The sequence below is a fragment of the Thalassospira lucentensis MCCC 1A00383 = DSM 14000 genome (assembly GCF_000421265.1).
In the GTDB taxonomy this organism is placed as follows: Bacteria; Pseudomonadota; Alphaproteobacteria; order Rhodospirillales; family Thalassospiraceae; genus Thalassospira; species Thalassospira lucentensis.
In genome coordinates this window covers 57,672-114,659 of sequence record NZ_ATWN01000012.1, presented here as the reverse complement: position 1 = coordinate 114,659, position 56,988 = coordinate 57,672, and the positions used below count along the sequence as shown (strand labels likewise).

At 54.0% G+C, this 56,988-nt stretch carries 54 protein-coding genes and 1 riboswitch (2 of these 55 running past the window's edge); of the genes, 23 read left to right on the top strand and 31 right to left on the bottom strand.

Annotated features, from left to right (window positions below; all coding sequences use genetic code 11):
* The 4 genes from K355_RS0120915 to K355_RS0120900 all read right to left on the bottom strand — a co-directional run.
* Positions 1 to 428: the 5' portion of a helix-turn-helix domain-containing protein gene (locus K355_RS0120915; RefSeq protein ID WP_022734124.1), read on the bottom strand. 154 nt of this gene lie to the left of the window's left edge; the window shows 428 of its 582 coding nt (coding positions 1-428); it begins with the start codon at positions 426 to 428; the stop codon falls past the left edge of the window.
* A 99-nt stretch (positions 429 to 527) separates the two neighbouring features.
* Positions 528 to 1,097, bottom strand: coding sequence for a 16S rRNA (guanine(966)-N(2))-methyltransferase RsmD (gene rsmD / locus K355_RS0120910; protein WP_022734123.1), 570 nt, complete (start codon positions 1,095 to 1,097; stop codon positions 528 to 530).
* 6 nt (positions 1,098 to 1,103) lie between these two features.
* Positions 1,104 to 2,936, bottom strand: coding sequence for a pseudouridine synthase (locus K355_RS26235; protein WP_022734122.1), 1,833 nt, complete (start codon positions 2,934 to 2,936; stop codon positions 1,104 to 1,106).
* Positions 2,933 to 3,655, bottom strand: a complete 723-nt coding sequence (locus K355_RS0120900; RefSeq protein WP_028791828.1) for a gamma-glutamyl-gamma-aminobutyrate hydrolase family protein — start codon at positions 3,653 to 3,655, stop codon at positions 2,933 to 2,935. Before K355_RS0120900 ends, K355_RS26235 begins: the two co-directional genes overlap by 4 nt.
* A gap of 318 nt (positions 3,656 to 3,973) precedes the next feature.
* Here K355_RS0120900 and K355_RS0120895 point away from each other — a divergent pair, with 318 nt between their 5' ends.
* Positions 3,974 to 4,426: a nucleoside deaminase gene (locus K355_RS0120895; protein ID WP_022734120.1), complete on the top strand. Its 453-nt coding sequence runs from the start codon at positions 3,974 to 3,976 to the stop codon at positions 4,424 to 4,426.
* Positions 4,427 to 4,442: 16 nt separating this feature from the next.
* Here K355_RS0120895 and K355_RS0120890 read toward each other — a convergent pair whose 3' ends face one another.
* Entirely contained in the window at positions 4,443 to 4,916 is a 474-nt protein-coding gene (locus tag K355_RS0120890; protein WP_022734119.1) for an RrF2 family transcriptional regulator, read from the bottom strand.
* A gap of 154 nt (positions 4,917 to 5,070) precedes the next feature.
* Between K355_RS0120890 and K355_RS0120885 the strand changes: the two genes are divergently transcribed.
* Positions 5,071 to 5,703 carry a class I SAM-dependent methyltransferase gene (locus tag K355_RS0120885; RefSeq protein WP_022734118.1) on the top strand — a complete coding sequence of 211 codons (633 nt, stop codon included), beginning with the start codon at positions 5,071 to 5,073 and terminating at the stop codon, positions 5,701 to 5,703.
* 79 nt (positions 5,704 to 5,782) lie between these two features.
* On the opposite strand, the gene K355_RS0120880 is transcribed toward K355_RS0120885, so the two are convergent.
* From K355_RS0120880 to K355_RS0120870, 3 genes are all read right to left on the bottom strand, one after another.
* Positions 5,783 to 7,384 (bottom strand): OpgD/OpgG family glucan biosynthesis protein, encoded by a 1,602-nt coding sequence (locus K355_RS0120880; protein WP_022734117.1) that lies wholly within the window; start codon positions 7,382 to 7,384, stop codon positions 5,783 to 5,785.
* Between the two features lie 236 nt (positions 7,385 to 7,620).
* Positions 7,621 to 7,887, bottom strand: coding sequence for an Atu4866 domain-containing protein (locus tag K355_RS0120875; protein ID WP_245562987.1), 267 nt, complete (start codon positions 7,885 to 7,887; stop codon positions 7,621 to 7,623).
* A gap of 114 nt (positions 7,888 to 8,001) precedes the next feature.
* Positions 8,002 to 8,748 carry an SDR family oxidoreductase gene (locus K355_RS0120870; RefSeq protein ID WP_022734115.1) on the bottom strand — a complete coding sequence of 249 codons (747 nt, stop codon included), beginning with the start codon at positions 8,746 to 8,748 and terminating at the stop codon, positions 8,002 to 8,004.
* Between the two features lie 229 nt (positions 8,749 to 8,977).
* On the opposite strand from K355_RS0120870, the gene K355_RS0120865 reads away from it, so the two are divergent.
* The 4 genes from K355_RS0120865 to K355_RS24625 all read left to right on the top strand — a co-directional run bounded on the left by K355_RS0120865 (position 8,978) and on the right by K355_RS24625 (position 13,230).
* The gene (locus tag K355_RS0120865) at positions 8,978 to 9,835 is read left to right on the top strand and encodes an AraC family transcriptional regulator (RefSeq protein ID WP_245562986.1); all 858 of its coding nucleotides are present in this window, start codon (positions 8,978 to 8,980) and stop codon (positions 9,833 to 9,835) included.
* Positions 9,836 to 9,900: 65 nt separating this feature from the next.
* A riboswitch (cobalamin riboswitch) is annotated at positions 9,901 to 10,105 on the top strand.
* Between the two features lie 229 nt (positions 10,106 to 10,334).
* The gene (locus K355_RS0120860) at positions 10,335 to 11,366 is read left to right on the top strand and encodes an ABC transporter substrate-binding protein (protein ID WP_022734113.1); all 1,032 of its coding nucleotides are present in this window, start codon (positions 10,335 to 10,337) and stop codon (positions 11,364 to 11,366) included.
* Positions 11,363 to 12,397, top strand: a complete 1,035-nt coding sequence (locus K355_RS0120855; RefSeq protein WP_022734112.1) for a FecCD family ABC transporter permease — start codon at positions 11,363 to 11,365, stop codon at positions 12,395 to 12,397. Before K355_RS0120860 ends, K355_RS0120855 begins: the two co-directional genes overlap by 4 nt.
* A complete protein-coding gene (locus K355_RS24625) occupies positions 12,394 to 13,230 on the top strand; it encodes an ABC transporter ATP-binding protein (RefSeq protein ID WP_022734111.1) in 837 nt (278 codons plus the stop codon). The genes K355_RS0120855 and K355_RS24625 overlap by 4 nt, the downstream gene beginning before the upstream one ends.
* 34 nt (positions 13,231 to 13,264) lie before the next feature.
* On the opposite strand, the gene purD is transcribed toward K355_RS24625, so the two are convergent.
* Complete coding sequence (purD, locus tag K355_RS0120845; protein ID WP_022734110.1) at positions 13,265 to 14,548, bottom strand: phosphoribosylamine--glycine ligase; 1,284 nt, start codon at positions 14,546 to 14,548, stop codon at positions 13,265 to 13,267.
* Between the two features lie 116 nt (positions 14,549 to 14,664).
* Here purD and xseA point away from each other — a divergent pair, with 116 nt between their 5' ends.
* From xseA to K355_RS0120830, 3 genes are read left to right on the top strand one after another with little or no spacing between them, the layout of a single operon-like run.
* Positions 14,665 to 16,359, top strand: coding sequence for an exodeoxyribonuclease VII large subunit (gene xseA / locus K355_RS0120840; protein WP_022734109.1), 1,695 nt, complete (start codon positions 14,665 to 14,667; stop codon positions 16,357 to 16,359).
* The gene (locus K355_RS0120835; protein WP_022734108.1) at positions 16,359 to 17,225 is read left to right on the top strand and encodes a M23 family metallopeptidase; all 867 of its coding nucleotides are present in this window, start codon (positions 16,359 to 16,361) and stop codon (positions 17,223 to 17,225) included. Before xseA ends, K355_RS0120835 begins: the two co-directional genes overlap by 1 nt.
* A 15-nt stretch (positions 17,226 to 17,240) precedes the next feature.
* Entirely contained in the window at positions 17,241 to 18,794 is a 1,554-nt protein-coding gene (locus tag K355_RS0120830) for a gamma-glutamyltransferase family protein (protein ID WP_022734107.1), read from the top strand.
* Here K355_RS0120830 and K355_RS0120825 read toward each other — a convergent pair.
* The 7 genes from K355_RS0120825 to K355_RS0120795 form a co-directional block, all read right to left on the bottom strand.
* A complete protein-coding gene (locus K355_RS0120825; RefSeq protein ID WP_022734106.1) occupies positions 18,772 to 19,251 on the bottom strand; it encodes a MarR family winged helix-turn-helix transcriptional regulator in 480 nt (159 codons plus the stop codon). The genes K355_RS0120830 and K355_RS0120825 overlap by 23 nt on opposite strands.
* 141 nt (positions 19,252 to 19,392) lie before the next feature.
* Complete coding sequence (locus K355_RS0120820; RefSeq protein WP_022734105.1) at positions 19,393 to 19,986, bottom strand: hypothetical protein; 594 nt, start codon at positions 19,984 to 19,986, stop codon at positions 19,393 to 19,395.
* A 121-nt stretch (positions 19,987 to 20,107) separates the two neighbouring features.
* On the bottom strand, positions 20,108 to 21,007 hold the full coding sequence (locus K355_RS0120815; protein WP_022734104.1) for an LpxL/LpxP family acyltransferase: 900 nt from the start codon (positions 21,005 to 21,007) through the stop codon (positions 20,108 to 20,110).
* Positions 21,000 to 21,971 carry a tetraacyldisaccharide 4'-kinase gene (lpxK, locus tag K355_RS0120810; RefSeq protein WP_022734103.1) on the bottom strand — a complete coding sequence of 324 codons (972 nt, stop codon included), beginning with the start codon at positions 21,969 to 21,971 and terminating at the stop codon, positions 21,000 to 21,002. Before lpxK ends, K355_RS0120815 begins: the two co-directional genes overlap by 8 nt.
* Entirely contained in the window at positions 21,964 to 23,256 is a 1,293-nt protein-coding gene (locus K355_RS0120805; protein WP_022734102.1) for a 3-deoxy-D-manno-octulosonic acid transferase, read from the bottom strand. The genes lpxK and K355_RS0120805 overlap by 8 nt, the downstream gene beginning before the upstream one ends.
* Positions 23,253 to 24,020: a lysophospholipid acyltransferase family protein gene (locus K355_RS0120800; protein ID WP_022734101.1), complete on the bottom strand. Its 768-nt coding sequence runs from the start codon at positions 24,018 to 24,020 to the stop codon at positions 23,253 to 23,255. The genes K355_RS0120805 and K355_RS0120800 overlap by 4 nt, the downstream gene beginning before the upstream one ends.
* A 26-nt stretch (positions 24,021 to 24,046) precedes the next feature.
* The gene (locus K355_RS0120795; RefSeq protein ID WP_051146055.1) at positions 24,047 to 25,813 is read right to left on the bottom strand and encodes an ABC transporter ATP-binding protein; all 1,767 of its coding nucleotides are present in this window, start codon (positions 25,811 to 25,813) and stop codon (positions 24,047 to 24,049) included.
* 220 nt (positions 25,814 to 26,033) lie between these two features.
* On the opposite strand from K355_RS0120795, the gene K355_RS0120790 reads away from it, so the two are divergent.
* The gene (locus K355_RS0120790; RefSeq protein WP_022734099.1) at positions 26,034 to 26,834 is read left to right on the top strand and encodes a BUD32 family EKC/KEOPS complex subunit; all 801 of its coding nucleotides are present in this window, start codon (positions 26,034 to 26,036) and stop codon (positions 26,832 to 26,834) included.
* A gap of 23 nt (positions 26,835 to 26,857) precedes the next feature.
* Here K355_RS0120790 and K355_RS0120785 read toward each other — a convergent pair whose 3' ends face one another.
* Complete coding sequence (locus K355_RS0120785) at positions 26,858 to 27,991, bottom strand: glycosyltransferase family 4 protein (RefSeq protein WP_022734098.1); 1,134 nt, start codon at positions 27,989 to 27,991, stop codon at positions 26,858 to 26,860.
* A complete protein-coding gene (locus tag K355_RS0120780) occupies positions 27,988 to 28,905 on the bottom strand; it encodes a UDP-2,3-diacylglucosamine diphosphatase (RefSeq protein WP_022734097.1) in 918 nt (305 codons plus the stop codon). Before K355_RS0120780 ends, K355_RS0120785 begins: the two co-directional genes overlap by 4 nt.
* Before the next feature lie 218 nt (positions 28,906 to 29,123).
* Between K355_RS0120780 and K355_RS0120775 the strand changes: the two genes are divergently transcribed.
* Complete coding sequence (locus K355_RS0120775; RefSeq protein WP_022734096.1) at positions 29,124 to 30,083, top strand: diacylglycerol/lipid kinase family protein; 960 nt, start codon at positions 29,124 to 29,126, stop codon at positions 30,081 to 30,083.
* 51 nt (positions 30,084 to 30,134) lie between these two features.
* Here the strand turns inward: K355_RS0120775 and K355_RS0120770 are convergent, their stop codons facing one another.
* Positions 30,135 to 32,279 (bottom strand): methyl-accepting chemotaxis protein, encoded by a 2,145-nt coding sequence (locus tag K355_RS0120770; protein ID WP_022734095.1) that lies wholly within the window; start codon positions 32,277 to 32,279, stop codon positions 30,135 to 30,137.
* Positions 32,280 to 32,706: 427 nt separating this feature from the next.
* Complete coding sequence (locus K355_RS0120765) at positions 32,707 to 34,056, bottom strand: TldD/PmbA family protein (protein ID WP_022734094.1); 1,350 nt, start codon at positions 34,054 to 34,056, stop codon at positions 32,707 to 32,709.
* A 240-nt stretch (positions 34,057 to 34,296) separates the two neighbouring features.
* Between K355_RS0120765 and K355_RS0120760 the strand changes: the two genes are divergently transcribed.
* Positions 34,297 to 34,872, top strand: coding sequence for a hypothetical protein (locus tag K355_RS0120760; protein WP_022734093.1), 576 nt, complete (start codon positions 34,297 to 34,299; stop codon positions 34,870 to 34,872).
* 100 nt (positions 34,873 to 34,972) lie between these two features.
* On the opposite strand, the gene K355_RS0120755 is transcribed toward K355_RS0120760, so the two are convergent.
* Positions 34,973 to 36,499, bottom strand: a complete 1,527-nt coding sequence (locus tag K355_RS0120755) for a UbiD family decarboxylase (RefSeq protein ID WP_028791822.1) — start codon at positions 36,497 to 36,499, stop codon at positions 34,973 to 34,975.
* Positions 36,500 to 36,763: 264 nt separating this feature from the next.
* Here K355_RS0120755 and K355_RS0120750 point away from each other — a divergent pair, with 264 nt between their 5' ends.
* From K355_RS0120750 to K355_RS0120740, 3 genes are all read left to right on the top strand, one after another.
* Positions 36,764 to 37,120, top strand: a complete 357-nt coding sequence (locus tag K355_RS0120750; RefSeq protein ID WP_022734091.1) for a DUF4170 domain-containing protein — start codon at positions 36,764 to 36,766, stop codon at positions 37,118 to 37,120.
* 17 nt (positions 37,121 to 37,137) lie between these two features.
* A complete protein-coding gene (locus K355_RS25230) occupies positions 37,138 to 37,926 on the top strand; it encodes a hypothetical protein (protein WP_022734090.1) in 789 nt (262 codons plus the stop codon).
* 280 nt (positions 37,927 to 38,206) lie between these two features.
* Positions 38,207 to 39,904, top strand: coding sequence for a methyl-accepting chemotaxis protein (locus tag K355_RS0120740; protein WP_022734089.1), 1,698 nt, complete (start codon positions 38,207 to 38,209; stop codon positions 39,902 to 39,904).
* A gap of 12 nt (positions 39,905 to 39,916) precedes the next feature.
* Here the strand turns inward: K355_RS0120740 and K355_RS0120735 are convergent, their stop codons facing one another.
* The 3 genes from K355_RS0120735 to ubiA form a co-directional block, all read right to left on the bottom strand.
* Positions 39,917 to 40,633, bottom strand: coding sequence for a class I SAM-dependent methyltransferase (locus tag K355_RS0120735; protein ID WP_022734088.1), 717 nt, complete (start codon positions 40,631 to 40,633; stop codon positions 39,917 to 39,919).
* An 84-nt stretch (positions 40,634 to 40,717) separates the two neighbouring features.
* Positions 40,718 to 42,517 carry a cation:proton antiporter gene (locus K355_RS24615; protein ID WP_022734087.1) on the bottom strand — a complete coding sequence of 600 codons (1,800 nt, stop codon included), beginning with the start codon at positions 42,515 to 42,517 and terminating at the stop codon, positions 40,718 to 40,720.
* Positions 42,518 to 42,595: 78 nt separating this feature from the next.
* On the bottom strand, positions 42,596 to 43,549 hold the full coding sequence (ubiA, locus tag K355_RS0120725) for a 4-hydroxybenzoate octaprenyltransferase (protein ID WP_022734086.1): 954 nt from the start codon (positions 43,547 to 43,549) through the stop codon (positions 42,596 to 42,598).
* 73 nt (positions 43,550 to 43,622) lie between these two features.
* On the opposite strand from ubiA, the gene K355_RS0120720 reads away from it, so the two are divergent.
* From K355_RS0120720 to K355_RS24610, 3 genes are all read left to right on the top strand, one after another.
* A complete protein-coding gene (locus K355_RS0120720) occupies positions 43,623 to 44,423 on the top strand; it encodes a 16S rRNA (uracil(1498)-N(3))-methyltransferase (protein ID WP_022734085.1) in 801 nt (266 codons plus the stop codon).
* An 11-nt stretch (positions 44,424 to 44,434) separates the two neighbouring features.
* A complete protein-coding gene (locus K355_RS0120715; protein ID WP_022734084.1) occupies positions 44,435 to 45,805 on the top strand; it encodes a glutamate--cysteine ligase in 1,371 nt (456 codons plus the stop codon).
* Positions 45,806 to 45,875: 70 nt separating this feature from the next.
* On the top strand, positions 45,876 to 46,178 hold the full coding sequence (locus K355_RS24610; protein ID WP_022734083.1) for a chorismate mutase: 303 nt from the start codon (positions 45,876 to 45,878) through the stop codon (positions 46,176 to 46,178).
* Between the two features lie 18 nt (positions 46,179 to 46,196).
* Here the strand turns inward: K355_RS24610 and glpD are convergent, their stop codons facing one another.
* The 5 genes from glpD to phnD form a co-directional block, all read right to left on the bottom strand.
* Positions 46,197 to 47,717, bottom strand: coding sequence for a glycerol-3-phosphate dehydrogenase (glpD, locus tag K355_RS24605; RefSeq protein WP_022734082.1), 1,521 nt, complete (start codon positions 47,715 to 47,717; stop codon positions 46,197 to 46,199).
* Position 47,718: 1 nt separating this feature from the next.
* Positions 47,719 to 48,543, bottom strand: coding sequence for a phosphonate ABC transporter, permease protein PhnE (gene phnE / locus K355_RS0120700; RefSeq protein ID WP_022734081.1), 825 nt, complete (start codon positions 48,541 to 48,543; stop codon positions 47,719 to 47,721).
* Positions 48,537 to 49,343: a phosphonate ABC transporter, permease protein PhnE gene (gene phnE, locus K355_RS0120695; RefSeq protein WP_022734080.1), complete on the bottom strand. Its 807-nt coding sequence runs from the start codon at positions 49,341 to 49,343 to the stop codon at positions 48,537 to 48,539. The genes phnE (K355_RS0120700) and phnE (K355_RS0120695) overlap by 7 nt, the downstream gene beginning before the upstream one ends.
* On the bottom strand, positions 49,340 to 50,137 hold the full coding sequence (gene phnC / locus K355_RS0120690) for a phosphonate ABC transporter ATP-binding protein (protein ID WP_022734079.1): 798 nt from the start codon (positions 50,135 to 50,137) through the stop codon (positions 49,340 to 49,342). Before phnC ends, phnE (K355_RS0120695) begins: the two co-directional genes overlap by 4 nt.
* Positions 50,138 to 50,214: 77 nt before the next feature.
* Positions 50,215 to 51,183, bottom strand: a complete 969-nt coding sequence (gene phnD / locus K355_RS0120685; protein ID WP_028791820.1) for a phosphate/phosphite/phosphonate ABC transporter substrate-binding protein — start codon at positions 51,181 to 51,183, stop codon at positions 50,215 to 50,217.
* A 234-nt stretch (positions 51,184 to 51,417) separates the two neighbouring features.
* On the opposite strand from phnD, the gene K355_RS0120680 reads away from it, so the two are divergent.
* Positions 51,418 to 52,215 (top strand): DeoR/GlpR family DNA-binding transcription regulator, encoded by a 798-nt coding sequence (locus tag K355_RS0120680; RefSeq protein WP_022734077.1) that lies wholly within the window; start codon positions 51,418 to 51,420, stop codon positions 52,213 to 52,215.
* Positions 52,216 to 52,354: 139 nt separating this feature from the next.
* Positions 52,355 to 53,746, top strand: coding sequence for a class II fumarate hydratase (fumC, locus tag K355_RS0120675; protein WP_022734076.1), 1,392 nt, complete (start codon positions 52,355 to 52,357; stop codon positions 53,744 to 53,746).
* Positions 53,747 to 53,812: 66 nt separating this feature from the next.
* Here the strand turns inward: fumC and K355_RS0120670 are convergent, their stop codons facing one another.
* Positions 53,813 to 54,292, bottom strand: coding sequence for a DUF2867 domain-containing protein (locus tag K355_RS0120670; protein WP_022734075.1), 480 nt, complete (start codon positions 54,290 to 54,292; stop codon positions 53,813 to 53,815).
* A gap of 95 nt (positions 54,293 to 54,387) precedes the next feature.
* Here K355_RS0120670 and K355_RS0120665 point away from each other — a divergent pair, with 95 nt between their 5' ends.
* The 3 genes from K355_RS0120665 (at position 54,388) to K355_RS0120655 (ending at position 56,057) form a co-directional block, all read left to right on the top strand.
* Positions 54,388 to 54,852 carry a DUF2946 family protein gene (locus K355_RS0120665; protein WP_147250400.1) on the top strand — a complete coding sequence of 155 codons (465 nt, stop codon included), beginning with the start codon at positions 54,388 to 54,390 and terminating at the stop codon, positions 54,850 to 54,852.
* 66 nt (positions 54,853 to 54,918) lie between these two features.
* Positions 54,919 to 55,440: a copper chaperone PCu(A)C gene (locus K355_RS0120660; protein WP_028791817.1), complete on the top strand. Its 522-nt coding sequence runs from the start codon at positions 54,919 to 54,921 to the stop codon at positions 55,438 to 55,440.
* A 113-nt stretch (positions 55,441 to 55,553) separates the two neighbouring features.
* Positions 55,554 to 56,057 (top strand): cupin domain-containing protein, encoded by a 504-nt coding sequence (locus K355_RS0120655; protein ID WP_022734072.1) that lies wholly within the window; start codon positions 55,554 to 55,556, stop codon positions 56,055 to 56,057.
* 47 nt (positions 56,058 to 56,104) lie between these two features.
* Here the strand turns inward: K355_RS0120655 and K355_RS24600 are convergent, their stop codons facing one another.
* On the bottom strand, positions 56,105 to 56,988 hold the 3' end of the coding sequence (locus tag K355_RS24600; RefSeq protein ID WP_022734071.1) for an FAD-dependent oxidoreductase. 1,027 nt of this gene lie beyond the right edge of the window; only the last 884 of its 1,911 coding nucleotides appear in the window; its start codon lies beyond the right edge, outside the window; the stop codon is at positions 56,105 to 56,107.

The window sequence follows — 56,988 nt, the reverse complement described above, 5'->3', positions numbered from 1 at the left end:
TCTTCGTGCCAGCCAAGGTCATGCAGGCTTTTTTCCGCAACTGCAATTTCCGGCGTGGCAAACCGCCAAAGTGATGTGCCCAGCAGATCGGAACAATCACGTTGCCATTCATGTTCGCGGGCCTGTGAGGCACAGAGCAACCGGTGGGATCGGTCTTCGATCAAGTGCACGCGCTGGTTCGAATGAATCACAAGCCGTTTGATTGCCTGATCCAGTCGTAAATTGCGCTTGCGCGTCATCATCTGATCAATCAGGTCAAGCTGCACCGGGGCGGGACGTTGCATACCCTTTTCCCAGCGCGAAACGGTTGCCTGCGTGACACCCAGAATATCGGCAAGACGTGCCTGCTTGATGTCGCTTTCGCGACGCCAATGGCGCAGGCGACGGCCAAATTCAGCGTCCGGTGCTGTTTGGAGCAAGGGTTTCATTGCGCCTAACCATATCGTTTAACGTCAAAACGCTACCACAGATCACGGGTTTTTGCAGCAGGCAGATGTGACGGCCTGCTTTACGCAAAGGATATTAGGTCAGGCCGAAAATCGACCGATATCGATCTGGCATTTTCCGTATTTGCGGCTGTCGCACAGTTCAAACCCGTCCAGCGTGATTTCCGGATCGCGTGGGTCACGTTCGGCAATGATCAATGTGTTGCCGTCAATCCAGCCCGCAGCAGCAAGGGCAGTAATGCTGGTTTCAAGCAATTGCTTGCCATAGGGTGGATCAAGGAAAACCATGCTGGCGGGGGCAGATGCGCGTGGTGGCTTGGTAGCATCGGCACGTTGGACGCGTGCCTGATCGCCAAGCTTCAAGTTGGTGATGTTTTCTTCGATCACCGCCAGAGCACCGCGATCGGTATCAAACAAAACCGCCTTGCTTGCCCCGCGTGAAATCGCTTCAAGGCCCAAGGCCCCCGATCCGGCATAGGCATCAAGGATAACGCCATCAAACAGCGGATGGAAGTCATCCTCATACCAGCGCGATGCATGCGACAGGATGCTAAAAAGTGCTTCGCGTACACGATCAAGGGTCGGGCGTGTTTCACGTCCTGCTGGCGGGGTCAGAGCCCGACCGCGATGACTGCCACCTACAATCCGCATGTTCGATTAGTCCTTCTTGCCGCGTGGGCGGTTGCCTGCGGGCTTGCGGCCCGGGGTGCTTGTGCTATTGCCTGAACGACCGGCTGGTTTGCCACTCGGCTTGCCGCGACCGCCCGCGAACCCGGCACCATCGCGCCGGCCGCTGTCACGGGCACTATCACGAGAACCGCCACGTCCATTATCGCGCCCACCATCACGGGCAGTGTTGCCCCGTGGGCCAGTGCCACGTGCACCGGTTCCGCGTGAACCCCCATCACGGTTTCCAGCGTCGCGTCGGCCACTGTCGCGTCCCGCACTGTCACGCCCGCCATCACGGGCATTGCTGCCCCGTCCCCCGGTACTGTCGCGTGGTCCTGTGCCGCGCGCACCGCTATCGCGGTTTCCACCGTCTCTGCCACCAGAGTCTCTGCCACCAGAGTCTCTGGCGCCATCGCGTCCAAAGCCATCTCGGCCACTATTTCTCCCACCGTCTCGACCGCCATCACGTCCACGTCCGTCTCTGGTATCGTCACGGCCACGACCATCTCTGGCATCGGAACCAGCAAATCTGCCACGACCGGGTTTGTCAGAACCTGACGTCCCACCCGACGCATACCGTCCGCGTCCCTTGTCGGTCGGACGGCCCGAACTGCGATCATTACGATCATCACGGTCGTCGCGTTCCGGACGGGCGTTGCTGGCCGCCGGTTTCCCGCGGCCACCTGGACGTGGGGCTGCGCCGATACGCGGCTTTTCCGAGCGCGACGAAGCACTGCGCTTATCATCATGCGAAGAACCACCACGAGGGGCGTCATTGCCACGACGGTCATTGCCGCCATCACGATCCGCCTGGTTGCGGTCACCTTCGGAACGATCCGAGGGGCGTCCATAGGAGCGACCCGCCCCCGGACGGCCAAGGCTTGGACGGCCTGCACGGCTATCGCGCTGCTCGTCATCGGTGCCATTGGCATTGGCGTTCGGGTTTTGGCCCGGACCGCCTTGCTGGCGTTTACGCTGTGCGGGTTGGCCAAAAACAGTGCGCGGTGCTTTGGGGCGCGATGTGCCGCCACGTGCCACGGATTTCTTTTCAGAAACCTTGCTATAATCGCCCTTAAAGAACGCAGCGAGCTGTTCTTTCATCACCTTGCCGGTGATTTCTTCGCAATCACCCGGGGCAAGGCTGCCCAATTGGAACGGACCATAGGACACGCGCATCAAACGGGTGACGGGCCAGCCAAGATGTTCCATCACGCGTCGGATTTCGCGGTTCTTGCCTTCGCGCAAGGTCACCGTCATCCAGGCGTTGGAATCTTTTTGAACATCAACCTCGGCATGGATCGATCCGTAGTGCACACTATCAACGGTGACACCTTCTTCAAGCTGTTTAAGCTTTGATTCTTCAATGCGGCCATGCACACGTACACGATAGCGGCGCGCCCAGCCGGTTGCAGGTAGTTCCAGATAACGGGCCAATTCGCCGTCATTGGTCAGCAACAACAACCCTTCGGAGTTCAAATCAAGCCGTCCGACTGAAATGACACGCGGCACATAGCTTGGCAGATGTTCAAATACCGTATCGCGGCCCTGTTCATCGCGGTGGCTGGTGACCAGTCCGCGTTTTTTAAACAGACGCCAAAGACGCGGTTTTTCTTTTTCCGGCAAGGGTTTACCGTTGACGTAAATCTCGTCTTCGTCGGTCACGGTGACGGCGGGGCTATCAAGCACCTTGCCATTCAGTTTGACCAGACCTTCGTCGATCATGCGTTCAGCATCGCGGCGTGAACATACGCCCGACCGCGCAATGCGTTTGGCAATGCGTTCGGGTTTGTTTTCGCCGGGTGTCGGGGTCTTGTCGCTCATGTGCGGGCCTCGGAAATCAGGGCGTCGAAAATTTTCGCATCGCCCGAACTGATATGAAATTCGGGATGCCACTGGACCCCGAGACAATAACGGTATTTCGGATGTTCAATGCCTTCGATCACGCCGTCAGGCGCGACCGAGTTAATGATCACATCCGGGCCAACCCCATCAACCGCCTGATGGTGGGCGGAATTGACCGAAAGCGTTTTGACGTCACCAACAATTTTCGCAAGCAATGTGCCCGGTTCAACCGTAACATCGTGGCCTGCTTCATCACGCGGATTGGGCTGTTCATGCGCCAGCGCGTTTTTGACACTATCAGGAATGTGCTGGATCAGCGACCCGCCAAGGATCACGTTAAGCAATTGCTGGCCGCCGCAAATCCCCAGAACAGGCATGTCGCGTTTAAGCGCACCTTCGGCCATCGCCCATTCAAACTTGGTGCGGCGATCTTTGGTGACAACCGTATCATGGACTTCTTCTGCACCAAACAGGGACGGCGAAACATCAAACGCCCCGCCGGTCACCACCAGCCCGTCAATCAGGTCAAGCAGATCAGGCACAAGGTCAAGCTCATGGGGCAGCGGCATCGGAATGCCGCCCGCTTGCGCCACCGCACCAGCATAGTTTTCACGCAGCGCATACCACGGGAATTTCGAATAACCGCCCGGTTCTTCGGAATCGAGTGTAATACCAATGATCGGCTTGCGCGTGGTCATGTCGGGTGCAACTTTGCTTGTGGTCATGCTAAGGCGAATAATTCTTGGCGGAAACTACCCTTGCAACCGCCTAAGGGCAACGGCAATTCACGCCGATGCTCTATGCGTTGTGTGCAAAGGCCAAACTGGCATCATCCAAAGGACCATCCAATGATGATGTCTTGACCGATCCAGTGCGAGATTGCACTGTCATATGGCGAGGGCATAACCCTATTGGGTTCAGACCCTAAACGGGCCCTAACATCAAGTAAAAACAAACGCCGCTTTGGCAAGTTGTGCCGCTTGCTCCGTGCAGTGCGTGATCGGGATGGAAAAATCATGAGCGCAGACAGCTTTATGGATATGGCCCTTGAAGAAGCCCGTGCCGCCGCCCGTCGCGGTGAGGTGCCGGTGGGGGCGGTTCTGGTCGATGCCGATACGGGCGAGGTTCTTGCACGTGCAGGCAACCTGACCGAGGAACTCAACGATCCGACTGCGCATGCCGAAATCCTTGTCATTCGCGCGGCAGCCGGGGCCAAGGGCGAACCAAGGCTTCCCAATTGCGATTTGTATGTCACGCTTGAACCCTGCCCGATGTGTGCCACGGCCATTTCCTTTGCCCGTCTGCGCCGGGTTTATTTCGGCGCTTATGACCCGAAAGGCGGTGGTGTTGACCACGGGCCACGCGTGTTTGAAAGCTCATCATGCCACCACCGTCCGGAAGTGTATGGCGGCATTGGCGAGATTGAAGCCGGTAAGTTGCTGAAGGATTTCTTTGGTAGCCTGCGCTGATGAGCGGCATACGGGCTTAGGGGATTTTGCTGGCATCAAACCGGTAGTCATCCGGATTTAAGCCAAGTTCTTTCATCCGGGTTTCATAATCACGGGCAAGATCGGCCATTGTAATTGCCGAAAGCGCGCTTAGAAATGTTTCTGATGCGACGCGCAGCGCTTCGGCGGTGGCCGCATTGGCGGCCTGTTCCATCAAACAGTGCGATTCTTCGTTGCCACAGCCCAGCGCAAAAAGTTTGGGCGCGCCAAGCGCGTCATAAATCCCGGCCAGTGTGATCTCAGACAGGGGTTTGGCCAAAACCCAGCCCCCGCCATGCCCCTTGGTCGAGGTGACAAACCCCTGATCGCGCAATCCGGCCATGGTACGCCGGACAACAGCCGCATTGGTGTTGAGCATCCCGGCAAGCAGATCGGATGTTGCCGGACCCGTCATCTGGTCAAGGTGCAAAAGAGCATGCAGCACGCGGGGCATGCGGTTGTCTTGACGCATCAAAGGGCTCCTGTTGGTTTGTCGATCCTGTCTGATCTTTAACACATGAAACAACCAAAGATACATGAAATTGACAGGTGCGTCGAATCATGTAACTTGTAATGATACATGATTCGTTTATCAAACCACACTGTCACTTGAGCCGAGGCATGACATGAACATTGATCCGAAAATGGACCCGACAGAGTTTTGGGAACAGCATTATGAAAAGGCCACGTCCGAAAGCAGCGGTCGGCCAACGGCGGTGCTGGAGAAATTCGTAACTGACCGGACTTCTGGTGCTGCGCTGGAACTTGGATGTGGCAAGGGGGACGACGCGGTCTGGCTGGCGAAAAATGGTTGGGCTGTGACCGCGATTGATATTTCCGCAACCGCGATGGGCTATGCGCGCGCCAATGCGGTGCGCAACGGCGTTTTGGAAAAGATCACTTTTGATCAACGAGATCTTATGACCGACTTTCCAACGGGAAGCTTCGCGTTGGTGACCGCACAGTTTCTTGAATCCCCGGTGGTGTTTGCGCGCAATTCGATCATCAATCGCGCATCGCGTCTCGTCGCGCCGGGGGGATTACTGTTGGCGACGTCGCATGGGTCGGTGCCATCAGGGTCATGGGAAAAGCCCGATAAATGCTACCCAAAACCAAAAGAGGCGCTCGAAAACCTGAGCCTTGATCTGCGGGAGTGGACGCAGATTTGCGTCGATAATCTTGAACGTTTTGCAAAGGGCCCGAACGGCGAAGAAGGCATGGTGATCGATACGGTCATCGCCCTTGAGCGCAAAGGTTAACTGGCAAACCTTAAATGCAAACGGACCGGCATCGTCATGATGCCGGTCCGCCGTATTTCGGTCTGTTGTGAAACCTGATTTAGCCTTGCTTCTGGTTGGTAAGTCCCGGCAGATGCTGGAACATCCAGGTTTCGCTTAACGGTGCATCATCAAGTTTCAGATACATGCGCAAATCAACCGGGTCAGTACCGGTGGCCTTAAGGTCGAACGCCGCCCGCCAAATCCGGGTATCCATGATCGGTTCGATCTTGGTGCGCACAATCTCGCCACGCGACGTCGAAACGATGACTTCCGGGAACTCGCCGTATTCAAGGGAGCCCAGAATATCGCCTTCAAACTCGACGGAAAACTTGATCTCGTCTTTCGGGCGGGTGGTGCCCGGTTCGCCGCCGCGTCCCATGCGGGTTGCGCTGACCTTGGCGAGTTTTTCCATCGGGAACGGGTTTTCGGCCTGCCAGTACAAACGATATTTGAACTGATAACTGTTGCCCGCCTTGGCGGGTTCTTCGGGGACCCAGAATGACGCAATATTGTCGTGGATTTCGTCATCTGTCGGAATTTCAATCAGCTGAACAGCCCCCTTGTTCCAGTCTTCAAGCGGTTCAACCCACAGGCTGGGACGGCGGTGATAGCGCACCCCATCAAGATAATGGCTGACCTCACGGTCGCGCTGCATCAAACCAAAACCACGTGGCGTGTGATCGCCAAAGGCGGAAGCGCGGATGACTTCGGGGTTATTGAGCTGTCGCCAGATACGTTCACCACTGCCGGTCCAAAGCTCCAAACCGTCAGAATCATGGACTTCCGGACGCCAGTCAAACCGGAATGACTTGTTCTGTTCTGAATACCAGAACATGCTGGTCAACGGCGCAATGCCAAGACGTTCGATGTCTTTACGGATAAACAGGTGCTTTTCGATGTCCATCGTGACCCCTTTGCCACGATAGAGCAGGAATTTATAGGCACCCGTAATGCTGGGCCCATCGAGCAGGGCATAGATCGTTACCGGGTCTTCGGCCGATTTGGCAGGTTCGATGTAAAATTCGCGAAAATCGGGGAACTCTTCGGGGACGGATGTGGCGGTATTGACCGTGATGCCACGTGCGGACAGGCCATACTGGCCTTCATCGCCGATGGCGCGGAAATAGGATGCACCAAGAAATGCCGCCCAATCCTGGGTTTTCCAGTCATCGCGTTCAAGGTTTTCATGCAGGCGGAAACCGGCAAAGCCGCTGTTGTCGGACAGTTTGCGCGCGATGCTGTCTTCGGGCATGTCAAAGTAATCCGGACGATAGACAACTTCACGCGCCGCCCCGTCTTCAAGCAGGTACATGTGTACCGGCTTGGCAAAATACATACCCAGATGGAAGAAGGTCAGCGGATAGGTGCCCGATCCATCGGCAAACGGCGAATGGTCGCGTTTGTAATGCAGCTTTCCGTGGGTGTCGTAATCGATCTTACCGACAATCTCGGGGTCGGGTGCGATGGGGGCAACATAGTCCTTTGTTGCCATCGTCTGCGCCCGATTGATCAGTGCGTCAAAATCAAAGTTCCGCGCTTCGCCAAGCTCAAGCGTATCGTTCGCGGCCATTGCCGCACCAAACATCGACATGCCCGGCAGGATGACACCTGCCGCGGCCACGGATTTTAAAAAACGTCTGCGTTCCAAAGAAGTTGTCATTCACCAAGTCCCGTTTATCGAATATGCCGGAATAATACCTGACAGTGTGGAGGTAATCGGGACAAATGATGGCAAATTCAAGGTCGTAATCACTGCATCTTATGCATGACCCTCCGCAGGAACGACATTTCATAAGAAAGATCGATACCGCCGGGCGATATTGATCTTGGTGGAGTTGCGATACTTGAAATAAACGTGACGACAGTTGCCGGGCGGTTGCGGGGTGCGTGCTGGGATCAGTTGGTTTGATCTTGGCGAAACATCACCATGCCGCCGTGATACAGCACATCATTTTCAAAATATCCATCGGCGGTAAAACCGGTGTCATCCTGATAGGTGACGTAGTTTCCCGAAATTTGATAATCGCCCTGATAGGCCGATTGTTGTGTTCCGCGTGCCTCGTCATAGCGACCGTCAGAACGCAACTCCTGGCGGATATACCCATCCTCGGTGACCCACATGCCAACATAAGGATGCGGTGACGTTTGTAATGCTGTTTTCATCTCTGTCTCCTGCGGGAAGGCTGCTGATGGTGCGAACACCATCAGCAGGAGTATCAAACGTGATAAGAAAACGTGACGTCTCATGATGGAAGCCTGCGTCTTGGTTCGAATTAGTTAGAATGCCGACGCGGTTGGACGGACGATGACTTCGTTGACGTCGACATCTGCGGGTTGATCAAGCGCGTAAAGAACAGCACGTGCAATGGCATCCGGGGAAAGGGCAATTTGACGGAACTGCTTTAGCATTTCCTTGCCGGTTTCATCCGTGATGTCATGGCCAAGTTCGGTTTCGACCACGCCCGGTGAAATTATCGTCACGCGAACATTTTCGCTTTCCTGACGCAGTCCTTCGGAAATGGCCCAAACGGCATATTTGGTCGCACAGTAAACGGCGGCACTTGGTGCGACGACATGGGCGGCAATAGATGCGGTATTGATTACATGCCCGATGCCCTGTTCCTTAAAGATCGGAAGGACGGCGGCAATGCCATTCAAAACGCCGCGAATATTGACATTGATCATATTGTCCCATTCGTCGGTTTTAAGTTCCGCCATATGGGAAAGCGGCATGACACCAGCATTGTTAAAGATCGCATCTACACGGCCAAACATGTTCTTTGCATGATAGACAAGTGCTTCGACACTTTCGCCGTTGGTGACATCGACCGCGCGCGCCATTGCTTTGCCACCCGATGCTTCGATTTCGGAGGCAAGTTGGTCAAGTCGTTCGGTGCGGCGCGCACCCAGAACGACGTTTGCACCACGGCTGGCCAGAAGTTTGGCGGTGGCTTCGCCGATGCCGCTGCTGGCACCGGTGATGATAACGGTTTTGTTTTCGACGTGATTGATTGGGTTCGACATGACATCCTCCGTGTGTTTGTGTCATGGCCTTACTGTGTCGTTTTCGATGCGTTTGATGAATACACAGAACTCGACATCGACTGCCTAATCCTCCAAATCCGGTTTGAGGTACTTTGCGATGCTGTTTCGCGGTGTATACTGGAGCGATGGAAAACAAAGGGTTTGGGTGATGGATAACTTTCAACGGCTATGTCATTTAATTGACAAATACTGTGAACCGGATGGGGCCGTGCGCACCGCGGTTGAACCGGTATGGATGTATCGTTCGACCGGCCCGACCCTTAAGGTACCAACGATTTACAAGCCCTGCCTGTGTCTGATTATTTCGGGTGCCAAGGAAGTTACACTGGGTCAGGAGGTCTATCGCTATGCGCCGGGGCAGTTGCTTGCGGCGTCGGTGGACTTGCCATTGGTCGGGCATGTGACCGATGCGACACCTGATCGCCCCTATCGCAGTTTGTCTCTTGATCTCGATGGGAAAATTCTTGGTGACCTGGTTGCCTGTATGGATTTGAACATTGGGGCCGATGGCGACAGTTTTCGGGGCTTGTTCGTCGAAGATACATCCGAGGGACTTGTCGATGCGGTCTTGCGTGTGGTCGAGCTTCTCGAACACCGAGAAGAAATACCGGTGATGTTGCCGCTTTTGATGCGCGAAGTGCATTATCGCCTGTTAAGAACCGGGCAGGGTGCCTTGATTGCCCGTCTGGCGATGGGCGGCAGCAATATGCAGCGGATTTCAGCCGTGCTGCGTTTGATGAAGGACAATTTCCACAAGCCGCTACGGGTCGATGAACTGGCCAGTCATGCCAATATGAGCCCGTCTTCCTTCCATCATCATTTCAAGCAGGTTACCGCCATGAGCCCGGTGCAATATCAAAAACGCCTGCGCTTAACGACTGCCCGGCAAATCATGTTGGCCGAAATGAAGGATGCGGCCAGTGCGGCCTATGAGGTGGGATATGAAAGTACATCCCAGTTCAGCCGCGAATATGCCCGCATGTTTGGGGCGCCACCGATGCGTGACGTGGCGTCAATTCTAAGCCAGTCATCAGGGCTTGATGGGGCGGAACCTTCCGTTCATTAGGCACGCTAAAATGCGTCTGCGACGTGTGTTGTCCGTAATTCGCTTGACGGGTACGGGGGGCTGTGTGACATCCTATTTGGGTTGGTATCCGAAAGGATAAAGGGAATTCGACGCAGCCGCGCCAATTGGCAAGGTTGCCAACCGAAGCTGCCCCCGCAACTGTAGGCGGTGAGTACTTTTCTGATGAAATGCCACTGGGGTTTACCCTGGGAAGGCAGAAAAGTGTGACGACCCGCGAGCCAGGAGACCTGCCAACATGACGACACTGGACCGGGCGGGGTGCCCCGGAGAATGTCGGCCATGTGTTACGGTCGCTGGCAGGATACCATGATCCTGTCCCTTCTTTGGCCCTGATACCGTCCGCCATTTCCCGACACTTTTGCCAGTCCATTGACGACAGAAAAGTATGTGTTATGTTATAACATAACATTTTTTGATTTGGAGTGTCCGGTTTCAGGAGGAATCTCCTTGGCCGTCATATCCTTGGAAAGGGTACAAAGTGATTACATTGAACAAACATGTTCTTGCAGCCGGGGTGTTTGCTGCGGGACTGGCATCTGTTTCACAAAACGCATCGGCAACGGATTATCCGCTGACCTTGGAAAATTGCGGTCGCACAGTGACCTTCGATCAGGCGCCAACACGTGTTGTTGCGCTTGGGCAAAGCAATACCGAAATTCTTTATATGCTGGGGCTGGCCGACCGGGTTGTCGGGACGGCCGTATGGTTTAATCCGGTTGCCGAGGAATACCGCGACGCCAACGCCAAAATACCGCGTCTTGCCGATAATGATCCCAGTTTCGAAAGTGTCGTTGGGCAGAAACCCGATCTGGTGACCAACCAGTATCAGTGGCATGTCGGCCCAAATGGCGCGGTGGGAACCATTAAACAGTTTTCCGAGCTTTCCATTCCGGTCTATACCGCACCCGCCGATTGCGTGGGCAAAGACAACACTACCGGCGGCGATGGCACGCGCCTTGACGCATTTTCGATGGATTTGATCTATCGCACGATTACCGAAATGGCGAAGATTTTTGATGTTGAAGAACGCGGTGCCGAACTGACGGCGGACCTTCGTGCGCGTGAACAGGCGGCGCGTGATCGCGTCAGTGACGTTGATGGTCGTGGGATCAGTGCCCTGTTCTGGTTCTCAAGTGCGGAACTTGATGTTGATCCGTTTGTTGCCGGGCAAAAAGGCGCACCAGCCTATATCGCCAATGTACTGGGCGTGAAAAACGTCATTGAAAGTGACGATGAATGGCCAAAAGTTGGTTGGGAAACAATTGCACGATCCAACCCCGACATCATTGCGATTGGCAAGATGGATCGTCGTCGCTTCCCGGCCGATGACTGGGAACTCAAGATGAAATTCCTGCAATCGGATCCGGTTACAAGTCAAATGAACGCGGTTAAAAATGATCATGTGATCGTCCTTGATGCGTTGTCGATGAACCCGACGATCCGCACGATCAACGGCATCGAAAAACTGGCCGACGCCGTTGACGGCTTCCATATGGACACCAGCAATTGATCGGTCTGCTTTCACTTGCCTTCACCAACCGCATCAGTGCGACACTTGTCGCGCTGATGCTTCTGTGCGTGACACTGGCGTTTGCTGCATCGGTCGGTGAGACGGCCATTCCAATGCAAACCGTCATCAATACCATCGCCAATCATGTCTGGAATGCCGGGCATGAGGTTGATGTCATTGATGCGGGCATTGTCTGGAATTACCGGTTAAGCCGTGCGGTGGTTGCGGCCAGTTGCGGGGCGTCATTGGCGGTCGCCGGTGCTGTATTGCAGGGCTTGCTGCGCAATGCGTTGGCCGATCCCTATTTGTTGGGGATTTCGGCCGGGGCATCGACCGGGGCGGTCAGTGTCGCAATCCTTGGATTGGGGGCCGGGGTGCTTGGCTTGTCGGTCGGGGCCTTTATCGGGTCGCTGGTGGCATTCGCATTTGTTGCCCTGCTGTCGCTTCAGGCTGGCCGAGGAACCGGGGCGATTATCCTTGCAGGCGTTGCCGGATCGCAGCTTTTCAATGCGATGACCTCTTTTATCGTGACCAAATCCGCCAGTGCGGAAGAAGCCCGTGGGATCATGTTCTGGTTGCTGGGCAATCTAAGTGGTGTGCGCTGGCCGGATGTCTGGTTGGCCTTGCCGGTGGCCATTGTTGGTCTTGTCATCTGTTTTGGCTATTCGCGTGCCTTGGATGCCTTCACCTTTGGCCGGGATTCAGCCGCGTCCCTTGGTGTGCCTGTTCGGCGCGCCTATGTCGTGCTGATTGGCTGTGCCGCCCTGATGACGGCTGTGATGGTCAGTATTGTTGGGTCTATTGGGTTTGTTGGCTTGGTAATCCCGCATGCCGCTCGGTTTTTCGTTGGCACACGCCATAGTGCTCTTTTGCCGGTATCGGCCCTTATTGGTGCGCTGTTTCTTGTCTGTGCCGATGTTTTCTCACGCATGATTGTGCCGGGTCAGGTCCTGCCCATCGGGGTGATTACGGCCTTGATCGGTGCTCCTGCCTTTGCCCTGATCCTCTGTCACGGAAGGGTCCTTCGATGAGTCTTGAATTGCGAAATGTTGATTGGCGGGTCGGTTTTAAAAAAATCATTTCCGATGTGACAATCGCGGTAAAACCCGGCGAGTTCCTTGGTCTGATCGGGCCGAACGGGTCGGGTAAAACAAGTTTGATGTCAGTGCTTTCAGGCATTCGTCCACCATCGGGGGGCAGTGCCCTACTTGATGGTCAGGATGTCAAACGCATCGGACGGCGTAATCTTGCGCGCCGCATCGGATTTGTCGAACAACAGGCCGACACCATTGACCGGATCACCGTGACCGAGGCGGTGTCGCTTGGCAGGACGCCGTACCTTAGTCTGCTGACCCCGTGGTCGCAAAATGATGACGCGGTGGTGGACGATGCCCTTGACGCGGTCGATATGCGATCAATGAAAGACCGTATGTGGCATACGCTTTCGGGCGGCGAAAAGCAGCGGGTCCATATCGCCCGTGCACTGGCACAGGAACCGGAATTTCTGTTGCTTGATGAACCGACCAACCATCTTGATATCCGCCATCAGCTGGGCATTCTCGAACTGGTCCGAAGATTGCCGGTAACGGTGGTTGCCGCCCTGCATGATCTGAACCATGCGGCGATGTTTTGTGACCGGATCGCGATGATGGATGGTGGCAAGTTACGCGCGATTGGGACCCCGCAAGATATCCTCATACCAGAAAATTTGCGCGATGTTTTTGGGGTGTCGGCAACGGTGGAACCCGATAATATCCATCCGGGGCGCTGCATGATCCGATATCATGCCGGGGGTACAAATACAGACGTCGTGTCAGATTTCGCGGAAATGAAAGCAGACACAAAAAAAGACCGGATTGCGTAAATCCGGTCTTTTGAAAATGCGCTGGTGTGGAGGCTTATTTCTGTTCGCGGGCCACTGCACGCCAACCGATATCCCGGCGGCAAAAACCATCCTGCCAGTCAATTGCATCAACCGCCTCATAGGCGCGTTTTTGCGTTTCGGTGACAGTCGCACCGCGTGCGGTAACCCCCAAAACACGACCACCCGTCGCGGTCAGCTTATCACCAGCCATTTTGGTTCCAGCATGCAGAACCTTGACCTTGTCCATGGCGTCCGCCGCGGCAACGTTTTTGATCTCGGTACCTTTTTCGTATGATCCCGGATAGCCTTTTGCCGCCATGACAACCACCATGGCGGTTTCCTCATACCATTGCGGTTTGACGGTATTAAGCGTGCCACTGGCCGCCCCATCAAGGATATCAAGCACGTCTGATTTAAGCCGGGTCATCAGGACCTGACATTCCGGGTCGCCGAACCGGATGTTGTATTCGATCAGTTTCGGATTGCCCGCGTCATCAATCATCAGACCGGCAAACAAGACACCCTTGAACGGGTAGCCTTCGTCGGCCATGCCCTTAACCGTGGGAACAATGATCTGTTCCATGACTTTGGTTTCGACGTCCTTGGTGAAAACCGGGGTCGGGGAATAGGCCCCCATACCACCCGTGTTCGGGCCAGTGTCTCCTTCGCCAACGGCCTTGTGGTCCTGTGCGGCAACCAGCGGAATGACGTTTTCGCCGTCACACACTGCAAAGAAGGATGCTTCCTCGCCGACAAGAAATTCTTCAATGACGATTTCTGTACCGGCATCGCCAAACTTGCCGCCGACCATGCATTCGTCAATGGCATCAATGGCTTCGTCAATTGTCATACAAATGATCACGCCTTTACCGGCGGCCAGGCCATCGGTTTTAACGACAATCGGCGCGCCGTGTGTTTTGACAAACACCTTGGCATCATCCGGGGTTGTGAACCGGCCATAGGCAGCGGTTGGCACCCCGAATTTTGCCACCATGTCTTTCATGAAGCCCTTGGAGCCCTCAAGCTGGGCGGCGGCTTTGGAGCAGCCAAACGATTTGATCCCGGCGGCATCAAGTGCATCGACAAGGCCAGCAACCAGCGGGGCCTCGGGACCAACCACGACCAGATCAACCGTATTGTCCTTGGCAAACGTTACCAGACCGTCGACATCGCCATCGGAAATCGTCACGCATTCGGCCGAATCCGCTATTCCGGCATTGCCCGGTGCGCACCAGAGTTTGGAAATGCGCGGGCTGCGCGCAATTGCCCAGCACAGTGCGTGTTCGCGTCCACCGCCGCCAACGACCAGAACCTTCATGACTTTATCCTTCGACTTGTCCGATTGCTTGATGGTCCGTGCGGGATGAACTAGGCTTGTGACCACACTCATCCCGCTTAACAAATTATGCGGGCTTTTAGCATAAAGTGCCCTTGATGACGCAAGATTTGTTCGACCCTTTTGCCCCGGTTCCTGAAACCCCCGCCAAATCGGGAAATACGCCCGAATTTTCGGTGTCCGACCTGTCCAACGCGTTAAAGAACACCGTTGAAGATGCCTTTTCGTTTGTGCGCGTGCGCGGTGAAATTTCCGGGTTCAAGCGTGCCAGCAGCGGCCATATGTATTTGGCCCTTAAGGACGATAAGGCGGTTCTGGACGGGGTCTGCTGGCGCGGGCAGGCGGGTAAACTTGGCCTTGTGCCCGAAGACGGCATGGAGGTCATTGTTACCGGGCGGCTGACCACATTCCCCGGACGGTCAAAATACCAGATCGTCATCGAGACAATGGAAGTCGCCGGGGAAGGCGCGCTTTTAAAGCTTCTCGAAGAACGTAAAAAGAAGCTGGCGGGCGAAGGGCTGTTTGACGCGGATCGTAAAAAGCCAATCCCGTTTTTGCCCGATGTCATTGGCATTGTCACATCGCCGACCGGGGCGGTGATCCGCGACATCATGCATCGCCTGCGTGATCGTTTTCCACGTCGGGTTTTGCTGTGGCCGGTGCTGGTGCAGGGAAATGGTGCCGCCGAACAAGTGGCCGAGGCTGTGCGTGGATTTAACGACCTTTTGCCCTATGGCCATATTCCGCGGCCCGATGTTTTGATTGTCGCGCGTGGCGGTGGGTCTCTTGAGGATTTATGGGCGTTCAACGAGGAAGTGGTTGCCCGCGCGGTCGCCGAGTCTGACATTCCGGTGATTTCAGCGGTTGGCCATGAAACCGATACCACCCTGATTGATTTTGTGTCCGACCTGCGGGCACCAACCCCGACCGGGGCTGCGGAAAAGGCGGTGCCTGTACGGGGAGACCTGATTGGTCAGATCGAAGAAAACGGATTGCGGTTGTCGCAAGCTGTTCGCAGATTGGGTGTGGAAAAGAAAACAGCGCTTGAAAGTCTGGCGCGGGGTTTGGGCGATCCCAAAAGGATGCTCGAAGAACGCAATCAGATGTTGGACAACTGGGCGGATCGTTTGCCTCGTTCGGCGGTCAATGTCGTGAGCCAAGCACGGGCGCGCCTCAATGAAACCAGTGCACGGCTAGTCAGTCCGCGCGAACAGCTTTCGGAAAAACGTGGTCGGCTTGAAAATGCCGCCGTGCGGCTGGACGGGGCGATGAAGTCGGCCTTGCAGATGCAACAAGCGCGTCTAGATCGGGCCAGTGCCGGGTTGCGCCCAAGTGACGCCAAACGTGATGTTGATCGGGCCGGCAAACAGATCATGGATCTTGGTGCGCGCATGGGGGCAGCGGTGAAAAATACCCTGACCCGTGAAGCCGAAGGACTGGCGCGCTATGACCGGCTGCTGGAAAGCTATTCTTATCGCAATGTCCTGAAACGTGGCTTTGCCGTGGTGCGCGACGGGGCGGGGAATCTGGTGGAAAAATCCGCCGATATTGTCACCGGGCAGGGATATGATCTTGAGATGGGTGATGGCGTGACCCGTGTCACGGCTGGCGATGCGACAACTGAGCCTGCGTCAACGCCAACAGCCCCGACGTCAGGTGGGGCGCGTGATGGCGACGATATGCCGGTTGATGCTGTTGCCTCATCAAAGCCGGAAACGGTCAGCAAACCAAAAGCCGTCAAAAAGAAAGATCCGCAACCAAAAGACGATGACAGGCAAGGGAGCCTTCTGTAATGCGCTTGGCAATCACCACGCTTATCGCCGCAGCAACCGGCATGTTTGCCGCAAGTTTTGCCACCATCAGTGCCAAGGCGGCAGAACCAACTTATCAGGGGCAATTTGTTCAGGGCGGGATTGTGTTTGGTCAAACTGACGCCGGGGATCAGGTTCTGCTAGATGGCACAGCCATTGATACCATCGCAGGTGATGGCCGGTTTGTTCTGGGTTTTCCACGCGATTATGAGGGACCGGCCAAACTGACGATCAAACACGCGGATGGCAGTGTCGAAGACTTTGCCTATGACATCGGCGACCGCGAATTCGATATTCAGCGTATCGACGGCCTGCCCAAGAAAATGGTCACACCTGATCCCGCCGTGATGGACCGGATCAAGGATGATTCCCGTCAGGCCCGCGAAGCGCGCACCGAACGGTTCACCGAAAAATTCCTCGAAAGCGGTTTTATCTGGCCTGCGTTGGGGCCGATCAGCGGTGTCTATGGATCACAACGGATTTTAAACGGTGAACCGCGATCCCCACATTGGGGGGTGGATATTGCGGTTCCGACCGGAACGGCGGTTGTTGCACCAGCCGACGGGATCGTGACGCTGGCCCACCCGGATATGTATTTTTCCGGGGCGACGCTGTTTATCGATCATGGTCTTGGCATGGTGTCGGCGTTTTTGCACCTGTCTGAAATCGACGTCAAAGTCGGCGATGTGGTCAAACAGGGTGATCTGATCGGCAAAGTCGGTGCATCGGGCCGGGCGACCGGACCGCATTTGGATTGGCGGATCAATGTCGGGGCGGCGCGCGTGGATGCGCAACTGCTGGTCCCGCCGATGGAAGACGCACAAAAGGCGGAAAACGCCAAAAACTAACGGGAAACGCATGCCATGAAAAAGCACGGGGCCGTTGCCGCAGGACATGATGTTACCGCAGGTGCCGCTGCCCGTGTGCTTGAGGAAGGTGGCAACGCGTTTGATGCGGTGATCGCCGCAATGTGGGCGGCTTGTGTGGCCGAACCAGTTTTGGCGTCTCTTGGCGGCGGCGGGTTTGTGATGGCCCGACCGGCTGGTAAACCACCGCGCCTTTATGATTTCTTTGTTGAAACCCCGCTTGAAAAACGTGCGCGTGAGGATCTGGAATTTGAAAGCCGCCTTGCGACATTCGCTGGTGGGGTCACACAGGAATTTCATGGTGGCTACGGATCGGTGGCAACGCCGGGCGTTGTCGCCGGGCTGTTTAAAGTTCATGACGACCTTGCGGGGTTACCCATGGCGCAATTGGCCGAACCTGCGATCACGGCTGCGCGTGACGGAATCGAACTGGATGCGTTTCAGCGCTATGTGATGGGCATTGTTGAACCGTTACTTGGGTTTTCACCCGACAGCCGGAAAATCTTTGGCAAACCCGGTCATCAGGGTGAGGATGGCTTCGAATTGCTTGATGAAGGCGTTCTTCATCAACAAGCCGATTTAGCGCACAGCATTGAATATCTGGTCCGAACCGGTGTTGACGGGTTTTATCACGGTGACCTTGGCGATGCGCTGGTGTGCGAAAGTCGTGCATCAGGCGGCTATTTGACGCGGGAGGATTTGGCGGCTTACCGGGTGTTGATCCGTGATCCGCTTTTGGTTGCCGGGCGTAAAGGCCGCTTTGTGCTGAACCCCCCGCCTGCATCGGGCGGGGTTCTGGTTGGATTTGGTCTTAAACTGGCGCGTGATATGGCCTTGGGGTCGTTTGGGTCTGCTCGCCATCTTGAAGCCGTGTCAGGTGTTTTGCATGCCACCGGGCTTGCGCGTGGTGAGTACGGTGCGTCGCCGGTTATCCTGTCAGATGAGTTGTGCGAAAGTTATCGTATGATGATTGGTGATCGCCCGCTTACTCAGCGCGGAACGACCCATATTTCGGTTGTCGATCAGGATGGTAACCTTGCGGCGGCAACCCTATCAAATGGGTCGTCATCCGGGCGGGTGGTGCCTAAAACAGGCATCATGATGAACAACATGCTGGGTGAGGCAGATTTGTCATCCGATGGTTTCCATCAATGGCCTTGTGGGGTTCGGATGACATCTATGATGACCCCGGCCCTTTATCTGGGGGCGGATGGATCATCGGTTGCCTTGGGATCAGGAGGATCAAACCGCATTCGGTCAACCATGCTTCAGGTAATGTTGAACATGGATGCCTTTGACATGACATTGCATGGCGCGGTTGCGGCTCCAAGACTACATGTCGAGGACGGTCTTCTATCGGTTGAACCGGGCTTTGATGAGGCACTTCTTGATGGCTTAAGTATTCAGAACCAACAACGTTGGGAGTCTGAGGATATGTTCTTTGGCGGGGTGCACGCCGCGAAGGTAAGTGCGGATGGCGCAACGTTTTCTGCCGTGGGGGACGCCCGGCGGAATGGGCATCGGATCGTTACCGGGTCGGATCAGACCTAAGGTCAAGGATCGGGGCGGCATCAATCTTTTCCGCGTCCATCATGAAGGCCACGCGCTGCATGGATGTGAGGAGCTGGGTCTTTTCCCAATCGGGCAAGGCTTCGAACTGGGAAATAAACTCTTCATGCAGCATGGTCGGCGCGGTTGAGAGGATTTCGCGTCCGGCATCAGTCAGGACCGTATTGACCACACGTTTATCGGTGGTGCTGCGGCGGCGTTCGGCAAGGTTTCGCTGTTCTAGGCGGTTTAAGATCGTGGTCACCGTTGCCTGACTAAGCGAAACGTGGTTGGAGATGCGTTTGACCGTGACATTTTGCAGCTCGTCAATTGCGCGCAATACCATAACTTGCGGAATGGTCAGGCCGCAGTTTTTCATCATCCGTTTTGAATGCAAATCGGTCGCCCGGATAATCTGGCGCAGGGCCACGAGAATGTCCTGCCAGTAGGCTTCGCTCATGATGTTTCCTTATGAGAGCCAAGTACCAAGAGCACCGTACTGGCGAACTGCAACGGTACGAAATGATTGTTACCGGGTAACGGGCTTTCCCAAATTGTTCAAGGTGATTTGTCTCATGACATTTTATGTCAGACATAAACCCTATCGGAAGCGGCGGATCACAGCGAAGACTAATCCGAATATCGCAATCAGAATGATGGCAACCGTTGCGATTAAAAGGGCCTGTTTGGTGCGCAGGTCATTGGCTTGTTTGCGTTCAACATAGACAATCACGTTGCGGCGCAGCTGATCCATTTCAGGCGTAATGTCAAAGCCGCTGCGATACAGTGTTGCACCGGCACTGGCCAAAAGATCATTGGTTTTGTTGAGTTGTTCGGTGAACAGGGCAAATCGTTCTTCTGTATCGGTGAGATCTCCCAGCGGATCGTCATCCTGTTTGCTGACCTTGGCGATGGTGATCGTTGTGTGGGTCAGTGTGTCGCCGTCTTCAGCAATACAATCAGAAAGGCTTTGGCGGGCTTCATCGGGGGCGCATTCGACCGGACGGCCACCAAATTCTTCGAGCGCCTTTCGCAAATGTTCCTTTAATTGCAGGTCCAGTTGTGAAATCTGCAAACGGATTTCGCGCGCCGTTTCCTTGATTTTATCTGTTTGACTGTCCAGCGCCATGCCGGGCCAGGTAAGAAATACTGATCCCGCCAGTATCATACAAATAATGACCAATATGCGGGACAAGGCAAACGGGCTCCTGAGGTCAGTCGAACATGTTCAAATGACGAGTGTGCCCGATGGGAGTTCTTATTCCGTTAATGAAAGAAACATCGTTTTATCCCTGCACAATATTTGCGTGAGCCGATCATTTCGGCCAGCGTTTATGAGGCCATAACCACTGAGCAGGGCGTTTGCGTATCCAGCTTTCCATGATGGCATTGACCTCCGTCATGATGCTGGCGACATCGGTGCGTCGATCCCCGGTTTTCCGGATCGTCAGGGCGGGATAAAACGTCATGCGGAAATAGGCACCATTCAACCGCTCAACACGAACGGGTACAATCGGGGCATCATATTTAAGCGCAAACTGTGCCAGTGCCGGGGCGGTCATAGCATCACGCCCAAAAAATGGAACCGCGATGCCGTCCGTCATTTTTTGATCGACCAGCATGCAGGCATGGCCGCCATCTTTCATACACCGGGTCAGTTTGCGTGCACCATCTGGGCCCTTTTTGACCAACTCGCCACTGAATGTTTTGCGGGCACGGGCGAACAGGTTATCGACCCATGGATTATCCGGCGCGCGATATACGCTCATCATGTCCATCCCAAGAACGGTTGCGATGCACATGCTGACTTCCCAGTTGCCGATATGACCGGTAAAGAATAATCCCGGTTTCCCGTCATCGCGTGATGCCAGTCCGTGCTCGAGGCCGACAATTTCGATGCGGGGGCCGCCGGGTTGGAGCTTGTGAAGATGGGGGATTTCTCCCGCCGACCGGCCAAGATTTTCCCACATATCGGCAACGATTTCTTCGATTTCGTCTTTGGATTTTTCCGGGAAGGCTCGGGTGAGATTGTTACGGGCCTTTTTTGTTTGGCCCATTTTGGGGCCGAGGTTCCGCATCAGGCAACCGGCAAAATTTGATGCCATATCAATCGGCATCGCCGCAAAGAACCAATACAGGATATGCGCGCCCAATCCTTGAAGCGGATGAGAAAGGTATTTTTGGCGCATCTTGTAAAATTTGCTGTTCTTATCCATCGGCAAGCACCGTTTTAACAATCTGGTTCAGCTGGTCTGGTGCGTCAAACACCAGACGGATGCTAAGGCTGCTTATGCCGCTGCGATTTTCACTTGGCAAGCGCATCAGGTCTTTTTGTGTGGTGACAAGACGCGCGCCCAGTGTTTGTGCACGCGTGCGCAGATCGGAAAGTTCCTGTGCGCTAAACGGGTGATGATCGGCAAAATCTTGGGTTTCAGCAATCATTGCGCCGCATTGGTGCAGGCTTTCATAGAATTTCGCAGGGCGTCCAATCCCGGCAAAGGCAAGAACGCGCTGATGTGCGAAATCCGCACCATTTTCCGTTTCAATGCGCGCACGCACGACCGGAACCGATGCATGAAGGTTGGTGATGAAGTCCGGGGTTTCATCACCAATCAGAATAATGGCCCGAACTTTTTCAAGCCCTGAATCCAGCGGTTCGCGCATCGGGCCAGCGGGGATCACCCGGCCATTGCCAATGCCATATTGGCTGTCGATGACGGCAAAGCTACAATCCTTGATCAGAGACGGGTTTTGTAATCCATCATCAAGGAGAATGACATTGGCCCCTGCAGCACGGGCCATTTCCGCACCAAGGAACCGTTCGCGTGACACCCAAGTCGGTCCACGTGCCGCGAGTAAAAGCGGTTCATCGCCGACCTGATCAGCGCGATCAGATTCTGGATCAACCCGGTGTGGCCCACGCATGGATCCACCATATCCGCGGCTGACGAAATGCGGTGTTCGGCCTAGTGCGGTCAATAGATCAAAAAGGGCAAGTGCTGTTGGTGTTTTTCCGGCACCACCAACAGTGAAGTTGCCGACACAAAACACCGGGCATCCGGGATGGCGCGGCGTTGTTTTCATCGTGCGAACACATCCGCCAGCGCGCCAAAGCAAGGAAAGGGGGGTCATTGCCGTTGCAAGAATTCCGTCTTCTTGCCAGAAACGGGGATCACGCATTGCCGCCCCCGTGTGTCGGAATGTCTGCAATCAGTGGATCGATGGCATCAAGGGTGCGGTCAAGGACTTCTGCCTTGGAACTGGCATAGGCCAAGCCAGCAGCGGCGACTTTTTCGGCCGATGCCGGGTCACGCAGGAACCCGCCAAGTTGCCGTGTCAGGTCATCTGCGTCAGATGCAGGGCGGCAGGCGCCGGCAGCCAGCATCTCCTGGCTGATAATGGCAAAGTTGCTCATATCTGGGCCATGAAGGATCGCACAGCCCAATCGGGCCGGTTCCAGCGGATTTTGCCCACCGGTCGAGCACAAAGATTTACCCATAAAACATACCGGCGCGATACGGTAAAACAGGCCAAGCTCGCCCATGGTGTCGGCAAGATAGATTTCTGTTTGTTCGGTGAGCTGGTGGCCAAGGCTTCGGCGCGATACCTGTAACCCTTGCGCAATCAGGTTGGCTTCGATGTCATCAGCACGAACAGGATGGCGCGGGACGATGATGGTCAGAAGATCGGGATGTGTCGGGGCAAGATTGTGATGCACCTGACCGGCAATGCGTTCTTCACCGTCAAAAGTGCTTGATGCCAACCACACAGAACGATTGCGGATTTGATCGCGCAGTTTACCGAGTTCCTCGTCATTGGCGGGCAACGGCGGGGCAGCGAATTTCAGGTTGCCGACAGCCCTGATATTGGTTGCGCCAAGAGCGGCAAACCTTTCCGTTTCTTCGACGCCCTGTGTCAGGATCAGGTCGAAGGCGGCAATGACCGGGCGAATAAAGGATGGAAAGCGCGAATAGCCCTTAAAGCTTTTTTCCGAGATACGACCGTTGACCAGCACCAAGCGCGTGCCGGCCTTCTTGGCCTTGGTCAGGATATTGGGCCAAAGGTCGCTTTCAAGCCAGAGTGCCAGATCGGGTTTCCAGTGATGGAGGAACCGCGCGACGCACACTTGGCGATCAATCGGGATGAATTGATGAATGACACCCTTTGGCAGGCGTTCATGCATCAGGGCGGCCGAAGTGACCGTGCCGGTGGTGACCAAAATGGACACATCGGTATAACGACGACGGATTTCATCAATCACAGGCAGGGCAGAAAGAGATTCCCCAACACTCGCGCCATGTATCCAGACAAGTTTGCCTTTGGGCCGTGGAGCACTTGGGTGACCAAACCGTTCGCCAATCCGGCCCGGATCTTCCTTGCCGAGACTTTTTCGACGGTTGAGATACAGATACAGAGCCGGACCTAGCAGGCGTGTCGCCGCGCGATAGGCGTAAAACAGGCTCATTTACCGGTTTCCCCCGCCGCAATCGAAGACCGTTTCTGCTTGGGTAGTGCGTCAAGGCCCGCAGGCGGAATGATTTTGAGCCCGAGTGCGCTGTCGGTTTCCTGAGTGAGCTCGGTCAGCGCATTTTCAAGTTCAAGGCGTTTGGCTTCGATACCCGCCGCGTCGAGTTTACGATCCACATAGATTGGATCGCCCCAGTGATAGACGCCGCGTGAAAAGGGTAAGGGCAGAATAAAACGGTCCCAACTGCCAAGAACTTTGCGGTTGGAGGCCGAATAGGTCAGCGGAAAAATCGGAACATTAGCCATGCGGGCAGCCTGAATGATGCCGTCTGAGGCGCGCATGCGAGGGCCACGTGGGCCGTCCGGGGTCATGCCTACAACTTCACCTGCTTTGAGCACCTTTAGAATCTGACGTAAGGCGGCTGCACCGCCTTTGTCCTTGCCGGTCGATCCGGCAATTGTCTTTGGCCCGAAATAGGCAATGGTGCGGGAAATGATTTCCCCGTCGCGGTGCGATGAAATCAACATGTTAAACGGACGGTCACCACCGACCGAGCGCCATGTATAGGGCATCATCAACAGGCGCTGATGCCAGAATGCGACGATAAACGGTTTGCCCTCGGTCAGGTAATGCGCCGGAAGGTCGCCGCCCTTGGTGCGCCAACGCCCTGTCGCGTGGATCAGGCGCACATACGACGCCGCAAGCCAGCACAAGGTGCTGCGCGTGGTTTCGCTTCTGATAATGCGTTTATGCAAGTGCACGCCCGTAAATCCCGAAATTACCCGGATCAGTTTTCATTTTCTTCTGAGAATTGCAGATTATAGAGGTGTGCGTAAGCCCCTCCAAGTGCAAGCAATTCATCGTGTTTTCCTTGTTCCGTCACACGGCCATTATTGATCACACAAATTTTGTCCGCATCAATAATGGTCGACAGCCGGTGCGCAATCACAAAGGTGGTGCGCCCTTTCATCAATTTCGCAAGCGCGTCCTGAATATGGCGTTCTGATTCGGTATCAAGTGCGGATGTTGCCTCATCGAGCAACAGGATCGGAGCGTTTTTAAGCATGGCACGGGCAATCGCGATACGCTGTCGCTGCCCACCAGAAAGCTTAACCCCATGTTCGCCGACGATGGTGTCATAACCGTCTTCTAGCTGGCCGATAAAGTCATGAGCGGCAGCATTGCGCGCGGCTTCTTCGATCTCGGCTTCGGTCGCACCAGCACGGCCATAGGCAATGTTGGCGCGCACCGTGTCATCAAACAGGGTGATTTCCTGACTGACCAGTGCTGTCGCACGGCGCAGGCTTTCAAGTGTTAAGTCGCGAATGTCTTGACCATCAACAGTGATGGCGCCGTTATCAATATCGTAAAAGCGCGGGATCAGGTTCAGGATGGTTGATTTACCCGCCCCCGAAGGTCCGACAAGCGCAACCGTTTCACCGGCCTTGATATCAAGATCAATATCACGAAGGGCTGTGATTTCCGGGTTGTAGGCGAAGGAAACATTCTTGAAATTGATGTTTCCACCCGACACGGTGAGGTCCTTGGCATCCGGGGCGTTTTTGATTTCGGGCTCAAGGTCCATCACCATAAACACGCGCTGGGACGCGGCAAGGCCTGACTGCAAATTCATGTTGATATTTGCCAGACGCTTTACCGGTTCGTAGGCCAGCAAAAGGGCGGTAATGAACGAGAAGAAACTACCCGGATCACTTGCGCCATCAATTACCCGGCTGCCGCCGTAAATGATGATTGTCGTGATCGCTGCACCGCCGAGTGTTTCCATGATGGGGGAGGACCTGGCACTGACTTTTTGCGCCTTGAAGCTCAACTGAAAAACAGTCTCGACCAGTTTTTCCATACGCGAACATTCGTATGGCTCCATGCCATAGGCTTTGACGTGCCGCACACCTTGAAACGTCTGTTCGAGAAGGGTGGCAAATTCACCGATCTGCTGCTGGGTGTTAGCAGACACTTTACGCATGCGTTTGCCAAGCCGGGCAATCGGCAAAATGGCGGCAGGAAAGACCGTGAACGCGATGATCGCCAGTTGCCAATCCTGATAGAACATAACACCGATCAAGACGATAGCCGTCAGGAGATCCTTACCAAACCCGGTCAGGGCGACAGAAACAGCCGCGCGCATGGACGTAATATCACTGGTGAAACGCGTGATCAGCTTACCGGTATTCGTACTGTGGAAGAAACCAATGTCGAGCCGGATGACATGTTCGTAAAGCTTGTTCTGGATATCAGCAAGAATGCGACCGCCGACATAGCTCATCAACACGGACTGGCCGTAGTTGGCAAAGCCCTTCAGGGCAAATGCGAACAGAACAGCCACGCCGACCGGAACCAGCATTGCGCCGTTTTGTTTGACAAATACCTCGTTGATGACCGGATCCATCAAATAAGCATAGCCACCAGTCGCAGCCGCCATAAGTGCCATGCAAATCAGAGCGAGAACAATCTTGCCGAAATAAGGCTTTACCGCATCTTGCACGATACGTTTGACCAGAGGCCAAGTGCGCCAGTGTTCAGCAGTGTGGTCCATCGGATTCTTCGGCAATGATTTGTTCCTGGTCGTTCCGGCCATTTCCAAGTTGTATCAATATGATACACTCTATATGGAATAGGGCTTCAAAGTGTGTCTATCTATATGCGCTGTTGCTAGCATGCTCGAGCATGGGCGGCAAGCTGCAGCGCGCATGTGAAAGATACAAATTTGACCCGCCAATCAGCAGGTCACGCGCAACGACATATAAGATAAAAAAATGAACGAGCAACTGCACGCACTTGTAGAACATACAATGGCGCAAGGTGTCGGGGCACGCGTTTTCGCGCTGCGCTGGAAGGATAGACGTATCTGGATCAAGCAAGCTGTGCCGGCCAAACAAAAGGGCTGGCATCATTTACAACGGTTTCTGGCAAACATTACGGGCATTGCCTTGTTGCGCCCGACGGTCTCGCCCGGCGGTAAAGAAGGCCTTGAAACCGAAGCAAACACTTTGCACAAATTGTCTGAGCGAGGCATTCTGGTGCCCGATTTGGTCTGTGTGACCGAAAACTGGATCGCGATCGGAGATAATGGTGGCATTTTACAAACTCGGATCGAAGATTGCATTCGTGCAGGGGATCATGACGCCGTCAAAAAATTGATTGATGCGGGGGGCAAAGGATTGGCACTGCTTCATCAGGCGGGCGTTGCGCATGGTGCGCCCTTGCTGCGTAACCTGACCATCCGGGATGATGAGCAAATCGGTTTTATCGATTTTGAAGAAGATCCCAATGAACGCATGCCGATCGTTGATGCGCAGGCGCGTGATATCCTGCTATTTGTTTTTTCGATCCAGCGCGAATTTAAAAAACGTCCGGAATTGTTGCGCGCAGGGTGGCGGGCCTATGTCGATCAGGCCGGATTTGACGCACCTCAGATGGTCCCGCTTCGAAAAATCGTTAAGGTGCTGCGCCCAGTTTACCTTATGCTGCGTCCGTTTCGGCGCTGGTTGGGCACGGATGCGATCAATGGGCTTTTGGCTTATCGTATTCTTCGCAATAGCCTGAACCACGAGTAATCCACCAAGGACGTACCAGCGCATTACTGCGCTGGCTGACCAAGTGGTTGATCGCCGATCGTGGTGGTGTTGTCGTCGTCGTCGGTGGTGAAAGATGCGGCCGTACGTGCCGCATCATCAACAGATATGCGGATGGCTTCCAGCCCGTCAAACCCACCTGAAAATGGTGCAAGGTTGTGCAGGAACTGGCTGGCAGAATTTTGCCAGCTGTATTGTTCGGCCAAGGCACGAGCATCTTCGGGTTTAAGTTCAAGGGCGGCCATGGCGGCTTTGCCAAGGTCGGCGTCAATCGCGCCGGCTTTTGTGCCCCGGACAATATCGGCGGGTCCCTGAACCGGGAAAACAGCAACCGGCGTACCTGATGCCAATGCTTCGAGGATAACCAACCCGAATGTGTCGGTTTTGCTGGGGAAAACAAAAACATCTGCGGACGCAAAGGCGTTTGCAAGGTCCTCACCGACCTTTTTGCCAAGGAATTGCGCATTGGGGTGTTTCTGGCGCAAGTCGGTCAGCTGCGGCCCATCGCCGACCACGAATTTGGTGCCGGGCAGATCAAGATCCAGAAAATGGCCAATGTTCTTTTCCACAGCCACCCGCCCGACGAATAGCCAGTGTGGTTTGGGAAAGTCGCCAAAGCTTGCATCTGGTCGGGGTCGGAAAAGGTCAAGGTCAACTCCGCGCGACCAGATATGCAGGTTATCAAACCCCCAGTCAGACAGTTCTTCGCGCAAGCTTTCGGTCGCGACCATCACCGATTGTGATTTTGAATGGAATTTGCGCATCCCACGATAGGAAATCGATAATGGTAAACGCCACCGCGCGTGGATGTATTCAGGGAACCGCGTGTGATAGGCGGTCGAAAATGGCAGGCCCTGTTTCAGGCAATAAGCCCGGGCGGCCTGCCCCAACGGACCCTCGGTCGAAATATGAATGGCAACCGGGTGCAGCGCCTTGATCATTTTGGCCATTTTACGTTTGGCAAACAGGGCCAAGCGGATTTCCGGGTATGTCGGGCACGGAATGGTTTTAAACTGATCAGGCGAGATAACATGAACATCATGCCCCATCTCGTCCAGTTCGCCCCGTACGGTTTCAAGGGTACGGACAACACCGTTGACCTGTGGATACCAGGCGTCGGTTACGATCAGTATTTTCATGCAGTCTTTCCAATCGGAGCATCGCGGCGCTTTTTATCTGTGCCGGATGCGGACTTGCCCGATACATGGGCGATGCGGAACATGGAAATCAGTTTGCCAAGACCCAGCGAGGGGGCGTTGGCAGCATCGCGGCCCGGTGTGGAATGGGTCATGGCCATCTGGCGCATTTCCGCCCAATGGAGAAGTTCAAGCTTGCCGTTCATGTCTTCGACAAGGGCGGTGCAACTTTCGACCCAGTCACCATCATTGCAATAAAGCACATCCCCAATCATGCGTTTTTCGGCATGATGGATGTGCCCGCAGACCACACCATCCACCTTGCGTTTGGCGGCTGCGTGGGCGACGGCATTTTCAAAGTTGCAGATGAATTGAACCGCGTTCTTCACCCGGTTTTTAAGATAGGCCGAAAGCGACCAGTATCCATAGCCAAGGCGACGGCGAATGCCGTTGTAATAGCGGTTAAGGGTGATGGCGAAGTTGTAGGCCGTATCGCCAAGATAGGCGAGCCATCGGGCATATTTGACAACACCGTCAAATTCATCGCCATGGATCACCAAAAGGCGTTTGCCATCGGCCGTTTCGTGGATGTCGTTCATTTTGACTTCGATATGCCCAAAGGTCATATCGACAAATTCACGGGCAAATTCATCATGGTTGCCGGGCACAAAGATAACCTTGGCACCGTTCTTGGCCTTATCCATGATCGTGGTTATAACGGCGTGGTGGCTTTCGGGCCAATGCCAGCTTTTCTTAAGACGCCAGCCATCAATAATGTCGCCCACCAGATAATAGGTGTCTGCCGTTACTTCATTGAGGAAATCCAAAAGAAGATCTGCCTGACATCCACGTGTCCCCAAGTGGACGTCCGAAATCCAGACCGTGCGGTAATGCGGTTGCAGCGTCATCGCTGTCATTGCCGCTCCTCCGTATCCTGCCAAAAGGATGGCTGGAAACTGACTTTAAAGATGCCAGATACTGTCTCCAACCAGTATCGGTTTAAAATAAATCGCGCGAATATATAACCCGTTCACATAAATTTCGCGGTTCTGTAAAGCAACTGTTACATATTTTACTTCATATGCTAGCGGGTACTTACTTTTTATTTCGGTTTTATTGCGGAAGTCGATCCTGAATGACCCATGCCGGAGTGACTGTCATCTTCAACCCGCGTGCGGGCGGAAACAAACAGCGTTTTCTGTCGGAAATCCTGCAACATGCGGGCGTTAAGGTTGAGCTTTTACAAACCACCCATCCGGGACATGCGCGCGAACTGGCGCGCAAGGTTCGCGCCCATCAAAGATTGTTTGTCGCCGGTGGCGATGGATCGTTAAACGAAGCGCTTAACGGGTTGCTTGACGCGCAGATTGACGGTCACGAGGTGCCGCCGCTTGGCATTATTCCATTGGGAACGGCCAACGTTTTGGCGGTGGAAGTGGGATTAAGTCTTCGGGCCAAGGCCATCGCCAGTTATATCAATAACCCAAGCATGGTCTGGGTCCGACCCGGTGTTGTGAACGGTCGGGCGTTTTTCCTGATGGTAGGCATGGGGGCGGATGCCGATACGGTTGCCAATGTTTCCTTGCGGCTGAAGCGTTTGATCGGGAAGGGGGCCTATATTCTTGAAGGATTACGCAACATCTTTTTTCCGCGTCACCGTGATTTTGAAGTCAACATCGGGCGCGAAAATTACCGGGTTGCCGGGGTTGTTGTCACCCATGCCAAACATTACGGCGGGGCGTTTGTCATATCGCCCGAGGCAAGCCTGACGTCGAATAATCTTGACGTGGTTTTGATGCCCGGAAACGGGATCGGGGCCTTGTCACGCTATGGGTTGGCCTTGACGTTAAACCGACTGCACGAACAAAGCGATGTGTCGCTGGTGCAGACCGAACGTGTAACAATCACCAGCCATTGCGGTCCGGCCCCGCTTCAGATTGACGGCGAGAGTGCAGGAAAACTGCCCTGCGAAATTAGCCTGTCGCCTTATCCTGTGCGCTTGATGGTGCCTCCTGCTTATGCCGACATACATAATGCTGACCAGAGTAATCCCAAGCAGGATGGCCGTCCGCTGTTGCAGATTGCAGCGGACTGATCCAATCCAGCCGAGCCCAATCCAGCCCAACCTAAAAATCGTTTGGCGATATCATGCCGAACGGACAGTTGAGATGAATGCATCAACCTCCTTGCCAAGCTGACTGGCAGAACGGGCAAGTTCACGCGCACTTGTCAAAACCTGGGCTGCTGCGACACCGCCTTCGTTTGATGCGGTACTGACATCAATAATGGCGTTTGAAACCTCAGTCGTGCCGCTGGCGGCTTGTGCGATATTGCGGGCAATTTCGCCTGTGGTCGCGTCTTGTTGTTCGACAGCCGACGAAATAGCCGATGAGGTTTCATGGCTTTGGGAGATGACACCGGTAATTTCTTGAACGGCGACAATCATCGACTGTGACGCTGCCTGTACCTTTTCGATTTGCAATGTGATGCTTTCGGTGGCATGCGCGGTTTGATTGGCAAGATTTTTTACCTCGGACGCGACAACGGCAAATCCTTTACCCGATTCACCGGCCCGGCTTGCCTCGATGGTGGCATTTAGCGCAAGCAGATTGGTCTGTGATGCAATGTCCTGAATGAGCCCGACCATGGTGCTGATTTCTTCAACAGATTCGGCGAGCCCCTCGGCGGTTTTCTGGGTGTTTTGCGCATTGCGGACAGCGGTATTGGTGATGTCACCAGCGGTACGAACCTGCATGCCGATTTCGCGCACAGAGGCGGCCATCTCTTCGCAGGCGGTGGCGACGGTTTCAACGTTTGCACTGGCCTGGGTTGCTGCGGCAGAAACGGTGCCTGCCTGTGTATTTGTTTCTTCAAGTGTTGTGGTCAGGGTTTGGGCTGCTGCTTCAAGTTCGGTTGCGGCGGCTCCGACGATCTGAACAATAGCGCCAACGCTGCCTTCGAACTTATCGGCCAATGTGTTCATGGTTTTGTGTTTTTCTTCTGCGGCGCGGTGCTCTGCATCCTTGGCCGCAGCTTCCATTTCACGGTTGCGGATCATATTTTGTTTGAAGACTTCGGTGGTGTCGGCAATGTCGCCGATTTCATCGGCGCGATCGGTGCCAAAGATCTTGGTTTCAAGGTTTCCGGATGCTAGGTCGCGAAGGTTTTTGACAATTTTTTTGATTGGCAACGTGATGGAGCGGGCAAAAAAAAGGCCAAATGCAACACCAACGCCGACAACAACCAAAATGACGATAAGTGTCTTAAGCAGCGCATCGCGAACCGGCGTCATGGCTTCTGACTGATCGACTTCGCCAATAATGGCCCAATTGGTGCCCAGAAACTCAAGCGGACTATAGGCCGATATCACCGGAATACCACGGTAATCGAGGATCTGACGTACCCCGGTTTCCCCTGATAGCGCGAGATTGACTGTGTCGGGGCTTACTTTGGTACGCAGAACAGTTGATTCTTCTGAAAAGCGGGACGCGCTGCGCATCAGAAGGTCCGTACCAACGATGTAGGTTTCTCCGGTTTTCCCCATGCCCGCAGAGACGTGCATGACCTGATTGATCCGATCAATTGGCATTTGAAATGCCAGAACACCCAAAACCGTTCCGTTGGGAGCCAAAACCGGCGTGGCGATAAAGCTCGCTGGGGCATCTTTGCTGGGCGCATAGGGTTCAAAGTCATGAAAAACCATGTCACCACCGGGCTTTTGGGCATTTTCAAGTGCACCACGGAATCCTGTTCCCAGATCGGTGTCGCGCCAAGGGCCATCGAAAAAGTTGGTGGCAAAGTCATCTTCCTTGAACACGGTGTAAACAAGTTGTCCGTCTGGCGCGAACAGGAAGATGTCGTAGTAACCGCGCAGTTCAAGAAACTCGCGGAAGTACGGGTGATACTGGCCGTGTGCAGCACTCCATTGCGAACCATCTCCTGCCTGATCAAGAAGATGTCTCTGTCCGACCGGATTGGGATTTTCCGTGATGTACAGATCCTTGAGGATCGCTGTTTTATCGCCCTTCAGGTCATTCCAGCCCTTAATGAAATCGCCTAGTGCGTGCTGGGTAAAGGGGCTGTGTGCCAGAAGTGTCAGATCTTCGCGGATGGAAGAAAGATAGTCCGACAAAGCGGTTTCGCGTGCCTCGGTCAAAGCCAGAAGTTTGTCGGCGACCGATTGCTTCTGGGTGTGCCAAGACTGATAAGCAAGTGCACTGCCAACTGTTATCGCAGCAGCAAAAATAAGGGCCGCGACAATAGCGGGTAGTTTGAAAGCGATGCGGTTCACGTTTGTTTTCCTCCCGGATACGCCGCCTTGGACGCAGCATTACCGGCCCAGTTAGGGGAAAGGTAAGTGCGTCTGGCATTGTTTTGCGTTCTATCGATCGCCAAAAACCGGGATTCGCCCACGTGATTTTTTCATATCCCAATCTTGTTTCATGATTGGGTAGTATTACAAATGTCGTGTGTTTAATTTCTATTTCAAGTTGGGTATCGATACAAAAATACTATGCCGTTACGTCGACAGGTTAAAATGTACAAGGAGCATGCATGATAGCGCGTCATTTGACAGGGGTTGGGAGATATTCAATTAGGTTCTGGCCCTATGTGTTTTCATAAACTGCTCATACGCAACACGGGCCCAGTCAACATCGACCGGGCCCGTGCATGAGCGAACAAAGAATATCGATAAGTCTTGGGCTAAAATATCCGGGTTATTGCCCGGCTAGCGTCATGCCATCAATGCGCAGCGTTGGGGCGTTGGTGCCGTATTTGAAGGTCAGGTCGCTTGCGGGCACAACAGTTTTGAACATGTCTTTGAGGTTTCCGGCGACCGTAATTTCGGAAACTGGATAGGCCAGCTCACCATCTTCAATCCAGTAGCCAGATGCCCCGCGCGAATAATCACCAGTCACACCATTGACACTGCTGCCGATCATTTCGGTGATATAGAGCCCCGATTTGATCTCCTTGATCATATCGGCGGGTGAAATGGTGCCCGGTTCCATATACAGATTGGTGGTCGACGGCCCCGGAAGGCTGCCGGCCCCGCGCGATGCGTTGCCTGTGGATTTCAGGCCAAGCTGCCGGGCGGAGCGCAAATCCATGATCCAGGTTTTCAGAACACCATTTTCAATCAGGTGACGTTTCTGATTGGCGACACCTTCGGCATCAAACGGTTTGGAGCGAAGACCACGTTTGCGATGCGGGTCATCAATGATGTTGATATGCGGGGCGAAAATTTCGCTGCCCATCGCATCGAGCAGGAAGCTGGTGCCGCGCGCGATACCCGATCCATTGATCGCACCGGACAGGTGACCAACGATGGAGGCAGATACACGTGGGTCCAGAATGACCGGTACGTGCGCGCTTTTGACCTTGCGCGGATTGAGGCGTCGCAGGGTTTTTTCGGCGGCCTTTTTGCCAATATCGACCGGATCGCGCAGGTCGGTGGAAAAGACAGCGCTGTCATAATCATAATCGCGTTCCATGGCCGTTCCCGTTCCGGCAATAACCGAAACCGAAATGTGGCTGCCAGACCCGGCATAGCAATTGGCAAAGCCGTTGGTTGCCGCCAAAGTGACTTGATGACGGCCCCAGCCAGCTTCGGATCCTTCCGAATTGGTGATGCCTTCGACCGAACGTGCGGCTTCTTCACAGGCGGTTGCCCATTCGATCATTTTTGCTTGATCGACTTCGCCCGGTTCACACAGCTCAAGCGCTTCGACATTGAAGGTTTCGGCAAGCTCAGACGGATCAGCAATGCCGCAATAGGGATCTTCTGGCGCGTTTTTGGCCATGGCGACGGCGCGTTCGATCAGTTCATTCAAGGCCGCATCGCTGGTGTCGGAAGATGAAACAACCGCCTGTTGTTTGCCAATCAGAACACGCAGGCCAAGATCAGCCCCTTCGGAACGTTCAAGCTTTTCCATCTTGCCCAGACGCTGGGCCACCGAAAGCGACGTTCCTTCGACATAAACGGCGTCGGCATCATCAGCACCGGCTTTTTTTGCACGGGCCAGAAGATCGGTGATGCGATCAAGTGTCATGTCGGTCTTGGGCATGGAAGCTCCCTTAATTCGGAATGTGATTGCTACTTTATAGGGCGCGCAGACGCATTCGCAAAGGGGCGAAACAAAAAGAGGTTTCGTCTTTGGTTCATTTGCCTTGCTGCCCCAAAGGTGGCGCGATAAAGGGGGATCGGCAAGGGCATGTCTTTTGACGATTTTTATTGCCGTTTTGCTATACTAAAAGAAACGGCACATAAATGGCTGTGAAAGCCGACATACACACGGGAAAAAAACATGAGCAAGCAGGTAATGTTGATGGGGCTTGTTTTCGCGATCTCTTCTGGGCTGGGCGCTACTGCTTATGCTGACGAGAGTCCAAATGCAGATGCTGAGGCGTCTCTGAATGACGCGGGCAAAGCCGACCCGGTATCCTCCAATCAGCTTTATTTCGAAATGCGCATTCAGGGTGGGCAATATGCGCAAAACTACCGTCATCAGATGCTGACCGGTGATTTTACCTGTGATGATGTGGTCGACCGGATTGCCGGGTGGGTTGATCTGGACAGTCCGGAAGGTCCGCGATTTGCAATGCTGTTTGTCACTAATCATGGGGGCAAGGACCAAAGTGAGATCCGTTATCTGCCGTTTGAAAGCTCCGAACAGGTTGCGCTGTGCATTCATGATGAAACTGCCCCGCCGGTCATGAGCTGGCAGGAAAACAGCACCGAGTTCATGGCCGAGGTGATCGGCGATGACAGGCTGTGCAACTTTGCGATCCGGGTCGATGATTTCATGTGCGATGCACCGCAGTTCTTTTATTCAAAAGAACCAGCAGGCAATGGCAATCACTGGCTGTTTTTCCGCAATTGAAGACCCCAACTGCAATGGAAACAGATCCACGTGAGACTTGGGTGAGGAAGCTTGATGAGGGCGAAAATACTTTTCCCCTCATCAACGCATTGGATCGGGCCTAGTCTTTCCAGATTTTCTTGCCTGATCCGGGCAGGCCATAGCGGTCCCATTTTTCATCGACACGGGTGATGATGTCATCATCCATATAGATTTTTTCGCCCCATTCGCGGTTGGTTTCGCCGGGGAACTTGTTGGTGGCATCAAGGCCAAGCTTGCCGCCAAGACCGCTGACCGGGGATGCGAAATCAAGGTAGTCAATCGGGGTGTCGGTAACCGTGGTAATATCGCGCACCGGGTCCATCCGGGTCGAAATTGCCCACATGACGTCTTTCCAATCGCGCACATCAATATCGTCATCCACAACGATAACGAACTTGGTGTACATGAATTGCCGCAGGAATGACCACACGCCCATCATCACGCGCTTTGCATGACCGGCATAGGCCTTCTTCATCGAGACAACCGCAATCCGGTAGCTACATCCTTCGGGTGGCAGCCAGAAATCAACGATTTCGGTAAATTGCTGCTGAAGGATCGGCACAAACACGTCGTTCAATGCTTCGCCCAGAACCGAAGGCTCATCTGGTGGGCGACCGGTAAAGGTCGAGAGGTAAATCGGGTCTTTGCGCATGGTGATCGCGGTGATGTTAAATACCGGGAAATCATCGACCGAGTTATAATAGCCGGTGTGATCGCCATACGGGCCTTCGGGCGCGTATTCATCAAGCGAGACATAGCCTTCCAGCACAATTTCGGCGGTGGCGGGCACTTTGAGCGGGACGGTTTTGCAGTCCACAAGTTCGACCTTGGCACCACGCAGAAGCCCGGCAAACTGATATTCCGAAAGAGTATCGGGCACAGGCGTTACGGCAGCCAAAATGGTGCCCGGGTCCGCACCCAGAACAATGGCGGCAGGCAGCGGATCAGGCTTTTCCTTTTTCCAGCGCGCGTGATGTTGCGCACCACCACGATGTTTGAGCCAGCGCATGATGGTTTTATTTTTGCCCAGCACCTGCATGCGATAGATGCCAAGGTTAAACACGTCGCGTTTGTCGCCGCCATTTTTGCCCGCCGAGGGGCCTTGGGTTACGACCAGCGGCCATGTGATCAACGGGGCAGGTTCGCCCGGCCAGCACGACTGAATGGGGATTTTGGACAGGTCAACATCATCGCCCGTCATGACGATTTCCTGACACGGGGCCTTGGAAACCGTTTTGGGTTTCATTGCCATCACGGTCTTGGCCAGCGGCAGCATCGAAAAGGCTTCTTTGAGGCTGCCGGGTGGTTCGGGCTGTTTGAGGAAGGCCAGCGTTTCGCCGACTTCGCGCAGCTCTTCGGGCTTTCTGTTCATGCCCTCTGCCACGCGGTCCACCGTGCCAAACAGATTGACCAGAACCGGCATGTCATATTTTTTGCCGTCATCCCCGACAACATTTTCAAACAACACCGCCGGGCCGCCTTCGGCCAGAAGACGCGTCTGTATTTCTGTCATTTCAAGGTTGGGGGAAACCGGTTCAGTGACACGAACAAGACGGCCGGTTTTTTCCAGCGCATCCATGAAGTCACGAAGGGATTGATAGGGCATGGCACCTGTCATCTGCTGAGCACTAAAATCTGATTGTCTTCATACGCTTTGCTGCGTCTGGGGACAACCATGCTTGTTGGCAAAGAAGCGTTTGTAACTTTGTAACAGCGTCCCCAAATACAGTCGGGATGCTGCGTTGCAAGGTTATACGAAACTTTGCGGTTTTGGTTGACGTATCATTTCGGTATACAAGGGCAAGGAATTGAGTCGCGCGACCCACAGCGCGCGGCATGGCAAATCACCAAAAGCATGAAGGACGCACAGATGGCCAAATATTGGGTTATCGGGGGCACCTATCAGGATACCGGTTTTGATAAGCCGATTGGCGAAGAAACCAAAGTTGGTCCGTTTGGCAGCTTCGAAGACGCGGAAAAACAGTGGTCTAAAATGGCCTGGCAGTCGGTCGATGACGCAAATTCGCGGTATCGCATCGAACGTTTTGACGAATACTGGGTTGTCGGTGGTGAATATGAAACCACCGAATTTGAAACCCCGGTCGGTGGCAAAGAAGAACGCCATGGTCCGTATAAAACTTTTGAAGATGCCGAAAAGGCATGGTCAAAGCTGGCGTGGCAACATGTCGATAACTGCAATTGCCGTTATCGCGTTGTCGAAGACTAAGCCGGACAGACTTTTGCATGTTTTCGATTTCTGATGCGCATAAAATCACGGATCCCGTGTTGCGCGAGCAGATCGAACAGCATCCACGCGCGCAGGAAATCCTGCGCGCGTTTTTGTATCCCTATGACGCGCCAGATTATGATTTCCTGTTTGCGGATGGCACAGTCAGGCAGATGGTTGCAGGTGATATAGACCGCTTGACGGCTGGACGGACCCCGGTTCTGGCCGTTGGGTCCAACCGCGCGCCGGTTCAATTGGTTCGCAAATTCGCACCACCCCATCATCATGAAGAACCTGTTCCGGTGACGTTCGGTTGGATGACCGACCAAGATATTGTCTATTCTGCGCATATGGCCGGTTACGGCGCACTTCCGGCAACTTTGGCCTCCTCGCCGGGGACGACGGTCAGGGTGGCGGTTACGTGGCTAACACCCACGCAACTTAGTCATATGCACAGCACGGAATCCGTGCCCGATCATTACCAATACTGTCAGCTCGACGGCACAAACATCACACTAGATTGCGGGTTGAAGACAGGCCGGGTTGGCAGTTATCAATCTGTTGCCGGACACGTATTTGATCACGGTGATACCTTTGCACTTGTCGATATTCCTGCGCGCAATCGACGCTTTGTCGCGCGCAGCCAATGGGAAATGTTATCCCAGATCGCCAAACGCGCCGGGCAGGCACCGCATCCAACATTCGTATTAAAGTTGATTGATGATGCGGACTTGCGACGAAAACTGGTGGGACGCTATTTAAAAACGGACAATCCGACACCACGTAGAACTAGTGTTCCGAAATAGCGTTTCATTTTGATCAGTTTCTGTGAACATCTATTATGCAATTAAAGATTGCGTTGATGGATTTTGATGGCAATAGATAAATTCTTGGCAACATAACGCTGGTACACAAACAGATTAACCGACTGCTAAGGTGGAACGATCTGGGATGATTGGATAAAGTGTGCCTAACATCCGAACAAACGATGCTTCTGGGGGGAAGTACTGGGGATGCCGTTTCCTGCAACTGGAAATGCGCGTATCAAGGCTAAGATGGGCCTTGTTGATATAGAGGGAGAAGATGATGTTTGGTGCAGGAAACGATGATGGGCACATCATCGAAGCGATCAAGCGGTCGCAGGGCACAATCGAGTTTACGATGGATGGCAAGATCATCACCGCGAACAAAAACTTTCTGTCACTACTAGGATATGAGCTTGAAGAGGTTAAAGGTAAACATCACAGCATGTTTGTTGATCCGGAATATGCAAAAAGTCCCGAATACAGAGAGTTCTGGGAAAGGCTTGCCACCGGGGAGTTTTTCACAGCCGAGTTCCATCGTTTTGGCAAAGGTGGCAAGGACGTGTGGATTCAGGCGACCTATTGCCCGGTCCTCAACAAACATGGCAAGCCGTACAAAGTTTTCAAAGTCGCCAGCGATGTAACCGATCAGAAACGCCAAACGTCCGACTATGCAGGCCAGATTGAGGCCATCGGAAAGTCACAAGCTGTCATTGAATTTGACATGGACGGCAAGATCCTGACGGCCAATCAGAATTTCCTTGATGCAATGGGCTATACGCTTGCGGAAGTGCAGGGCAAGCATCACCAGATGTTTGTCGATCCGGCTTACGCAAAAAGCCCGGAATACAAGAAGTTCTGGGAAACGCTCCGGTCTGGAAAATACATGTCCGCCGAGTATCAGCGATTTGGCAAGGGCGGCAAGGAAGTCTGGATTCAAGCCAGTTATAATCCAATCATTGATATGAATGGTCGACCGTTCAAAGTCGTTAAATACGCAACCGACGTTACGGCCGAAAAGCTTCGTGCGGCCGATTATGCAGGCCAGATTGAGGCAATCGGCAAGTCCCAAGCCGTGATTTCGTTTGAGATGGACGGCACGATTATTGATGCCAATGACAATTTCCTGAACGCCATGGGATACAAGCTGGCCGATTTGAAGGGGCGAAACCACAACATGTGCGTTGATCCCGAGTATGTCAAAACTGATGCGTATAAAGATTTCTGGGCGGCACTAAGACGGGGCGAGTATCAGTCTGGTGAGTTCAAACGCATGGGCAAGGGCGGCAAGGACGTCTGGATCAGCGCCAGCTACAACCCGGTTTTTGACATGAACGGGCGACCGTTCAAGGTTGTGAAATACGCCTCCGATGTTACCAAGCAGGTCATGACCCGCACAACTGCCGAGGAGCTTGCTGAAGGGTCAAGTGCCAGTGCCGAGGCGGTTGCCAGTGCGTCCGAAGAAATGCTGGCGGCCATTCAGGAAATCAGTGAAAGCATGCATCGGTCCCAGATCGCGGTGAATGACATCGTTGCCAAATCTGAAATGGCCGATGGCATTCGCACAGAACTTGAAAGCACGTCGGAATCAATGTCCGGTGTGGTTCAGATCATTCGCGATTTGGCCGAGCAGGTGAACCTTTTAGCACTTAACGCCACGATTGAGGCCGCACGCGCAGGCGATGCGGGCAAGGGCTTTGCCGTTGTCGCAGGCGAGGTCAAAAATCTTGCGACCCAAACAGCCAAGGCAACCGACCAGATCGAAGCGCAGATTAATTCGATGCTGAGCATTACCAAGCGGGTGGTTGATTCAACACGGGAAATCTCGGAGTCAGCAGGATCAGTCAGTGATTATGTCAACACGGTTGCGTCTGCTGTCGAAGAACAGACAAGTGTTACCCACGACATTTCCAAAAACATTCAGTTCGTGTTTAACGGCATTAACGAGCTCAACAGCTGTGTGAAGAGCATTGCAGGCTAACGCGATCAGCGATCAAACAGAATTTCCCCGGTCTGGCAGTAACTGCCAGATTCGGGTGAATTTTGTATCGGTGTCCTCGACCGCGACATCGACTGGGACCTCATAGGTTTCCAGCTCGTCAATGTTATGGGTCGGGGCATAAGTCCGCCCCGGATCGGCCAGAATAACCCGCGTGCCAAGGCGAGCTTCCGCCATCAGCCATTGTAGAACGGCATTTGCCATGTCCTGTTGATAACAAACGTCACCTGCAAAAATCACATCCCAGCGTTTTTCCGGCGCACTGGTGCCGACAAGGTTATCGGTCGTGGTCGGAAAGGCAACACCGTTGTGTTTGGCATTCAGACGCGTTGCAGTGATGGCCACCGGGTCGATGTCATTGGCCAGAATTTCACCCGCCTCAGCCATGACGCATGCAATGGCCTGCATGCCACCACCACAGGCAAAATCAAGAACCCGCTTACCGCTGACCATTTCGGGATGATCAAGGATGTAGCGCGTGATGGCCTGCCCACCCGGCCATGCAAAGGCCCAATAGGGGGGCGGAATATCAAGCACGCCCAGCATATCCTCGGTCGCCTGCCAAAGCGGGGTGATGTGGGTCGCCAGATGCATCTCGATTTCTGGTGCAAGCGGTACGCGCGCAGGCACGGTAAATGTTTCGATCAGATCGGCAAATTGCGGATCGTCGACGTCGGGTACCAAGGCATCGGCAAAGACGTTTTCGCTCATGGTTTGGGTGCTCTGGGCTTTGGTGCTTTGGCTATGATCATGTGCCGGGAGTATCGGCTTTGACCCTGTGGAGCAAGCGGTTCTTTACGCCGTGCTATCTGTTTCACCATTGCCCAGATACAAAATCACATCACGTGCCTTGGCCTTGGGGATGTCTGTGCCGATAAAAAGCTGATTGCCGCGCACGAGTGCCAATACCGGTGGTGCCTGTTCATGATGCCCCAGAAAATCGTCCCAGCCAAAACTGTCGGTCAGTCGGGTTTGCCGGATGCTGGCCCCATTGCGATAGGCATTGCGAATGTCATCTGTGGTCAGTGGATCGGAACAAAATGGCAGGCCACCCAGTGTTTGACTGGCACTGTGGCGACTGCGATCTTCGGGCGCGCGATGAATGCCGGTCTGAAAGACCGACCGGCGTCCGAATTCCGGGGCAAAGTCGGTGCAGACAAGCGTGTTGTATGCATCGTTATCTGTGGTGGCGATTAGCTTGCCCAAGGCGGATGTATCAAGGTGATGCTCGAACACTTCGGACAGGACTTCACCGTAAAACGTGGTCAATCCTGCTTCACGGGCCGCGCGCAGGCTGTGCCAGCGTGAATCGGTAATGACCACCGGGATGTCGAGTTCATCCAGACGGGTGGCGAGATCAATGGTCCAGCGGTGTGCACCGACAATCAACACACCGGGCGGCCCATTGACCGCAAGATCAAGGTATCGCGCCATCGGGCGAATTGAAAAGCCGTGCAACACAACCGTGGAAAACACCATGGCAAAGGCAAGCGGGATCAAAAGCGCGCCATCGGCATATCCCAATTCAACAAGCTCGGTACCAAACAAGCCGCAAATCGCGACGGCGACAATTCCGCGCGGGGCAATCCAGCCCACCAGAATGCGTTCGCGCCAGTTTATTTTGGAAAAGGACAATGCGCCGATGATTGAGACAGGCCGAACAACAAACAGCATCGCTGCGACAAAAAGCCCATGCCCCCATGTGAGTTCTTCAACCATCGACCATTCCAATGTCGCGGTCAGAATGATGAAGACGCTTGAGACCAGAATGACGGTCAGGGTTTCCTTGAAACGGCGGATTTCATCAATCGCCATCAAATGCGCATTGCCAATGACAAGTCCCAATACGGTGACCGCCAAAAGTCCGGTTTCTTCCTGAACAATGTTCGCCCCGGCAAAGCAGGTCAGAAGGACACCCAGAACCAGCGGCGCTTTAAGGAATTCAGGTATCCAGCCCCGACGAAACACCTGCACGGTGCAAAGCCCGGCGACCAGACCAATTGCAATGGCAATCAGGATGTTAAAGGCCAGGTGCCCAATCGCGGCACTCAGGCCGTTTCCCCGCTGGCTGGCGACAATGATTTCATAGGCCAGAACGGCAAACAGCGCGCCAATCGGGTCATTAACGATGCCTTCCCATTTCAAAAGGGTGCTGGGGTGTTTGGCCATACGCGCGTGGCGCAATAGTGGTGCGATTACGGTTGGGCCCGTCACAATCATGATCCCGCCAAACAGGGCGGCGACCGGCCATGACAAATCGGCCAGATAGTGGGCTGCAAATGCACCAAGAAGCCATGCCAGAAGCGGGGCAATCGTGGTGAGGCGCAAGATGCCGCTTACACTGTGGCGGAGTTCGCGAAAATCGAGTGCCAGGCCGCCTTCAAACAGGATGACAGCCACCGCAACAGCAACAAGGGGCTGTAACAGTGCGCCAAAATCGGTCACCGGATCCAGCAACCCTGTTCCCGGACCAAGAATCAGTCCGAGGGCCGAAAGCAACACGATGGCGGGCACACCAGCACGCCAGGCCATCCATTGGGCGCCAACCCCCGCAAGGATCAATCCGGCAATCATCAAGGCCAGCGGTGCAGTCATAAACACGCCCTTATAAATAAAATGATATCAGACAGATGGTGTGCTGATTTCAAAAACCCAGCCCCACCGCGTTAGATATCAGGCAATGGCAATCAGGTGCGAAATCACGATTGCGCCGAGAACCAGCAAACCGTAATCGCGGTTGGATTTAAATCGTTTCAGGCAGTTTGCCGCATCATCAAGTTTCACCGTCGCGACCTGCCAGCCAAGATGAATGCCTGCAAGGCCCAGAAGGACGAAATACGACCAGTGCAGATCGGCCAGCATCCCCGCAACGCCAAGCAACAAGGTGGTCATGGTATAAAACCCCTTGGCCCATTTCGGGGTTGCATCCCCCAGACGCAGGGCCAGCGATTTCAAACCGATTTTTTCATCATCGTCCTTGTCCTGATGGGCGTAAATCGTGTCATAGCCCAGCGTCCAGAAGAACCCGGCGGCGTACATTGCAATGGCGGCGGGTTCCACCGTGCCGGTTACCGCCGTCCACCCGACCAAGGCACCCCAGTTAAACGCAAGACCAAGGCAGGCCTGCGGCCAATAGGTCACGCGTTTCATAAACGGGTAGGTGATGATGATCGGTAAGGAACAAACGCCGACAATAATTGCCTCAATACGGAACTGCACCAGAACGGCGAGGCCCAGCAACAAGATGACACCAAGGAACAGCAACGCCTGCCAGACCTTTACCTGACCACTGGGAAGCGGGCGCGTGGTGGTGCGTTCGACTTTGCCATCAAAATTACGATCCGCCAGATCATTGATCACGCACCCAGCCCCGCGCATGATCAGCGCACCAACGCCAAACAGTGCCATCATGATGATAATCTGTTTGGCGTTGATGTCGGCTGTTATGCTGCCCGCCATGGCGGTTGACCACCAGCAGGGCAACAGCAAAAGCCACGTGCCAATCGGCCGGTCAAGGCGCAGCAATTTCAGATAGGGGCGTGCGGGGGCTGGTACAAAACGGTCAATCCAGCCGTCTTGGGGCATGTCGTTTTTGCCAGTCTGTATTGGTTGGTTGACCTGTGTCATAATCGACCTATGTAACGCCTAACGAATTCGAACCCAGCCATTTATCGGCTTTGGGCTATGTTTGAGGATATCCATGACAGCAGACGCCACCCGTGCGCGCCAACGCCTTTTCGTCTCTGATCCTATCACGCCGGGATGCGAGATCGAACTTTCCCCTGAACAGTCTCATTACCTTGAACATGTGATGCGGCTCAAGCCCGGAACGCCGGTAAAGATATTTAATGGTCTTGATGGTGAATGGTTGGCAACCATTAACGAACTTCGCAAAAAGAAGGGAAGTGTCGCTGTTGAAAGTCAATTGCGCGCACAAGGGACCGAAGTTGGGCCGACACTTGTCTTTGCCCCGATCAAAAAGCAGCGACTTGATTTCCTGATCGAAAAGGCCGTCGAGATGGGAGTCGGACGGTTACAACCCGTCATTACCCAGCACGGCATTACCGACAAAGTTCGCCTTGATCGATTGCAAGCTCAGGTGATTGAAGCGGCCGAGCAGTGCGAACGCCTGACGGTGCCAGAAATATTTAAACCAGTGCGTCTTCTCGATTGGGTGGCAAATTGCCCGGAAAACCACCATTTGCTGTTCTGTGACGAAACGGGATCCGGGTCACCAATTGGTGAAGTGCTAAGTCAGCTATTGGCAAAGGGCGCTGGCTCGGCTATCGACAATGTCAATGTTATTAACCATGCACTCGTGATTGGACCTGAAGGCGGCTTTAGCGCCGACGAACTTGAACGTATCCGCAAACAGTCTTTTGCCACACCTGTCAGTCTCGGTCCGCGAATCCTGCGTGCTGAAACGGCGGCAATTGCTGCTTTAACGGTGTTTCAGGATCGCCTCGGCGATTGGTCTAACCAACCGGTCACGAGAGATTAGGGGAAGCCCTTATGACTGTCAGCGCCTCCACTGGTGATAGTCCGGCTATTGAAAGCCGGCGCCAGCTTGTCGAATGGTTCGAGTCCGGCTCTACGCCGAAAAGTGACTGGGCCATCGGTACCGAACACGAAAAATTCGCCTTTACCCGCGATGATCTTCGCCCGATCCCCTACGAAGGGGAACGCGGTGTTAAAACCCTTCTTACCGAACTTGCCCGAAGATTTGACTGGGAACCGGTCATTGAAAACGGCAATGTGATTGCCCTTACCAAAGACAAATGTTCTGTATCTCTCGAACCGGGCGGTCAGATTGAATTGTCGGGTGCTCCACTTAAAAACATTCACCAGACCTGTGGTGAAGTGCATACCCATCTTCATGAAGTGCGCGAAATTTGCGATGGTCTTGGCATCGATATGCTTGGTGTCGGGCATAATCCGAAATGGGCGCGTGAGGATATCCCGTGGATGCCCAAGGGGCGCTACGCGATCATGGGCGAATATATGCCAAAGGTCGGTAATCTCGGCCTTGATATGATGCTGCGGACCTCGACCATTCAGGTCAATCTGGACTACGCGTCCGAGGCCGACATGGTCAAAAAATTCAGAACGTCTTTGGCTTTGCAGCCAGTTGCTACGGCCTTATTTGCCGCGTCCCCGTTTGTTGATGGCAAGCCAAGCGGGTTTCTGTCTGCACGGTCGAACGTCTGGACCGATACCGACCCGGATCGCTGCGGCATGTTGCCGTTTGTGTTTGAAGACGGTTTTGGCTTTGAACGCTACGTCGATTACATGCTTGATGTGCCGATGTATTTTGTCTACCGCGATGGCAAATACATCAATGCGGCGGGCAAATCGTTTCGTGATTTCATGGATGGCAAACTTGATGTTTTGCCCGGTGAACGCCCGACGATGAATGACTGGTCAGATCATATGACCACAGCCTTCCCGGAAGTGCGTCTTAAGAAGTTTCTTGAGATGCGTGGGGCGGATGGCGGCCCGTGGAAGCGCATTTGTGCGTTGCCAGCCTTTTGGGTTGGGTTGCTTTATGATGATGCGGCACTGGACGCGGCATGGAATTTGGTCAGTGATTTGAGCACCTCCGAGCGCGAAGCATTGCGTAACGATGTGCCGCGCACGGCCCTTGCCACCAAGTTCAAAAACGGCACGGTTCAGGACCTGTCCAAAGAAGTTCTGGCAATTGCCAAGCAAGGCTTGAAAAACCGTGGCCGCATGGATGGCTATGGCGATGACGAAAGCCACTTCCTCGACAGCCTCGAAGACGTCGCCGAAAGCGGTCGGACCTTGGCTGAGGAATTTTTGGATAAATATGAAACTGAATGGAACGGATCGGTCGATCCGCTGTTCAAGGAATATGCCTACTAAGGCAACGGATCAGGCGGTGAGAAATCACCGCCTTTTTTGTCATGAAAACACATCAGGAAACCTTGCTGCCATGTCTGCCAAAGCCAATCACTGCGAAACCATGTCTGACGTTCGTGAAAATGTGGATCGTGTTGATCGATTGTTGGTCGCATTGATGGCCGAACGGTTGAACTATATCGAACAGGCCGCACGGATTAAGCCATCCCGCGATGCGGTCCGTGATGAAGACCGCATCGAGGATGTGATTACCAAGGTAAAGGCACAGTGTCGCATTGATGGTTTTGACGAAGACATGGCTGAACGCATGTGGCGCGCAATGATGGAAGATTTCATTGCCCATGAATTCATCAAATGGGATGACCTGCGCGATTAAGTTTCGTGTTCCTTGGGGTTATTGTGCAGCCTGACCAAGTCGGGCTTGGATGGCAAACCAGTGGGTAACTGCATCGACCTGATCAGACTGCATCCCGAGGCCAAGCTTGGTCCGGCGCCACAAAACATCGTCTGTGGTGGTGGCCCATTCATTGGCAATCAGGTAGAGCAACTCACATTCATACAGATTTGGCGCAACCTCTTGTCCTAATTGTGAAATTTCAGAGGCATCGCCAATAATCGTGTAAAGGGCCGAGCCATAGCATCGGGCCAGACGGTGCAAAAGTACATCTGGTACCCAGTCAAGCCTCGCCTTGGCGGTGGCAACGAAACGATCAAAATCGCCATCCTCCATATCCCCGCCCGGAAGGATGGCCGAGGCTGTCCAGTCTGGTGCAGTGTTGCCCAGAACCGGGCCAAGCTTTTGCATCGCGTGTTCGGCAAGCCTGCGATAGGTGGTTATTTTACCGCCATAGATCGACAGGATTGCCGGGGCGTTTTCGGTGTCCCCGGTATCAAGATCAAACACATAATCGCGGGTCACGGCGGATGCATTGGCGTTCTTGTCATCATAAAGCGGACGCACACCAGCATAGTCCCAAACGATTTCATCGCGTGTGACGGGTTTGGCGAGATACCCATTGACCAGTTCAAGCAGGTAGTCGATTTCATCGCTGCTGATTTTGACTTTGGCCGGATCACCGTCATAGGGAATGTCGGTGGTGCCGATCAGGGTGTATTCGCGCTGATAGGGGATGGCAAAGGCAATCCGTCCATCGCCGTTCTGGAAGATATAGCAATGATCATGGTCGTGAATGCGCGGCACAATAATGTGGCTGCCCTTGACCAGACGCAGGCCAGCAGCCTTATCCCCAAGTCCGGCATTCTGCACCATTTCGGTTACCCATGGTCCGGCGGCATTGACCACCGAACGGGCCCGCACTACTTGCGTTGAGCCATCGTCTTGCGACAGTTGGGCGTTCCAGTGATCCGCATGGCGGACCAGACTTTTGCACTGTGTCCGGGTGCGAATTTCAGCGCCATGTGCCTGTGCATCCTGCGCATTAAGCACAACAAGACGTGCATCATCGACCCAGCAGTCGGAATAGGAAAAGCCGCTGCCAAATGTTGCCTTTAACGGATCACCTTCGGGCGTCCCGTTAAGGGATACGGAACGCGATCCGGGCAGGCGTTTACGCCGTGCCAGATGGTCGTACAAAAACAGACCGGCACGCAGCATCCATTTCGGACGCAAACCTTTATGGTGCGGCAAAACAAAGGTCAGGGGCCAGATGATATGCGGGGCTGCGGACAACAGAACTTCACGTTCCTGAAGGGCTTCGCGCACCAACCGGAATTCGTAATGTTCAAGATATCTAAGGCCGCCATGGATAAGTTTGGTCGAGGAAGAAGACGTGGCCGAGGCAAGGTCGCGCTGTTCGACCAAAAGAACAGACAGTCCGCGACCGGCGGCATCACGGGCAATACCAGCCCCATTGATGCCGCCGCCTACGACCAGAAGGTCGTACGTTCTTGTCACGTTAGATCACCTTCTTACGCAGGTATGCTGAGATCGCCTCGCCAATGATGACAAGGCCGATAATCGCCAGAAGGATCGTCGCAACGGTTTGCCAGGCAAAAGTATCAATCGCACCCTGAAGGATGATGCCGATACCACCGGCCCCGACAAGACCGAGAACCGTGCTTTCGCGAAGGTTGATGTCCCACCGCAGGATCGATACGGCAAAAAACGTCGGCATGACTTGCGGGATTACGCCGTAAATCAGGATTTTGAACCGCGATGCACCAACTGCCTCAAGGGCCTCGATCGGAGCACGGTCAATTTCCTCAATCGCCTCGCCAAGTAATTTGCCAAGGAAGCCAAGCGATCTGAATACGATGGCCAGAATACCAGCCAGAACACCCGGGCCGAATACCGCGACAAACAGCAATGCCCAGATAATGGTATTGACCGAGCGTGACGACACCAGAATGAACCGGCCAAGCCACAGGGTATAGCGGTTTGGCGTGGTGTTCTGGGCCGAAATCAGCGCAATCGGCAAGGATAGGAAAACGGCAAAGAATGTCGCGATGGTCGCGATATTGATCGTTTCCAAAAGCGTCCATGCGATGTCTTTCCAGCCCTCAAGCGAAGGCGGGAACATACGACCAAACAGATCCCCCATCTGTTGCGGGGCATCCCACAACCATGGCCATATGACATTGATCGTCGATAGTGACCAGACAACCGCAAGTGCGACAAGCCCCATCGCCCCAAAACGCTGCCAGCGTTGCTTGGAGGTATAGCGCGCCCATTCGCGATGCGCGATGGCGTCAGGGCCGGAATTTTGTGTGGTGGCTACCATAGGTTCCTCCTGATCCGGCCGCTGATGGCTTCACTGACAAGGATAACGGCAATGATGCACAGCGTAATCGCCAGCGCGAAGTCATAGTCATAGCGCCCAAACGCATTGAGCAGGGTCGATCCGATACCACCGGCCCCGACGATGCCAACAATGGCGGATGCACGCAGGTTGCTATCAAGCTGATAGATCGAAAGACCAATCTGACGCGGCATGATTTGCGGGATCACGGCATAGAGCATGGTGACGAACGTGCCGCCCCCGGCTGCTTTGATGGCTTCGACCTGACCCCAATCGATTTCCTCAATCCGTTCGGCCAGCATTTTGGCCACGAACCCGATGGAATAGATGGTCAGGGTCAAGATACCGGCCAGCGGACCGAAACCAACTGCCTTCACAAACAGGATGGCAACGATTACCGGATGGAAGGAACGGGCGACGATGATCACGCCACGCCCGATGGTGTAAAGCCATTTGGGCGCAACGTTTGAGGCCGATGCAAAGGCAATCGGAATGCTAAGAGCCAGACCAAGCAAGGTCGAGACAATCGCAATCTTGATGCTTTCCATAAAGCCGTCAAACAGCAATTCACCGCGCAGGAAGCTGGGGGGGAAGGCCCCCTTAAAGATACGTATGGCGCGTGGGATGCCTTGCTGAATACGGTCCCAATCGAATGGCAGCGTGGTGATCGCCCACCAGACATAGGCCGCAATCCCGATAATCAGCGCCCAACGGATCGCCGGATTGGCGATGAAGGGTGGCTTTTTCCAGGTGCGACCCGTTTTTTCAACGGTCGTATTCATTTTGCCGCAACCTCACGCAAATGAGTGCTGCTTTCGGCGCCGCCGCGTTCTTCGGCCGGAACACCGGCATAGATTTCATCCATGGCGTCATTACTCAGATCGACAGGTTCGCCATCGAAAATGATGCGACCAAACCGCATCCCAACGATACGCTGGGTATATTCCTTGGCTTCGTTAACATTATGGATGTTGATCAGAACCGGCAGCTGCAGCTCGGATGCGAGTGCGCGCAACAATTCCATGATCTGACGCGATGTTTTCGGATCCAGCGATGCCGTCGGCTCATCGGCCAGCAGAATTTCCGGTTCCTGCATCAGGGCGCGCACAACACCAACACGTTGGCGTTCACCACCGGAAAGTTCACTCGCACGTTTATTGGCATAATGGGCAATGCCGACACGTTCCATCAGATGGAAAGCGCGGTCGATGTCTTCTTGCGGATATTTACGGCTGACAGCGCGCCATGCCGGAAGGTAACCGAGACGGCCAGATTGGACATTTTCCATGACCGTCAAACGTTCAATCAGATTAAAGCCCTGAAACACCATACCAATGCGGCGACGCGCGAGGCGCAGTGACTTGCCCTCCAGCTTGGTCAGTTCAGTGCCGTTCAATTCGATGGAGCCTGAAGATGGCTCAACAAGGCGGTTGATACAGCGCAACAAGGTACTTTTACCAGCACCAGACGCGCCAATGATTGAAACGACACTTTCGCCCGGCACTTCAAGGTTCAGGTTTTTCAACACTGCCTTTTCGTCGCCATAGCGTTTTACGAGTTCTTTGATACGCAGCATTGCGTTACCCCGGATATAAATGGGCCATTGCAGGGCCCGAAATCATCAGGCCCTGCTGTGGTGTGCGATGGTGTGAACTATTTCAGGTTATCAGGGGTGTATTTGACACCGTTGGCAGCCTGAATTTCGCGAATAACCGCCCAGTCATCCTGATAGGTGATCGGCAGGAATTTCGAGACACCTTTGAACTCTTCGCCAAGGGCAGTGCCCTTCATGTCGAAGGTAAAAAAGGCTTCTTTGATTTTCTCGACCAGTTCAGGCTTCAGATTGTGGGCATAGTTGAACGAGGTGGTCGGGAAAGGCTTGCTCTCGTAGATGATTTTGACTTCTTTGGGATCATACAGATCACGCTGCGCCATACGTTCAACCACCTCGGATGCGACGGGGGCAGCGTCATAGTCGCCGGCAACAACGCCAAGGATCGACTGGTCGTGCGAACCGGAATAGACAACTTCGTAATCCTGCTCAGGAACGATACCCTGACCCGGAAGAAGTGCACGCGGAGCAAGGTTGCCCGAGTTCGAGGTCGGTGAGGTGTGCGCAACGCGCTTGCCCTTAAGGTCGGCAACCGTGTCAATGCCGCTGTCGGTGCGGGTATAAAGCTGAAGCGTATAACCAAAACGACCATCGTCCGCACCCATCAGGGCAAATGGAACCGCACCGGCAAGGTTTACCGCAAACGGGGTCGGTCCGGTCGAGAAGCCGGCAACATGCAGGCGGCCCGAACGCATGGCTTCAACTTCGGCAGAGTTCGACTGAACTGCAAAGAAGTGAACATCTTTGCCAGTGACTTTTTCGAGGTGTTCAAGGAACGGGTTCCAGATGTCGGCATAAACCGCAGGGTCTTCGACCGGGGTATAGGCAAAGACGAGGGTATCAGGATCAACCAGCTGATCCGCAGCCGGTGCATCTGCAACCAGATCGCCATCCATATCGCAATAGATCTGATCAAGATCGCCACGCGCAATGCAATCATCCGCCGCATGAGCAGGAGCGGATGCCATGCCAATCATGCCGATTGCCGCGAGCAAGGTGGTGAGCTTCAATGTGTCTGTTTTTTTCGAATGTGAAAACACGATGTTGTGACCTTTCTTCCCTATGAAAGCCGGGTTTTCCCAGCGATTTTGTGGTTTTGTGGTTTTGTTGTTGTTGCTTTTCCCAACATTATGAATTTGAAAAAGTTTGGAAATCAACACAAAACTGTAACAAAAGGTTTCCATCAATATTGCTAAAGTGCTCCGTAGGTCAGGTAAAACGCCAGTATTGGGGGAGGAATTGCTTTGCGAATTGGAAAAAAACAACGCCAGCAAAGCATTCTGCAGGAACTCAAGCTCCATCCACATGTGAGAGTTGCCACATTGGCGGAGCGATTCGACGTTGCGACCGAAACCATTCGCCGTGATCTTGATGCGTTAAGCGAAGATGGCTTGATCAAGCGCGAGTTCGGCGGGGCATCGGCGCGGCCCATGGGGCATCAGCCTGACCTGATCGAACGTCAATCAGCCGCAGTGGCCGGACTGGACCGTATTGGTATGCTTGCGGCCAATCTGGTGCGCCCGGGTGATGTTGTGATGATTGATGCCGGATCAACAGTGGCCCAGCTGGCACCGTATCTTGCTGTGAATGGCGGGACGCAGGCGCGTACGTTTATCACCAACTGTTATGCGGTGGTTCATGGCATGGGCGATGTGGCCGACCGCGATGATGTGGTTATGTGTCCGGGCGTTTTTGATGTTCGCGAAAATGCCGTGTACGGAAGTGACACCATTGATTTCCTGCGCCGGTTTCACGCCAATATCGCCTTTATCGGTGCGTCGGGTGTCTCCTGGCCGGGCTTTAGTGATGTAAACCGGCGTGCGGTTGCGGTCAAACGTGCGATGATGGAGCGGTCTGACGAAACCTGGTTGATGGTGGATCACACCAAATTTGATCAGCGTTATCTTGAAAATGTCGCCCCGATCGAGGCCCTGACCGGGATCATCACGGATCTGGTGCCGTCGCAGAAAACCATCTCGCAGCTTCAGCGCTCTGGCGTCAAGCTTGTTACGTGGCAGGACGCCCAAACGAAGATCGCCTAACATCTTAAGAATTGGTCTCAATCGGATTTGCGTTACGGTAGGTTCCAGACCATATTCCCCAAATGGCAGTACCCAGAGGATTGCCGTGCCGGGTTTCCCGCCCCGGTCAGTTTGTTTTCTGACACGGAGGATTTCTATCGTGACCAATCAAGTGACCACCCGTACCGAGCAAGATACCATGGGGGCCATTGATGTGCCCGCAGACCGGTATTGGGGGGCGCAAACACAGCGTTCCACCCAGAATTTCCGCATTGGCGGGGAGCGGATGCCAGACGCGTTGATCAAGGCGTTCGGTATTCAAAAACTTGCCGCAGCACGGGCCAATGTCGCGCTTGGAAATCTGGACGGGGAGCTTGCAAGTGCGATTGAAACGGCGGCGCGCGAAGTTGCTGATGGCAAGTTGCTGGATCATTTTCCATTGGTTGTCTGGCAAACCGGGTCGGGTACCCAGACCAACATGAACACCAACGAAGTGATCGCAAACCGAGCCTGTGAAATCCTTGGTAAACCGATGGGGCTGCGTGATCCTGTCCATCCCAATGACCATGTGAACCGTGGGCAATCATCGAACGACAGTTTCCCGGCGGCCATGCATATTGCGGCCGTGGTTGAGATTGAAGAAACCCTCAAACCGGCGTTAAAGCATCTGCGCAGTACCCTTGAAGCCAAGGAAAAAGCGTTCGCCGATATCGTCAAAATTGGCCGAACCCATATGCAGGATGCCGTACCCCTGACACTGGGGCAGGAATTTTCCGGCTATGCCATGCAAATTGAACTTGGTCTGGATCGCATTGATGATGCGATGAAACGTTTACGTAAACTCGCACAGGGCGGGACCGCATTGGGCACCGGGCTGAATGCGCCAAAGGGCTTTGATGTCGAATTTGCCAAGCAGACATCCGACATTACCGGCATTGCGTTTGAAACCGTCCAAAACAAGTTCGAAGCGTTGGCCGCCCATGACGCCTGTGTCGAAATGTCGGGTGTGATGAATGTTCTGGCGACGTCGTTGATGAAAATCGGCAATGACATTCGTCTGTTGGGATCGGGCCCGCGTTGCGGGTTGGGTGAATTGGTCCTACCGGCCAACGAACCGGGGTCCTCCATCATGCCGGGCAAGGTCAACCCGACGCAGGCGGAGGCCCTGACCATGGTCTGCGCGCAGGTTATCGGCAATCATGTTGCGGTTACGGTTGGTGGATCGAACGGGCATCTTGATCTCAATGTGTTTAAACCCGTGATCATTTATAACCTGCTGCAATCGATCCGCTTGATTGCCGATGCGTCCGCAAGCTTTGCCGATAATTGCATTGCCGGGTTGGAAGCCGATCAGGAAAAGATCGATCACTATGTCGAACAAAGCCTGATGCTGGTGACGGCCTTGGCGCCGCATATTGGCTATGACAATGCTGCTGCCGTTGCCAAAAAGGCGCATAAGGATCGTAGTAGCCTGAAAGAAGCAACCATCGCACTTGGCTTCCTTGATAGGGACAAATTCGATGAACTGGTTCAGGCGCGTGACATGACCTGATCGCGCAGGTATTGCTTTTTTGATCAAGGGCCGGACAGATATCTGTCCGGCCCTTGTTGTCAGAGCTTAAAGGCCATAGGCCGCATTGAGCATCGCAGGCACAATCTTGCGGTGGAACGGCGTTATGGTCGCCAAATACGCTTGGCCAAGAATATTGTGGCGTTTTACGGCCGTGATGGCGCGTATCGCGGTCCTCCCCCCTGCGACATGATCAATTTCAATCACAAGTCGGAAATCAAGATGCTTGTCGTTCAGCCCAAGAGTGATTGAGTTATCTGCCCGTGCGATCACGGGAAAAATTCCAATAATGTCGGGGTTTTCAGGGTCATTTACGCCGGGCTTTAAGCCGAATGGTCGCATAGCGAGATCGCGAATTTGCATCAATCGAGAGACCCAGACCGGTCGGGATTGCATGATCTTTTGCGCGGCAATTTCAGGGGTGATGCCCGTGTCTGATGTGGTGATGGCAAAACTGTCCGCCCAATCCGCATCTGGCAGTGCTGGGTGTGGCAGAGTGACGGGATTGGCAATTGCATATGTATGCATGGTGGGGTTCCAATCGCTTTATCTTAGCGCGGCCATGATCATGTGTTTGCGATGGCTTTACAATGATCAATGTCATTGCGAGGGGACGCTATATCGTGCATATCAGGGATATGCCTGTTTTTGCCTGTTCACATAGTGCCAGTTGTGCCCGACCTTTAAGCCGTTTGCTTCAGGTCTGGGGCATGGTGTGTGTTGTTTTGCTGGCCGGTGTCACGCAATCGGGCTTTATCCCGGCACTTCTTGGCGGGCAGGGGATTGGCGTTTCTGGCGCGCAGGCCGCACCCGGCAGTGATCTTCTGCTGATCTGCACCCCCGATGGTATTCGGGCTGTATCGCTCAGTGGTGATGCCCCGCCGACGCAAGACGACAAAAGCAATGCGGCCCATGGGTTCTGTTCCCTTTGTGCGACCCATCATGGTGTGTTTGTTGATTTGGGTGTGCCTGACATTGCTCCGATGTCAAAGATCGGCCTCATCACCTATACCGATGCGATCGGGGCCGCCGCAGGGCATGAAATCCCGCGCATACGTCATTCGCGCGCGCCACCACTTTCCGTCTGATTTCAAAACAAAGCCAATTTATGAAATCGGACCTGTGTGTTGCAGGCCAAAAGACGGATGAAATCCATGAAAAAACTGTTTGCTGTTATTGCGACCATCACATCGCTGTTTGTTGTTTCCAGCGCCTTTGCTGCGGATATTGAAATCAAGGACGCATGGTCCAAAGCATCGCTTGGTCAGGTGCGCAATGGCGTTGCCTTCCTTGAGGTGGTTAATCACGGTGATGCGGATCGGGTTGTTGGCGTACGCAGTGATTTGGCGGAAAAAACTGAGCTGCATACCCACATCATGGCCAATAACGTCATGAAGATGCGCCAGGTCGAAGGCGGAATTGAAGTGCTGATGCATGGCAATGTCATGTTCAAACCGGGCAGCTATCACGTCATGCTGATGGGCCTGAAAAAGCCGCTTGCCGAAGGCGAAATGATAAAGGTGACGCTTGAATTTGAAAAAGCGGGTGATGTGCCGGTGATGATCAATGTGCTTGGTCCGCTTGCCAAGGGACCGGCAGGCATGGGCGACATGGATCATGGCGAGATGAACCACGGCGAAATGGACCATGACAAGATGGATCACAAAACCAACTAGGTGTGTGACCCCATCAAGTCGGGCTGAATATATCAGGGGGAAGGTTTGCGCCTTTCCCCTTTTTTCGTCATGATGTCGGGAAATAAATGCCGTTGATTAAAGGGAAGTACGCCATGCCAGATGCCATCACGATTGACGACCTGATCGCAAAACTCGGCCTGCAACCTCATCCCGAAGGCGGTTATTACGCCGAAACATTTCGATCCTTTGAAACCTGTAATCCGGGCAACCGCTATCTGGGTGTGCGCAGTACGGGAACGGCGATTTACTACCTTCTGACCCCTGATACATTTTCAGGCATGCACATCCTGACCAGTGACGAGATTTTCCATCATTACCTTGGTGATGCGGTTGAACAGCTTCAACTGTTTGAAGACGGCACGCATAAGCATGTTGAAATCGGAACCGACCTTTTGGCCGGGCAAACCCCGCAAATGGTTGTGCCGAAAAATGTCTGGCAGGGGGGACGCCTCAAACCGGGCGGCAAATTCGCGCTTTTGGGCTGCACCGTCGCACCGGGTTTTGATTTTTCCGATTTCTCCATGGGTACTCGCACGGCACTTACTGCGAAATGGCCCACAGCATCTGATATGATTGCGGCCTTGACGCGCGACTGATTAAGTTGGGGCTGCATTTGTTTGCAGTCCCTTTTTGCATCTGGAAATTATTTGCTTCCAGCAAAGCACGCGCTGGCCGAAAACGCATTGTTGGTCGGGTCAATTGTCCGTGCGATGGCATTAATCGCGCAATAAGCGGATGCAACCGCACCTTCCTGCCAACCTGGTAGGTAACTCCAGGTGTCGCCTGCGCAGTAAAACCGGCTGTCTTTGGCAAATGTTGTGATCTGTTTATACACTTCGGGATTTTCAAGCGCGGTATCCGACGCCCATCCGCCGACTTGATGGGGCATATATTGCCAGGCAATCGACATGCCATGATCGACTTTGTCAGCGTCTCCTGGGTGCAATAGGGCGAGACCTTTACGGGCTGTTTCCAAACGTTTCTGATTGTTTTGTTGGGCATACTCGGCGGCTTTTCCACCTCGGTTATAGGCTCCGGTCAGAATGCCAGTATGTGCAGTGAAGTCTTCGGATGGATACCAGATTTGTCCGATATCATCGGTTGTCCATGAAATTCCGCCATAAATTTCGTCTTCGGTTTCCCAGAACCGTTCAGTCCCTTGCCAGCCGACTTTAATCGCGGGCGTCCAAAGGTTCGGGGTTGGATCATTCGCCCCCCATTCTCCGGTTTTCGAGAAGTTTCCAAGGCCAAGTATAAATTCAGATGGAAGATTTTGTTCGCCGAGGATTTTTTTCAACAGCGAAGGTGCAATCGTTGATATGCAAAAATCGAAATCCAATTTCTCAATTTTGGGAGAATAGTCGGGGAACCCAACTAAGAATTTGAGGCTAACAGAATCTTTTCCAACATCGATAAATTCCGCTGCTAAACCTAAAGTCACTAAGTCGCCAACGCGCGTGTCACTTTGTGCTCCGTCACGGTAACTGTTAATCGTTTCGTGAAGCGCACTCGTTGGGACTTTTTGCA

Excerpts from the sequence above, each read along its gene's own strand:
- rsmD (WP_022734123.1), bottom strand. The coding sequence starts at position 1,097 with ATGCGGATTGTAGGTGGCAGTCATCGCGGTCGGGCTCTGACCCCGCCA.
- K355_RS26235 (WP_022734122.1), bottom strand. The coding sequence starts at position 2,936 with ATGAGCGACAAGACCCCGACACCCGGCGAAAACAAACCCGAACGCATT.
- K355_RS0120900 (WP_028791828.1), bottom strand. The coding sequence starts at position 3,655 with ATGACCACGCGCAAGCCGATCATTGGTATTACACTCGATTCCGAAGAA.
- K355_RS0120895 (WP_022734120.1), top strand. The coding sequence starts at position 3,974 with ATGAGCGCAGACAGCTTTATGGATATGGCCCTTGAAGAAGCCCGTGCC.
- K355_RS0120890 (WP_022734119.1), bottom strand. The coding sequence starts at position 4,916 with ATGCGTCAAGACAACCGCATGCCCCGCGTGCTGCATGCTCTTTTGCAC.
- K355_RS0120885 (WP_022734118.1), top strand. The coding sequence starts at position 5,071 with ATGAACATTGATCCGAAAATGGACCCGACAGAGTTTTGGGAACAGCAT.
- K355_RS0120880 (WP_022734117.1), bottom strand. The coding sequence starts at position 7,384 with ATGACAACTTCTTTGGAACGCAGACGTTTTTTAAAATCCGTGGCCGCG.
- K355_RS0120875 (WP_245562987.1), bottom strand. The coding sequence starts at position 7,887 with ATGAAAACAGCATTACAAACGTCACCGCATCCTTATGTTGGCATGTGG.
- K355_RS0120870 (WP_022734115.1), bottom strand. The coding sequence starts at position 8,748 with ATGTCGAACCCAATCAATCACGTCGAAAACAAAACCGTTATCATCACC.
- K355_RS24625 (WP_022734111.1), top strand. The coding sequence starts at position 12,394 with ATGAGTCTTGAATTGCGAAATGTTGATTGGCGGGTCGGTTTTAAAAAA.
- purD (WP_022734110.1), bottom strand. The coding sequence starts at position 14,548 with ATGAAGGTTCTGGTCGTTGGCGGCGGTGGACGCGAACACGCACTGTGC.
- xseA (WP_022734109.1), top strand. The coding sequence starts at position 14,665 with ATGACGCAAGATTTGTTCGACCCTTTTGCCCCGGTTCCTGAAACCCCC.
- K355_RS0120835 (WP_022734108.1), top strand. The coding sequence starts at position 16,359 with ATGCGCTTGGCAATCACCACGCTTATCGCCGCAGCAACCGGCATGTTT.
- K355_RS0120830 (WP_022734107.1), top strand. The coding sequence starts at position 17,241 with ATGAAAAAGCACGGGGCCGTTGCCGCAGGACATGATGTTACCGCAGGT.
- K355_RS0120825 (WP_022734106.1), bottom strand. The coding sequence starts at position 19,251 with ATGAGCGAAGCCTACTGGCAGGACATTCTCGTGGCCCTGCGCCAGATT.
- K355_RS0120815 (WP_022734104.1), bottom strand. The coding sequence starts at position 21,007 with ATGGATAAGAACAGCAAATTTTACAAGATGCGCCAAAAATACCTTTCT.
- lpxK (WP_022734103.1), bottom strand. The coding sequence starts at position 21,971 with ATGCGTGATCCCCGTTTCTGGCAAGAAGACGGAATTCTTGCAACGGCA.
- K355_RS0120805 (WP_022734102.1), bottom strand. The coding sequence starts at position 23,256 with ATGAGCCTGTTTTACGCCTATCGCGCGGCGACACGCCTGCTAGGTCCG.
- K355_RS0120795 (WP_051146055.1), bottom strand. The coding sequence starts at position 25,813 with ATGGACCACACTGCTGAACACTGGCGCACTTGGCCTCTGGTCAAACGT.
- K355_RS0120790 (WP_022734099.1), top strand. The coding sequence starts at position 26,034 with ATGAACGAGCAACTGCACGCACTTGTAGAACATACAATGGCGCAAGGT.
- K355_RS0120785 (WP_022734098.1), bottom strand. The coding sequence starts at position 27,991 with ATGAAAATACTGATCGTAACCGACGCCTGGTATCCACAGGTCAACGGT.
- K355_RS0120780 (WP_022734097.1), bottom strand. The coding sequence starts at position 28,905 with ATGACAGCGATGACGCTGCAACCGCATTACCGCACGGTCTGGATTTCG.
- K355_RS0120775 (WP_022734096.1), top strand. The coding sequence starts at position 29,124 with ATGACCCATGCCGGAGTGACTGTCATCTTCAACCCGCGTGCGGGCGGA.
- K355_RS0120765 (WP_022734094.1), bottom strand. The coding sequence starts at position 34,056 with ATGCCCAAGACCGACATGACACTTGATCGCATCACCGATCTTCTGGCC.
- K355_RS0120760 (WP_022734093.1), top strand. The coding sequence starts at position 34,297 with ATGAGCAAGCAGGTAATGTTGATGGGGCTTGTTTTCGCGATCTCTTCT.
- K355_RS0120755 (WP_028791822.1), bottom strand. The coding sequence starts at position 36,499 with ATGCCCTATCAATCCCTTCGTGACTTCATGGATGCGCTGGAAAAAACC.
- K355_RS0120750 (WP_022734091.1), top strand. The coding sequence starts at position 36,764 with ATGGCCAAATATTGGGTTATCGGGGGCACCTATCAGGATACCGGTTTT.
- K355_RS25230 (WP_022734090.1), top strand. The coding sequence starts at position 37,138 with ATGTTTTCGATTTCTGATGCGCATAAAATCACGGATCCCGTGTTGCGC.
- K355_RS0120740 (WP_022734089.1), top strand. The coding sequence starts at position 38,207 with ATGTTTGGTGCAGGAAACGATGATGGGCACATCATCGAAGCGATCAAG.
- K355_RS0120735 (WP_022734088.1), bottom strand. The coding sequence starts at position 40,633 with ATGAGCGAAAACGTCTTTGCCGATGCCTTGGTACCCGACGTCGACGAT.
- K355_RS24615 (WP_022734087.1), bottom strand. The coding sequence starts at position 42,517 with ATGACTGCACCGCTGGCCTTGATGATTGCCGGATTGATCCTTGCGGGG.
- ubiA (WP_022734086.1), bottom strand. The coding sequence starts at position 43,549 with ATGACACAGGTCAACCAACCAATACAGACTGGCAAAAACGACATGCCC.
- K355_RS0120720 (WP_022734085.1), top strand. The coding sequence starts at position 43,623 with ATGACAGCAGACGCCACCCGTGCGCGCCAACGCCTTTTCGTCTCTGAT.
- K355_RS0120715 (WP_022734084.1), top strand. The coding sequence starts at position 44,435 with ATGACTGTCAGCGCCTCCACTGGTGATAGTCCGGCTATTGAAAGCCGG.
- K355_RS24610 (WP_022734083.1), top strand. The coding sequence starts at position 45,876 with ATGTCTGCCAAAGCCAATCACTGCGAAACCATGTCTGACGTTCGTGAA.
- phnE (WP_022734081.1), bottom strand. The coding sequence starts at position 48,543 with ATGGTAGCCACCACACAAAATTCCGGCCCTGACGCCATCGCGCATCGC.
- phnE (WP_022734080.1), bottom strand. The coding sequence starts at position 49,343 with ATGAATACGACCGTTGAAAAAACGGGTCGCACCTGGAAAAAGCCACCC.
- phnC (WP_022734079.1), bottom strand. The coding sequence starts at position 50,137 with ATGCTGCGTATCAAAGAACTCGTAAAACGCTATGGCGACGAAAAGGCA.
- K355_RS0120670 (WP_022734075.1), bottom strand. The coding sequence starts at position 54,292 with ATGCATACATATGCAATTGCCAATCCCGTCACTCTGCCACACCCAGCA.
- K355_RS0120660 (WP_028791817.1), top strand. The coding sequence starts at position 54,919 with ATGAAAAAACTGTTTGCTGTTATTGCGACCATCACATCGCTGTTTGTT.
- K355_RS0120655 (WP_022734072.1), top strand. The coding sequence starts at position 55,554 with ATGCCAGATGCCATCACGATTGACGACCTGATCGCAAAACTCGGCCTG.